This window comes from Paenibacillus sp. Pae15, from assembly GCF_024519685.1.
Taxonomy (GTDB): domain Bacteria; phylum Bacillota; class Bacilli; order Paenibacillales; family NBRC-103111; genus Paenibacillus_G; species Paenibacillus_G naphthalenovorans.
In genome coordinates, this window is the sequence record NZ_JALJRM010000003.1 from 173,014 (window position 1) to 230,684 (window position 57,671).

Sequence of the window (57,671 nt, forward strand, 5' to 3'; positions counted from 1 at the left end):
GAATCATCCGAATCATCTGTACAGTCGGGTCCAAGGTTTTTTCCACGCTGCGCATCAGACCTACCGCGATACCGAACAGCAGCCCGAGGCTGCCGCCCAAGGCGAAGCCGGCCGCGGCCCGGATCATGCTGATGCGCAGATGCTCCCACAGCGCGCCGGAAGCGATCAGTGCAATGAATGAATCCGCAATCGTCAGCGGGGTTGGAAACAGCAGCCGGGAAATGAGTCCAATCTGTCCGAGCAGCTGCCAAATCACAAGCACCAGCGCGGGGAGCAGTGCGCCGACCAGCAGCCTGCTTCTGCCGCTATGTCCAAGCCGTATTTTATTGCGCCACCAGCCTGTTTTTGACGGTAATACTTCGGTCGTGCGACTCATAGCCTGACTCCTTTACCTGTTTTAAATGCCGGAGCTGTCGATCAGTTCAAGCTCCTCGATCTGTTCAAACTCATTCATTACTTTGTAACGGATTTCCTGAAACGAGATGCTCGATTTCTTACGCGGAAACGGCAGATCCACCGTAACGACGCTGCGAATCGAACCCGGCCTCGGCTTTAAAATAACGATCCGATTCGCAAGAAAAACCGCTTCGTCGATATCGTGCGTAACAAAAATCATCGTCGTCCTGTTCTTTTGCCAGATGTCGAGCAGCACCTCTTGCATGTGAGCCCGGGTGAACGCGTCGAGCGCCCCGAAGGGCTCATCGAGCAGCAATACTTTCGGCTTGCGCAGCAGCGCTCTGGCAATAGCAACCCGCTGGGCCATCCCTCCGGACAGCTCCCGCGGATACGACTTTTCAAAGCCTATCAGCCGGACCAGTTCAATGAGTTCATCTACCTTGCGGCGCACTTCCGGATTTTTTAACGACAGGTCAGCGGCGATATTTTTTTCGACCGTCAGCCAAGGGAACAAGCGGGGCTCCTGGAATATAAAGCCTTTATCAATACCCGGCCTGCTAATCGGCTCTCCATCCAGCGCGACCTCTCCGTCGTATTGAAGATCAAGGCCGGCGATAATTTTGAGCAGCGTGCTCTTGCCGCAGCCGCTCGGCCCGATGACGGTGATCAATTCGCCCTCTTTAATGTTCAGGTCGATTTGATGAAGCGCATGGACGGAGCCTTTATTCGTCTGAAATGTTTTATTCAGCTTCGAAATGCTCAGCAGCGGGATGCTCATCTTCTGTTTTCTCCTCTCTTACGGTTTGTCATTAAAATTTGCCGGAAGTATTCGGTCGATAAATGGCGTTTGATCCATGGCGGCCAGCTTCGTTCGTCCGGGCCCCCAGCCGATCGTCTTTCTCCAGCTTCCCAATATGCCGGAAGCGATCAGTTCCTGCTCCTCCACCTTCACCTTCTCATCGGCATATGGGGCAACGTACAGCGCATCGGCCGGGCAATACGCTTCACAAATATAGCACGTCTGGCAGTCCTCCTGCCGGGCAATAACGGGGGTATCGTCCGGGCCCAGGTCAAACACATGGGTAAGGCAGACTTTGACGCATATACCGCACTGCACGCAGCGGTCGGCACTGACCCATTCAATCATCGGATCTGCACCTCCCTTGCCGCTCCGAACAGACCGCTGTCCGCAGCCGGCTGGGCATATGACCCGGGCACCTGGTCAAACCGGGTCTGAATTTCATCCAGCCCCGACACAATCAACCGGCGTTGCTGATGGGGATCAGCGAAGGGATACTCCGCAAGCGTGTGCATTCCTCTGGTTTCCGTACGGGTCAACGCTGCGGTATACATCCAGCGGGCGGTGGCGATCATCGCCGACGCTTCTCTCGCCCGCACCTTCGCCTGTATCGATTGCGGAGCTTGCGCATACGTCTGCCGCCACAGCCTATGGAGCCTTTGCAGCGATTCGCGCAATACGGGAACGCTGCGGAAATAATTGATTTCGAGCGGAAACACTTCGCGCTGCACCGCCTCCACCAAATTGGACATATCCGCTTCCGGACGGATCGGACCGCTGTCGGGCTCAATCCCTGATCGTCCCGCCGGTTTCAGATGGCGCGCAGCCGCTGACTTGCCTTGCGTGAGCGCATGCCTCGCTGCGCCTTCCCCTGCCCAACTGCCCGAGCAGATCGCCCACGATGCGTTGAACGCTCCGCCGCCGGATTGTCCCCCGGTCACCCGCTCCCTTGTGGCCGCATCGCCTGCCGCATACAAGCCGTTCACCGTCGTCGAGCAATCGTCGCCGACGATCCGGATCCCGCCTGTTCCGCGTACCGTACCTTCAAAGCGAAGCGTGAGCGGGAACCGCTGCGTGAACGGATCGATGCCGGCGCGAAGGAGCGGAAGAAAGAAAATGGCGTGCGAGCTTCGCAACATGTTCCGTTTCTCTTCAGTATCTGCCTGGTCGAGTACGGCATATACCGGACCCTTGCTCAGCATCTTCGGCAAAAAATCATGAGGACGCCGGGTTCCCGGAGTGTGCAGTATCGTTCCGTCCTCCGCGCTGAAGGTAGCCCAGTTTAACAGCCGTCCGCGCGTATTGGTGGCAAAGGCGGCGCTTGGCGCATACTGCCTGCTGAACTCCATGCCGGAAAGCTCGGCGCCGAGCTCGGCGGCCATCAGCAGTCCGTCGCCGGTCAAGACGTTGCAGCCAAGCCCTTTGCTCAAAAAGGCGCAACCGCCGGTCGCGATGACCACGGCGTTTGCCCGCACCTCCCATGTACAGCCATCCAGCCTGGAGATGCCTCTGGCGCCACCGACGCCATGCTCATCGACCAGCAGCTGCAGCGCCGGCGATTGATCGAGAATGCGAACACCCGCCCGGCTGACCGCACGGCGCATCAGCCGCATATATTCGGGACCTTGCAGATGATCCCGCATCGGGGTGCCGTGCTCATCGCGGGGAAACGGATATCCCCAGGACTCGACCAGTTCCAGCCTTTGATATACCAGGTCCAGTACACGATGAATCCAGTCCGGTTCGGATAAGAAGCCGCCCCCCTTCATCCTCTGCTGCACAGCCTGCTCCCTAAGCTCGCGGTCCGGCGGCAGGTATAATAAATTCGTCCCGCCCGGTGCCGTCGCGCCGCTTGTGCCCAAATAGCCTTTATCCGCCAGGATAACGCTCGCCCCTTGAGCAGCCGCGCTCCATGCCGCCCATGCACCGGCCGGCCCCCCGCCGATAACCAAAACGTCCGCGAGCTGTTTGCCGTCTTCTACACTTTTGTTCATCAGCCCGCCTCCTCACGGCTTCAATGTAACCTCATCCGGCTTCCCGGCCGCCGCTGCGGCCGACGATGACTGCCGCTCTTCATAAGCCTCCTACCGGTTAACCGCTTTGGCGTATTGTCCTCGCCCTGACGGCCTGGCCAAACCGAAATGCTCCCGTAAGGTCGTTCCCTCGTATTCCGTACGGAATAACCCTCTGCGCTGCAGCTCGGGCACAACCTTATCCACGAAATCTTCCAATGCACCGGGAAAATATGGGGGCATCACATTTAAACCGTCCGATGCGTTCGGTTACAGCAGCCAATGCAGACAATAGAGTGAACGGTTCCCGACGCTGCGCCTGCAAGCAGCAGGAGCGAGAAGGCGCAGCCGAATGCCGGCAAACGTCGCCGGCTGCTCCGCAGACAGGAATGCTTTAGCATAAAAAAAGAAGACGATAGCACACAAGGCTTCGTCTCCGGTCATCCGGTCGATATGTAATTGCACTTTAGTTTATATGAAATGCATCTATCTGCCGACGCCCTGTATGGGCTTGCTGTGCCGGATGACCGCGCTGCTGCGGTCTGAATCGGCTTCAAAACGCTTGCGCTCCGTTCTTTCAATCTGCACAATACGACCGTCATGAACAACAATTTGAACGGATCCGTATTCCAAACCATTTAAGCTTTGAGCGATACGCTCGTTCCACAGTTCGTTGACATTGAATTGCTTTGCCATACTTGATCCCTCCTGTAACCCATCGTTGAATGCTTCGAATGTATCAGGTCATTTCTACGATATTTCCGATGCACATACTGGGTTTTGTATGAAGTATATGATGGATGAATAGGTATGTCAATGGAAATCTCAGTTTTTCCCAAATTGGCATGAATGCGGTATACTTCACGATTCCAATCTAGTTCTTTCAGCACAAATAGGGGATCTAACGTTCATTCCCCGCTTCTGCTTTTATATCAGGAAGATTTTTAGTTTGTCCGTTCAGACAGGCAAATGTCTCCGGGTGAAGGTGTGTCCTTCCTGGAATCATGTGATATTGAAAACTTTTATATCAAAATAGAATATTTCTCTAATAAACCCGATATGAATAGTAATATTTTGCGTTTATAATGAATTTGTTACCAGACATCAACCAGACATCATTTGGCGTGAAATGAACACATTCCAAACAGAAAGGATAGGCAGGTATATGACACTTCAACCCAAGGTTGTCATACGCGATGCGAAGGATTCGGAGAAAGAACAGCTGTGGGCGGTTTTACTCGAGGCCTACCGGCAATACGCAGACGTTATTCCTGATAAGTGGGAAGCCTACCGGCAAAATATATACGATTCCGTCTATCAGGATGGCGCTCTCGCACGAATTGTAGCCGAGATCGACGGACAAATTATCGGCAGCGCCCTGCTCTATGACTCGGCGGATTCTGCTTACGGTAACCCCGATATCGTCATTCCTTCACCCGTTATGCGCCTGTTAGCCGTGTCGCCACGCGTCAGAGGAAAAGGCATTGCCGCACTGCTGGTCAAGGAAATCATTGAACGCGCCAGATCGCTTGGAGCCGACTCTCTGCATTTACACACATCGGACATGATGGCTGCTGCCATAAAACTGTACGAACGGTTGGGCTTCCAACGCGCCTATGAGACCGATACGCATAACGGAAGCACCTTGGTCAAAGGCTACAGGATTGAAATTAAAAGAGCCGATTATCCGCTTGAAGCCTGAATGTATTTTGCACCCGTCAAATCATAAACGCCCGGAATGCTCCGGGCTCTTTGCGTTTATCGGCTTATGCCATATTTACTTCATATACAAGTGGCAGCTTACCGCATGCCCTTCCTTCCACTGAGCTAGCACCGGAGCTTCTGCCTCGCAGCGCGAGAACGCATACCGGCAACGTGACTGAAACGGACAACCCGACGAAACTTCCAACGGATTGGGCAAGTCGCCCTTTAATATTATTTTTTCCCGTTTCGCATGCCGGGCATCCGTTGGAATGGAAGATACCAAAGCTTCCGTATAGGGGTGGAGAGGATGATCATACAATTCCTCCACCTCCGTGATCTCCACCACTTTCCCCAAATACATGACGGCCACCCGGTCGCTCATATAATGAACAACATTCAGATCGTGTGAAATAAACAAATAGGTCAGCGACAGCTCCCGCTGCAGGGATCGCAGCAAATTCAGGATCTGCGCCTGAACCGAAACATCCAGGGCCGATACCGGTTCATCGAGCACGACAAATTCCGGCCGGAGCATCAGCGCTCTTGCAATGCCGATTCGCTGGCGCTGTCCGCCGCTTAATTCATGCGGATAACGGCTCCCAAAGGAGGAGTCTAATCCAATGGTTTCAAGCATCTCGTCAACCCGGCGTCTCCGCTCCTTTTTGTCCCCCAGCCGATGGATCGCCAGGGGTTCCTCTAATAACCGGCCTATAGTATATCTGGGATTTAACGACGAATAAGGATCTTGAAAAACGTACTGGATGCGTTGGCGAATCTTCCGCGGGTGCATGGAATGACTGCCGTCAAGCTCTGTGCCGTCATAGATGAGTTTTCCGCCGCTTGGCTCCAATAATCTGGCCGCGATTTGGCCGACGGTCGACTTCCCGCAGCCGCTTTCGCCCACAAGCCCTAACGTTTCTCCCTTCCCGATGGAGAGGGATACACCGTCTACCGCGCGAAGAGTTTGAGCTTTCCACGGCCATGATTTCCGCAAATAATGCTTTTGAATATGCCTTAACTCGATCAGTCGATCAGCTGACGGCATCGGCCTTCACTCCTTCCCCGGCAGCCAAAATGCACCTTGCCCTGTGGGCTTCATCGATACTCAAGAAAGCAGGCGCTTCCGCCGTACAGCGTTCCGTCGCATACGCGCACCTGGGAGCGAAGCGGCAGCCTGTCCCCCGATCCTGCAAAGCGGGAACGGTTCCCGGTATCGAGTAAAGCGCCTTTTGTTTCTTGGCGGGTGTCGGAATCGAATGAAGAAGCCCTATCGTATAAGGATGCCTTGGCCGCTCGAAAATATCGTCGACCGTCCCTTCTTCCACGATATTTCCCGCATACATGACGGCAATACGGTCGCACATATCGGCAACGACGCCCAAATCATGCGAAATGAGAATGATGGACGTTCCATCCTCTTCACGGATTTTCTTCATGAGGTCCAGGATTTGAGCTTGGATCGTGACGTCCAAAGCTGTCGTCGGCTCATCCGCGATCAGCAGCCCGGGATTGCAGGAAACAGCCATCGCAATCATGATCCGTTGGCGCATGCCTCCGGAGAGCTGATGCGGATATTCGGATAACAGCGCTTCCGGCCGTGAAAGACCCACTTTACGAAACAGTCGGACCGTACGTTCGACCGCTTCCTTGCGCGAACAGCCCAAATGAAGCCGGAACGTCTCTATGACTTGCGTCCCCACGGTTAAGCCGTCATTTAAGGAGCTCATGGGATCCTGGAACACCATGGATAGCTCTTTTCCCCGGAATCCCCGAAGCTCCTTATCTCGCAATTGATGAAGCGGGTGCTTTCCTTTATACCAGATTTCGCCTTCGGTCATTTGCATGGCATTCGGCAGAAGACCCAGCACGGAAAGCGACAATACGCTTTTCCCGCAGCCCGATTCACCAACGATCCCTACAATTTCCCCTTTTGACACGGAAAGAGAGACGCCGTCGAGTACGGATAACCTCCCTTTGCCGCGGGCTTGGTTTAGCTCCACCCGCAAATTGCGTATTTCAAGCAATGGTTGTTGTTTTCCCGTCTTGACCCCGTCGTTCAACGCCTTCTACCCCCTTTTATCCCGTATGTCCCGGATCCCGTCGCTCAGCAAATTAAAGCCCAATACCGACAATGTAATGAAAATGCCGGGCGCCAACGTATACCATGGAGCTTTGCCCAAATAGCTTTGGGACTCGTTGAGCATCCTGCCCCAGCTGGGATCGGGCGGTTGAACGCCAAGCCCCAAATAGCTGAGAGCAGCTTCGATCAGTATGGCCGCTGAAAAGTTTAATGCCGCCGTCGTAACGATCGTAGGGGCGATATTCGGCAAAATTTGTTTGAAAATAATATTGGCATGCCCCGCCCCGATGCCTTTGGCCGCCTTCACGTACTCCGCTTCCTTATGCTGCAGCACCCCGCTTCGAATCACCCGGGAAAACGACGGAATCGACAGGATGCCTATCGCGACCATCGTTTGAAACATGCTCGGTTCAAAAATCGTGACGAGCAGCAGCGCAAGCAAAATTCCAGGAAAGGCCAGCAGCGCGTCCGTTGCCCGCATGAAGAGCTCATCGACCCATTTGCCGATATATCCGGAGAGGGTGCCTATCACCAGCCCGCATGCGAGCCCGATGGCCACAGAAACGGCGCCGACCGTAAATGCCGTCTGCGCTCCGATCATCACCCGGCTCAGGATGTCTCTTCCAAAATGATCCGTACCGAGCCAATAGGTGAAATTCGGGGCCTGCAGCCTGGCGGCGATGTTCATTGCATTGGCTTCATGAGGCGTATATACCAAGCTGATCAGCATCATCAGGAATAAAAAAGATACGAAGGAGAGGCCGAGGATAAGACTGTAATTATATTTCGTGTTCATGGCAAATGGCCCTCTACATGATACGAATTTTGGGATCCAGCCAGCGGTACGAAAGGTCGACTACAAAATTGACGATGATGACGATGAAAGCAATCAGCATGACCAGCCCCTGGACCAACGGATAATCACGGTTTCCAATCGACGTAATGAGCAGGCTGCCGAATCCCGGAAGCGTGAAAACCTGCTCAATCACCAGGCTTCCCGCCAGCACTTCTCCGAAATTAATGCCCACGACGGTAATAACGGGAAGCAACGCATTTTTCAGCACATGCTTATACTGAATGACGGTTTCCGACAGACCCTTGCTTCTTGCGGTGCGAACATAGTCCAGGCTCAACTGCTCAAGCATCGTCGTCCGTAAATACCGGACGATGACCGCGATTTGCGGAATCGCCAATGCGACCGAGGGCAGAATCATGGACTTGAAGGCTAATCCCGGGTTTTCGGACCAAGGCACATAGGTACTGACCGAGAACCATTTTAAGATGAGGCCGAACAGCAGGATAAGCATGATCCCCATCCAGAACGAAGGTACGGCCAGGCCGAACTGCGTCCCGACCGATATGATCATGTCCATCGCCTTCCCGCGCGACCGTGCAGCAATGATTCCCAGCGGAACCGCCGTAACTATGGTAATCGTTAACGCCATAAGCGCCAACGAGAGCGTCACGGGGAACCTGCTCGCGATCAGATCCAGCACCGGTTCGGAGAACCGCAGCGATTCTCCGAAATTCAGGACAAAGACACCGCCGAGCCAATCCGCAAATTGCTCGTGCAGCGGACGGTTCGTGCCCAGTTTGGCCTCCAGCATTTCGATTTGCTCATCGGTCGCTTCCGCCCCCAATATAGCCAAAGCCGGGTTGCCGGGAATGATGCGAAAGACAGCAAAGGTCATCACGACAACAAAAAACACGGTAAGCAGGAGAGTCAGCAATCGGCGTATGAGATATTCCATCCGATCTATCCCCTTCGCCCGTTACTCGGTATAATAAACGACCGACAAGTCTTGCACGTATAAAGGATACTGCTTATACCCGGCAAGCTTTTTGTTTAAAGCCACATTCAAATTCGGATCCATAATGTATACGGCAGCCGCATCCTCCGTGAGGATCGTTTGGGCTTTCTTGTACAGCTCAACCCGCTTCGCATCGTCGATTTCCGTGACGGCCGCTTTTAGCGCAGCATCGAACTCCGCATTTTTATAATTAAAGAAATTGTTGGACGCGTCGGACAAGTATTTATTAAGGATTTGATACGGATCAAGCTTCCCGTCAAGACCGATGATCGTCAGCTCGTAATCCCTTCCTTTATAGATACGATCAAGCCACACCGCCCACTCTACCGGCTTGATCGTCACCTTAATGCCGATTTTCCCCAACTGCTGGGCAATGACTTGTGCGGTGTCGACGTGGAATTGATAGTTGGATGGAACCGAAAGCGTCGTTTCAAATCCGTCTTTGTAGCCAGCCTCGGCCAGCAGGCTTTTTGCCTTCTCCAGGTTGGTTTCGTAGGCTTGCTCAAGACCTTGCTGATAATATTTGGCCAGAACAGGACTGAGGTTGGAGCCCAGCTTCGTTCCTTTACCGAGGGCGACGCCGGCGATAATCTCATCTTTATCGATCGCATAATTTATCGCTTGTCTTACTTTAATGTCGCTAAACGGCTTCTTGGCCAAATTAAATGTCATGAGCTGCACGAGATTTTGCGGGGCGCTGACGGAATGAAAACGATCCGCAACCTCTTCCAGCCGCTCCGTGCCGATCCTTGGATAAATGTCGGCCTCACCCGATTTTAAGGCGATCAATGCGGCTTCGGCATCGGTGATTATACGGAACTCAACGCTGTCAAGCGAGGGAACATCCGGCACGTAATAATCCTCGAATTTCTCGACGGATAACCGCTGCCCGGGCAAATATTCCTTGAACTTGAACGGACCGGTTCCAATCGGTTTTTTATTGCTGTCCTCATAGCCGTTTGGAATGACTGCGGACGTCAGAGAGGTCAGAAACGACGAGTTGTTTTCCTTCAACTTAATAACAATGGTGGACGCATCGGGAGCTTCGATCGATTGAACGCTGGAAAACGCCGACGACAAAGGTTTCCCCGTAGCCGTTCCGGCCAGCCGTTCATACGAAAACTTCACATCTTCGGACGTAACCGGATTGCCATTATGAAACTTCACCCCGTTTCGAAGCTTGAAGCTATAAGTCAATCCATCCTGCGATACCTGATACGATTCGGCGATGGCGGGATACAGTTCTCCCTTCTCATTAGGTTTCAGCAAGCCTTCAAATACATTAAACAGCACTTCCGCCGTCCCCGCCGCCACAGCAAGATGAGGGTCCAAATAGTCCAAATCCTGTGGAATAATGACGACGACATTCCCCCCCGCCTTCTTTTTCCCCCTTTGCTCTGTGCTTTGCTCTGTTCCTGCCGGCTTTGAAGGACTTGTTTTAGCCCCGGAATCGGCGGAAGGGGGTGAAGACGTCTGTGTACCGGCGCTGCAAGCCGAAACAAATAACGTCACCATTGCAATGGCAAGTAAGTTTGTGAATCTGAATTTCATTACGGATTTCTTCATTTTTTTCCGCCTCCCATTGAAAATTCAAGAAATATGCATCGTTGCCGCGACCAGCAGCCTGGGCAGATCCGCAACGGAAGAAATCGTACGAACCGAATCGATCTCCTCGATCCCAACGTTACCGAACCGGTTAATCAGGCAGGATTCCATGCCCACCTTCGAGCTGCCGATGACATCGTCGTAGTAGTTGTCACCCACGTACAAGCTTTGCTCGGGCCCAACTCCTGACACTTGTAAAGCTTTTTTGAAGATTTCTACATCAGGCTTCGCCACGCCAACCTCGGATGAAACGATAATGTGATCGAAATATTCCGACAATTCGTTTTCCTCCAGCACTTTCCTTGCGGTCAGGTCCCAATTGCTGATCAGACCAAGCCCGAGAGACCGTTCCTTCAGCAGCTGCAGCACGCTCGGAACGAAGGGATACGCCCTCCAGAATAAGCCGCGACACTTCTCGATTTGGCGGAGACGTTCGCACTGATCGCTTAAAGGAAAACTTAATTGCAGCGTATAGTTCAGCACACCGATGTACCATGGGTAGAAAGTATGCATCTCCTGACCCAAGGCTCCCGGATATTCGCGCATGAACAACTTGTCGGTCAAATGATAGGCATGCTCAATGCTTTCCAAACCGATATCGATGCCTTGCTCCAGCAAAAACTGGCGGTATACGTTTTCTCTTTCCTGGTACACAAGCGTATAGCCTAGATCGAACCAAACAAAGGAAACGGGCATTCTTTTTTACACCGCCTTTACTTTTATTCGCGTAAGATAGGCAGCCAAATCCTGGAAGGTCGGCGGCCGTCGTGATGTATCGTCTGTGTCGCCGTAACGAAATCCGCTTCCGTGACCTCTCCGGGATTCATAAGGCGATTTGGATTTCGATCATATGTCGGAAACAATGAACTTGTAATATCCAGCCTGATCGAATGTCCTTGTTGAAACACAACAGCCGTCGGGCCTAATGAAATTTCATATTTCACAATGCCGTCCGGAGGCACCGGCTCCGGACGCTCCAGCCCGTTTCGGTAACTTGCCCGAATGATCCCTTCTGCAATGTTGTACGCTCTGCCGTCGGGATACACATCGACAAGCTTGGCGACAAAATCGGTATCTTCGGCCGAAGTGGAGGCGTACAGCTCAAGCGTAACGTTTCGGCCCAATCTGTCCGCCCCTTTCGCAGCGCCGTATCCTGGGCAACGAACAGCACCCAGGACTGTGTACAAGCAAGTGCGAAGGCCCCGTTCCTGTATGTTTTGCCTTGATAAGAATCGGAGCCGGTCATGGCCGGCGTAATGCAGGTCAAGTGAGGCGGGCGATTCGCCGCAGCGAGCCACTGCACGGCTCCGGCGTAGGAAAATCCGTACATGCCCACCTTTGGAACCGTGTACGGAAGAGACGCCGCCCATTCGATCGTGTCATATCCGTCCTGTCCGTCATCCGCATAAGGATGGAAGTCCCCTTCGGATGCCCACCTGCCCCTTGTATCCTGGACGATCACCACGTATCCGTGGCGGGCATACCAGCTCGGATGCGCATAATTCATCGTCTGGGCATCCTCTTTATTATACGGCGTTCTAAGCAGTAATACCGGATGCCGCCTTCCGTCATCGGGCCGGTATATATCCGCGTATAACCTTATGCCGTCCCGCATCGGCACGGGCACATTTTTCTCAAGTATCAGCCTCGCCGTGTCGGACATCCTTTCCGCTCCTCCCCTCCTGCTGCATGTGGATCAGAAACAGCTATAAAAAAAGACGCCCTATCTGATGATGAGCATCAGATATCGACATCTCCAGTTGACTGGTAATGAAAGTATTCATACAAGTTTAGTTGGTTATATATGGGAGTAATAGTAGCATACGTATATGAAAATGGTCAATAGATGTTTTTTTATAAGGATGAGTTGACAAGAACTCATTTTCTGATTAGGATTTCAACTATAAGCTTCTAATTCCTGCTATTTATGCAGGTATTTGTTAGCCGATGGATCGACCAGACCGACTGGAGACACTTTCTTTTGCCGCAGAAGGTGTCTTTTTTTATTTTTATTCCCCCCATCAGACATAGGAGTGGTGTCCATGGCCCGTAAGAGACAAATGAAATTATCGGCCTACTTGGTCGGAACCGGAATGCACGCTGGCTCATGGAGGCTTGAACAAGCCCATCCGGGAGCAAGCATCGACATCGACTATTACCGCAGGCTGGTTCAGACCGCCGAACGCGGTAAATTCGACATCGCCTTTCTCGCGGACAGTTTGGCGATTAATGATCAGTCCCACCCCAATATTCTGAACCGCTTCGAGCCGATTACGCTCATTGCCGCATTGGCGGGGGCCACATCCCGTATCGGACTTGTCGCAACGGCCTCTACTTCTTATATCGAACCGTTCAATCTCGCGCGTTTATTTATGTCGGCCGATCATATCAGCAAAGGGCGAGTCGGCTGGAACATCGTCACGACGCGAGACTTATCCGGCAGCACGGCCCGAAATTTCGGCGCCTCGACCCATCCGGAGCTCGCCCTTCGCTATCAAAAGGCGGCGGAATTCGTAAACGTCGTTCGGGGTTTATGGGATTCATGGGAGGACGACGCCTTTATTTTCAATAAAGAAACCGGCGTTGTCTTTGATCCGAACAAGCTTCATCGCATCCGGCACAAAGGGGAATTTTTCGAGGTGGAGGGTCCGCTGAATATCGCACGCTCTCCCCAAGGGCATCCCGTACTCGTTCAGGCGGGGAATTCTGAGCCCGGACAACAATTCGCGGCTCAAATCGGGGAAATCATTTTTGCCATCAAATTTAACTTCGAAGACGCAAGGCAATATTATCAAGCTTTTAAAGAACGAATCGCGTCATTCGGCAGAAATCCGGACGATGTCTACATTCTCCAGGGGATCTCTCCTGTCATCGGAGCAACGGAAGAGGAGGCGCGCCTAAAGCTAAAGAGGCTGGAGAGGCTGCTTCCCGATGATACCATTATGGGATTTCTCGCCGATTATTTTAGGGAACTCGATCTAAGCCGCTTTACGCCGGAAACCGCCTCTAAAGAAGCCGGCTTACATACCCTAAACGCCATCCATCCCGATTATCGCAAGCATCAACCGGTGATCATCCGGGAAAACCCGACCTTAAGGGAAGTTTATTCGTTAATCATCGGTTCATTCAGCGGCGATCACCTCATTGGAACCCCGGAGAAGATTGCCGATACGTTGGAAAAATGGTTTCTTGAAGGCGCCGCAGACGGTTTTATGCTCATGTCTCCGGCCTTACCGGACGGCCTGGAAGAGTTCATCGATCGGGTGGTCCCGATTCTTCAACAACGGGGCTTATTTAAAAAAGATTATGAAGGAACCACATTGAGGGAGCATTTCGGTTTACCCGTTCCGCCCAACCGCTTCAGCCGCCAAACCGTATAGCTGCATGAAAAGAAGCGCCTCCGTTTAAGATCGGGAGGCGCTTCCGCCATATTATGGATGAACTGTCGCCGCCTTTCTGAGCCGGGCGTTCCTCTCCGCCAGTTTTCGTTTAAAAAGGGGGAGTGCTTTCTCGCCGAATATCTCTGCCTCTTCGAGGTGCGGGTAACCGGACAAAAGCAAAATAGCCAAACTACTCTTCAACAACGGGTGTTCCATAGGTATGGAAGCTTGGGATGGTAGGCGTCCTCCACGCTTGACCTTTGGCCCTTTCCGCCTGCGTCCATGTCACCGTTTCCCAATCCGGCGCAAAAATAAAATATCCGCCGGTGGCTAGTTCTATCCGATTGCCGCCCGGTTCAAAGCAATATAAGAATAAGGTTTGCTGGATCGCATGCTTTGCCGGACCGCCTTCAATCACAATATCGTTCTCCACATAAATATTGGCTGCGCGCATGAGATCATCCCATGAATCTACACAAAACGTAATATGATGGAGTCTTCCCCGACGGTTAGTCGCATCCAGCGTATAGACCAACTCATAGGATTTTTGTCCGGCATACAACCAGGAGCCCGCATGAGTTCCATTATCCAAAACAATTTGTTCACTCACCCTCAGCCCCAATGCATCCTGCATAAATTGACTGTTGGGTTCCACTTTCTGAGCTAAATAATTGATATGGTCCAACTGCCGCACACCTACACCCTTGCCCGTGTATTTTTGCGGCTGATTTTTCAACGCCGGGCGTAAATGCTCAGGGGCTTGGTACTTTTCGGCTTCAAAATAAATTTCCATCTGATGACCGTCCGGATCCATAAACCGGTAAGACTTGCCATGACCGATATCGCCATCCGTCCAGCCTATGCCATATCCGCTTTTTTCAATCGCGGCATATCGGCGTTCCAAAGCTTGCGGAGAATAAGTCCGCAATGCCGTATGACCAATGCCCGGCTGTTTCGATTCCGTTAATTTCATACAATACCTTTCGTATTGTCCCCATCCGCGGAGATACACCGACTGTCCGGCACGCCCCGCTTCTTCCATACCGAGAATATCCTTAAAAAACCGGAGGCTTTCATCCGGTTTGGGTGTCAAAAGCTCCACATGACCCAGATGCGCAATATCTCTGATTGGCTCATGATACGAATCCATCCTCATTCACCTCTGAAATATCATTTTTATTTCTTCAGAATGCCATGAGGATCAATGACATATTTCCTGGCGGCTCCCTTATCGAAAGCCGCATAGGCTTGAGGGGCTTCATCCAGCGATATGACCGTCGCATTCACTGCCTTTGCGATTTGCGCCCTGCCGCGAAGGATCGACATCATCAATTCATAATGATATTTCATAACGGGAGTTTGCCCTGTCACAAATGTATGCGCTTTCGCCCAACCCAATCCGAATCTGATCTTCAGGGTTCCTATCTTGGCGTCTTCATCTAGAGCACCGGGATCTCCCGTCACATACAAGCCCGGAATCCCCAATTTGCCTCCTGCCCGCGTGACCTGCATGATCGAGTTTAAGACCGTTGCCGGCGCCTCCGAATGTTGAGGTCCGTGTCCATGAGCTTCGAATCCTACACAATCAACCGCACAATCGACTTCCGGCACACCAAGAATCTGTTCGATTTGTTCCCCCAAATTGTCATGCTTGCTTAGGTCGACCGTCTCACATCCAAAGCTTCTGGCTTGCTCCAATCGCTCCGGGTTCAAGTCTCCAACTATAACTACCGCGGCTCCCAGCAACTGTGCCGAATGCGCAGCAGCTAACCCTACAGGGCCCGCGCCTGCCACGTAAACGGTGGAGCCGGGTCTTACTCCTGCGGATACCGCTCCATGATAGCCCGTTGGAAAAATATCCGAAAGCATCGTCAAATCGCGAATTTTCTCCATGGCCTGGTCTTTATCGGGAAACTTTAACAGCTGGAAGTCTGCATAAGGGACCATGACGTACTCTGATTGACCTCCTACCCAGCCTCCCATATCCACGTAACCGTACGCAGAACCAGGACGATCCGGATTTACATTCAAGCAGACGTGTGTATGCTGTTCTTTACAAGCGCGGCAGCGGCCGCATGCAATATTAAAAGGAACCGACACCAAGTCACCTTTTTGGATAAACTCTACATCCCGGCCAACCTCAATCACTTCACCCGTGATTTCATGTCCCAACACCAGACCGGCGGGGGCTGTTGTACGGCCGCGTACCATATGCTGATCGCTGCCGCAAATATTCGTTGTTACAACCTTAAGGATAACGCCATGATCACACTTGCGTCCGACATTTTTGGGGTTCACTCCCGGGCCATCCCTGAGAATTAATTCGGGATATTGAATATCTTCAACCGCTACGTTCCCTGATCCCTTATACACAACCGCCCTGTTCCCTGCCATGCTTTCTCCTCCTTCATCGTTTCATTAAAATAATTCAAAAATGAATTCTATATTGATCAACAATATTGATTGCAATTCAAGTATAGTTTTTTCATATTCGTATGTCAATGCAAATGTTAAATTTATCCTGCGCTGCGCACAAAAAAAACGCCCTGCCACTGGACGTTTTAAAATATGCCTAAAGCAAATATTGATAGTTCTGTGCAATGGTTTGACGCACATTAGCCACATGGTTCTTAATCGCTTCTTCTGCTTCCTTTTCATTGTGCGATTTGAGGGCCTGAAGTATTCTCTCATGCTCTATAAAAGACTGCTGATTTCTCCCCGGGACTAATATGGTTTTGAAGTGAATGCGATTTAATTGCGTTTTAATGGTGTTGATTAATGAAATAGCTTGAACATTCTTCGATGCATTGTATATGACATTGTGAAATTCACGATTCAATAAGGAATATTCGTCAAATCTGTTCTCTTTAATATGTGAATTCATGGTCTCGAGAATGTTTTCAAGCCGTTTGATGTCGGCTTCACTGATGTTCTTAGCAGCACTTTTGGCCACTAATCCCTCAAGAACCTCGCGTATTTCCATATAATTGATGACTTCCTCAAGCGTAAAAGATTTGATGGTGGCTCCTTTGTTGTTTTCCACTTCAACCAAGTTTTCCCGTTCCAGCATCATAAGCGCCTTTTTAATGGTATTTCTGCTGACACCTATGGCCTCTGCAAGCTGGTTTTCCGTTAATTTTTGCGATGGTTTGTAAACACCGGTCAAAATTTTTTCCTTAATATATTGAAAAGCAATGTCCGTTTGACCGCCCATATCCTTACCCCATTTCTTACCATGTGCTTAATTTAGATATACAAAAAAGTTGAACAATACTATCATACAATATATTTTTTTTATGAAAATGTCAATACAAATAAGAAAAAACGGGTTTTGCGCCGCACGCAAACCCGCCCGTCATTTCCTTGTAACTACCCGCATTACCCAGGATTGCTCATAAGAACGTACTGAGATTCTTCATCGTCAACATTGTCAACACGATTTCCTTGCCGTTCTTGCTTCCTCGCTCTCGTAATACACTACATTTTCTTTTTCCAAAATCCCTCTCAAATTATAAAAATCAAGGCTTAGCTCTCCTCTTTCGATTCTGGCCTTGGTATTTTCCTCCTTGGCCATTCTTTGGTTAGAGCTCTCCAGTGCAAGCTTGAGGTCTTCTTTTTTCACAAAAACAATTCCGTCATCATCAGCCATCACCAAATCTCCGGGGTTAACAGAGGCTCCGCCGCACACCGCCGGTGCATTCACCCAGCCACCGCGTGATTTCGTCGAGCCTTGCGAGTGAATGGCTTTGGACCAAACCGGAAATCCGCATTCTCTGATTTTGGCTACATCGCGGATTCCCGCTTCGGTAACGACACCTTGAACTCCGCGTTTCATAAGTGCATTGACGATGAGCTCCCCTATCATGCCCGTGCGGCTTTCCCCGATTGTCGTAATGACCAGAACATCACCCGGCTTGCAAATTTCGATGGCGGCATGAATCATTAAATTATCTCCCGCATAACAGGTGACGGTGACTGCTGGACCGCAAATCTTATTTCCCGGTTTGACCGTCTGCAATTCATGACTTACAAGGCCGATTTTTCCCTGGGCCTCATATACGGTAGAGACATCAAGCTTGGAAAATTGTTCGATGATCGTTTGATCAGGCCGGTCAATGTTTCTTACAATGTACCTTTCCATCAGTTGAACTCGCCTCCAACATAAGGGAAGCAGCGGCTGAAGGCTTCGGCATATTGGTATTGATTGTTGCCGGAAACCCTGCGGGCGTGATTGCCCCGAAGCTTGGCCTTTGCCCCGTAATATTCAATTAAATGCTTCTGGGCTTTAAAGCAGTTCATCGCAGCTTCCTTCTGCTCGTAGGTTTCGGTAATATCTATGATCACGTCGGGCTTGAAGTCGCTGATTTCGGATTGATGGGGCTCAAAGCCGAATAGGCGCGCCTGCTTGGCCGTCGGATACCCGTCGATTCGCACACCGTTCGAGGTCGAAAGAACACTTGCATCAAATACGAACTTCCCAACGGTCTCATGATCCGGATTAAATGCGTCTTTAAAGCCATGTGTCAAAATATGATGCGGAGCCGTTTCACGGATTTTACAAACCATCCGCTCCATCCGTTCGTCAGTTATTTTCATATGGTAATCTTCATAATCCCAAATTTCCATTTGACGGATGCCAAGATGCTCCGCGGCTTGTTCGATTTCCTGGCGCCGGATTTTTTTGACGTTTTCGACGGTTTGCCCTTCGATATTCCAAAGGTCATTCGATTCCCCTCTAACGCCGTAGCTTAATATGACTAACGAGACGTTAGCCCCGTGCTTGATGTATTTGGCAATCGTACCTCCGCCTCTCCACACAAAATCCGCTGCATGGGCACTGACAACCAATAAATTCGTGTTCTGATCAATCATGCTTTCATCTCCCTTAATTTATTCTTCTACTAAAAATGAAGTATTTTCCACCATCATGTTTTTCAGTTCTTCTTTAGTAAAACCATTATTTAATAAATTGGCAGCAAACATCGCCAACCCTTCATCGGGGTACGGACCGTTTGGTTGACCTAAGTCCGTTGATAAAATACAGTTTTGAGGACCTACGAAACGAATCTGCTCGTATACCGCTTCCCAGGTTGTCTTATTGGAATGAGGCGTGGTAAAACAGTGTTCCATAAATGCCCCTTGTTGAGCCAGCTCTTTTTGTTCCTCCTTTGTAAAATCGATAGAAGGAAAATTCGGATGCGTAACTACGATTTTCTTGACTTTTAAATCAACGGCTGCTTTCACTAAAGCGAATGTCTCCGCCTTCCCTAAATGCCCGGTAGCGAGGATAAGGTTATAATGCGAGATGATATCCAAAATATCGTAAACTTCTTTTTTAAGTTTGGATTCCTCCAATATGGATATACTGGATTGGGTTTTTCCTTGTTCAATTAATTCCATCTGCAATTTGGCCCAAAAAGGTAATTTGGTATGGGATCCTTTTCTAAAAAACTCTTGCTCGTTCGTAGCGTCAAATGTAGGCATCCAAACAATTTTCGCTCCATCGCGGGCTGCCATTTCTACGGCCAGAGGGTTGAGTCCACCCACTGAATTATTTAAGCTGATCGCTCCAATCAAGTTTACGTCGGGATAAACTTTATGGACTAATTTCGCCCGTTCTGCCGTACAAAAATAGTGTGATTTTATTCCATATCCTTTCATCCCAACTTTTCGGATGCGTTCCGCCATTTCAAGATCGTCAAGCTTTCTGGACATGACATCCGGTCCCGTGTGAACATGCAGGTCATAGGCCCCTTCAAGCAATTCTGGATACACATGATTTCCTCGCTTTCTTAAGAGTAAGGTCAATTAATTGAGTTTCATTAAAGTTTTCAATATTGTTAAACAATATTGCGCAATAATGATTATAATCCGCTGTTTGATTTATGTCAATTGCATCATTGAAACATGACATCACCAACCAAGCATCGTCTTAAGCTCCATTATGGCTGCTTCCTGCTTCTTTAACAGCTGTATATAAGCATCTCCTTTCGTCAGATCAACCTTCATGCCCAATTCGCTCGCTTTATTAATAAATTCCGGATTGGTTTCTGCTTTCTCAATAGCACTCTGGAGCTTTGCAATGATTTGCGGATCAATGCCTTTAGGCCCTGCTATACCTCTGGATGCATAGGTGATCGAATTCTCGAAACCCACTTTTTCTTTCATCGTAGGCACATCCGGAAGCTTAGGATTGCGTTCCGGCCCAAAAACACTTAGAGCCTTTAACTGACCGCTATGAACCTGGTCAATCGCTCCCCCGATTTCCCCAATCAGTACATCGACATGACCGCCGAGTACACTTGCTATGGCTTCCCCCGTACCGCCAAATTGAACGAATCTAAATTTCGTTCCCAGTTCTTTGTTCATTGACAATGCAATCAAATGATTGCTTGAACCTATACCATTGCTGGTTACGGATATCTCGTTATTTTTTGCATACTCAATAAGATCATTAATAGTTGCAAAACGTTTATCGTCAGGACGTACAGCAATGAGTCCTTCATCAACCCCGTGATTAATAATATGTTCAAAGCTGTCCAAGTTCTCTTTTCTATTGGCGGAAGGGTTGATATATCCAGTAATTAACGCCGGATTAACGATGACACCAAGGGTGTAGCCATCAGGTTTGGCATTCACTAAATCGGCGTAAGCTACCCAACCTGCAGCCCCCACCTTATTTTCAACCACGACCGGAACTCCCAAATCCTTCTCTAAATAAGAGGCTAAAAGACGCGCACCCAGGTCAGTTCCCCCGCTTGCGGCAAAGGGTACAATGAGCTTAATCGGCTTATTGGGCCAATCGATTTGCTGAGTTCCGGCCGCCCCCTTACCGGCTGCATCCGTAGAATCATTAGAGGACCGCGGGGTACATCCAATAAGCGCTCCAAGGGCTAATACAATAATGGCAAAAGCAACAAACGTTTTTTTCATAGCAAGCCACCCTTTATCATTTTTTTATATAAATTTTATCCGAACGTCTATTCTCACATGGACGCCAAATCTTACATTTCCACATCTTCTGTAACGGGCCGTTTATTTTTTATCGAGGCAACGATGCTGATGAGCATGGTGAGAATGGCGATCGATAAGATCGTCCCGGAAAGCGGTCTCGTGAAGAACCCGAGAACATCCCCCTGAAAAATAGTTAAAGACTGCAATAACGTTTTCTCTAAAAGAACGCCTAACACATAAGTTAAAATAATGGGAGCCAGTGGAATTTCAGCCTTTTTAAATAAATAGCCTAGAATTCCAAAGACCAGCATTGCCCCTACATCAAACATGCTGTTATTCAGGCTGTACGTTCCAACAATTGTGATCATGATAATGATCGGCAAGAGAAGTTTAAAGGGAATCATCGTAATTTTCGCCCACACATTGGCCATCGGCAGGTTCATGACTAACAGAATGGCGTTTCCGATAAACATACTCGCTATAATTCCCCATACCAGGTCCGGGTTTTTCTGGAACAGCGTCGGTCCCGGAGTAAGACCATGCATAATAAAAGCGCCTAACAATACCGCGACGGTAGGAGAGCTCGGAATCCCCAGTGTGAACAGCGGAATTAATGCGCCACCGCTGTAGGAATTGTTAGCCGTTTCCGGCCCGGCCACCCCTTCCAAAGCCCCTTTTCCAAAGCGGGAAGGATGTTTAGACAGCTTCTTTTCCATAGAATAGCTAAGAATCGTAGGAATGACCGAGTTGGTTCCCGGAATTAATCCGATCAGGAAGCCCAATATGCTTCCCCTGCCGATCGCTTTCATAGAAGGTCCCCATTCCTCCTTTTTAGGAAGCAGACCGTTCACCTTAGAAGGTACTGCAGCTTTCCCTTTCAAGTTTTCTTCGGCATTGATAAATAGTTCGGAAAGCCCGAACATCCCCATCGCAATGGCTATAAAGTCTATACCTTTCATCAGTTCCGTTTGACCGAAAGCAAATCGAATGATGCCGGAGCTTTGATCCTGGCCAATAAACGCTATAGATAAACCGAAAAGCGCTCCGATAACCCCCTTCAATAAGGATTTTCCCATTAATCCAAGCAGCAAAGAGAGCCCTAAAATCACCAAAGCAAAAAATTCAGGAGGACCAAAATTAAGCGCCTGCTTCGCCAGAAAGGGGCCGATTAAAACTAACCCGACAATGGAAACAATGCCTCCGATGAACGAACCGATACCCGCGATCCCAAGCGCTGCCCCCGCTCGACCCTGCTTGGCTAACGGGTGGCCGTCCAGACATGTAATTAACGAGGAGGCCTCCCCTGGGGTATTAATCAATACGGATGTGATGGTTCCTCCGTACATGCTTCCATAGTAAATGCCGGACAGCATGATAATCGCAGATACCGGCTCAAGTGCAAAAGTCAAAGGCAAAAGGAGCGCCGTTCCTGCTGTAGGACCCAATCCGGGAAGAACGCCGATGAACATGCCGAATGTAACGCCCAACAGACAATACAACAGGTTTTGCCACGTAAGCGCTGTCTCGAATCCAAGCAGTAAGTAACCTAACGATTCCACGATTTCCCCTCCTACCATCCCAAGTCATTTACAGGTAACGGCACCTGTAAAAGGATTCCGAAAACCCAAAATACGATGAAAGATATCGAAGCGGAGAGCCCTAAACTCCAATACCATTTATAGCCCCGCATAAACAAGAGAAATAAGGTTATCGTACTGCCAATTAAAAAACCCAATAAAGGTGCGATAATGATAAATAGGATGAAAGAACCCGCGCATACCAAAACATTGATAAGCCCTTCACCTTTAGGCAAAATCCGGGAGAAAAGAATGATATCTTTTTTTAGCGAAATGACCAGATAGATTATGGAAAAAACGAAAGTGAGTCCGCTCACCCACCGTGGCAGCATCCCGGGACCCGGGCCGTATTCGCTGTAATAATCCATCGATAATGATTCCCAAAACATGATTCCGCTATAGAGGAGAAAGAAAACAGCCATGTAAACGCCTAAGTTTTTCAAATGAAGCACATCCTTTATTCATTCTCGCATGAACTTTTATCCGTTTTCACTCGTGCCAAACCCCTGCTTATCAGACTTTCAATTTTTACCTGGTTAGGGCTTTCAATCTCTCGCCTATGATTTATTGTGGTACGGATTTATTCATTAATGCTTCAAGAACCTGCACAAAATGACCGGGAACCTTCATATCGAAATGGGATTTTAAATCCAGGTCAACGATCTGCTGCAGCTTTCCCTTGGTCGCCAAGGATACAGAGTAATCCAAATCCAGATCCTTCAATGTGCCGATGACTTCTTCCATCTCCGCTACTCTTCTCTCCGCATGAATAGCAGTACGTGTAAGAAGTAAATTGGCTAATTCCTCAGTGGAATGGCTAGATAGGGTCCCCCGGATGGAAGTCAATATTTCTCGGTCAATTCCTGATTTATAAGCTGCAGTCAATGTTTCCAGAAGCAAGGCCGTAAACCCTTTCATAAAAATGCTTCGAATCATTTTCATTGCTGAAGCGCTTCCGGCCTCCTCGTTGATATAGGTAATGTTCATTCCGTATCTCCCCATGACATCCGAAAACTTACGTGCACCTGTACCACTGGCCGAAATCGGAACTTTATGGCGGTGAGGAGGAACGGCTTCCATGACTGCCGCATCTGCAAACCATACGCCTGCTTGATCCATAAGCTTAGAAATTTCTTGCTTTACTTTTGGAGATGCCGAATTCATATCCACATAAATTTGCTCTTTTCGCAAAAATGCAGCGGCTTCTTGAGCGATCATAAGCGCATACTTGGCACTGGTTGCACAAAAAACAATGCGGCTGCTTTCAATTAATTGCTTCAAAGACGAAGTTAAAGTCACATTAGCCAAATCAGCCCTTTCTTTAATGATAGCCCCAGCCACCGGCTCTGCTGCCATTACGTCGAATGCGAAGATAGATGAAACTCCCTCGGACACTAAACCGCTCGCCATATGAAATGCTGCTTCACCGAATCCGATGAAGCCTATACCCGGTTGGTTCAATGTACTAACCTCCCTTTATCAGTAAGCAATCAAATACATGAAAGTTGAAACATATAGACTACAATAATGTTCAACAATTATGTTTACAACAAAAAATATAACGCATCTGCAAATTCGTGTCAATAACTTAGCAAAAAAAGTCGAAAAATTGGAGCCTGTTACAACAAAAATTGATAATTATTTTCTATTGTTTTTCGGACGTTAGAGATGTGCTGCTTAATGGCCAACTCAGCCATTGCCGCATCATGGTTTTTCAAAGAAGCAAAAATCATTTTATGTTCATTGAGAGAACTTTCGTTTCTTCCGGGAATGAGCAGTGTTCTGAAGTGGAACCGCATTAACTGCGTTTTTATCATACTCACCATTTCCGTCGCTTGTATATTTCTGGATGCATTGTAAAGTATATTATGGAATAACCTGTTTAATTTGGAATATTCATCAATTTGATTTTGCTTCATACAATGTTCCATTCTTAATAAGAGCTGCTCCAGCTCATCAATTTCTGTATCCTTTATATGCTGTGCCGCCGATCTGGCAATGATCCCCTCCAAGGCTTCCCTTATTTCAAGATAATTTTTCACTTCTTCCAAGGTAAACGATTTAATGGTCGCTCCTTTATTGTTTTCAATGCTAACCAAATTTTCCCGCTCCAGCTTTAACAAAGCTTTTTTCACAGTGTTTCGGCTTACGCTTATCATTTCCGACAACTGACTTTCAATCAATTTTTGAGTTGGTTTGAAAGTACCGTCCAATATTCGCTCACGAATATATTTATAGGCATACTCTGTTTGATTACTCATTATCTTTTCTCCTATGATAAAGTTTGATTGAACAATTTTGTAATACAATTATGTGCAAAATTAATCATAAATATTTCGTAAGTGGATGTCAAGGAGCAAATGAATGCGCGCCACTTCCACTTTTTTGAAGGAAAACGGTTCGATTCCTCATCCTAATTGACACCTGGGCTATTTATGAATATAATCACATTTGTTATAGCAACTTTTTAAGGAGAGGGCTGGATTTGATGCTTCCTTTACAAGAATATATCAGCATTTTTATTCATCAGACCGATTTAACCCTCACCAATTATATTAAATCCAAGCTGGCTCCTTTTCAGCTCGCGCCGGAGCAGAATTTGGTTATGATGCTTCTTTGGGAAAAAGACGGCCTTAATCAAAATGAAATTGCCGAGAAGCTGAAAAAAGATAAAACGAATATTGCCCGTATGGTCTATAATCTGGAGCAAAAAGGCTTTATTCACAGAGTGGTCGGAGAACACGACCGGCGTTCACTAAGGGTTTTCCTGACGGATGAAGGAAAAAAATTAGGCGAGCAAGTCATTCCCATAGCCGAGGAATTTAATCGTTTGGTATGTAAAGGAATTACCGAGGAAGAGCTAACCGAGTTAAGACGAATCCTTACTAAAATGAGTTCCAATATGGAGTAGGAGCTTTTCTCCGTCTAATAGTTGCTATAACAACAAAATAACAGCATCGATGGAGGTTATTATGGCTAAGGTACTTTTTGTCAAAGCAAATCCCCGCCCGGTTGAGCAAGCTGTCAGTGTTAAGCTGTACCAGGCATTCCTCGAAAGCTACAAAGAATCCCATCCCCAGGATGAGATCATTGAATTGGATCTGTTTAAGGAAAATTTACCGTATTATGATGCGGATAAAATTAACGGGATGTTTAAATTAGCCAAAGGATTGGAACTTACTCCGGAGGAACAAGCGGCTGCCCATACGGTAAATCAATATCTGGACCAATTCCTTGCCATGGATAAGATCGTATTCGCCTTCCCGCTCTGGAACTTCACTGTTCCTTCCGTACTTCATACGTACTTGGATTATCTGAGTCAAGCAGGCAAGACCTTCCGGTATACTCCAGAAGGCCCCGTCGGGCTGCTTCAGAATAAGAAGGTTGTTTTGTTAAATGCAAGGGGCGGCGTCTATTCCAGCGGACCTGCGCAATCTGCCGAGATGGCAGTCAACTATGTAACCAATATTTTAAACTTTTGGGGAGTAAAAGACATCACAACCGTCATTGTAGAGGGGCACAACCAATTCCCTGACAAGGCAGAAGAAATTATTCACGAAGGTCTTGTAAAAGCGACTACTTTCGCAAGCCGCTTCTAATTAGACAGCGTCAATCGGATGATTTCACTTATGAAGCGGATGATCCACAAGATGATAAGCGTAGATCGCCAGTTCGAGGCAAATTCGTTTGTGCGGTTTTAAAAAATCGGGGCCGAGCAGTTCTTTGCATTTTTCCAGACGGTGGTACAGCGTTTGTCTGTGGATAAACAACTGTTCCGCCGTTTCCTGTTTATTCCCCATGTTTTTAAAATAGACGGAAAGTGTTTCCAAAAGCGGAATATCGGTTTCGTCCTCAAACTTGAGCAAAGGTCCGATATGGTCATGAACAAATTTTTTTAACAAACGCGTATCCGAAATATGGGTCAAAATTTGATAGACTCCCAGTTCATCATAAAAAGGGCTGGCTCCCGGCAGCAGAATGCCGATGTTCAATGTTTTGTCCGCCTCGGCAAAACTGAAATGCATATCGATCAGTCGTGTCTTCGGCTGGCTGAACCCTACGAACAGATCGAGATTCCCACGGAAATTATGGGATAGATTTTGCCGGAGCTCATGCAAGGTTTTTGTTAACTTTTCTTTAAAATCAAAAGCTGAAAAAGAATACGATTCCTTAAAACAAAGGATATATAATTGATTTTTTTTATTCAGCAGCAAGCAGTGAAATCCTTGCTTTCTCAATAAAGTACGGCATAATACGAGCAAATCCTGCTTGACCGATTCTATTACTTCCTCATTTTCATGCTTCAGGTCGTGAACAATCTGCATGATTCCCGCCATAAAATAATAATCTTGCTTATCTGTCGGCTGCAAACCAATGCGCGCGCGCATCGCATCTTCCTGATGAACATTGCCTATTAATAAATCTTCCATGAATTGCTGTTGGGTTTCCATCGCTTTTTCTTCGAGAAACAATTTTCGGAGGAGCACGTGAGCTGTCGCCTGTATCGCATAATCAAGAATAAACGGCAAATGGTCGGATACGGGCTGGTCGGGCAGCAATAGCGCTATATATGAAAGGGTATTTCCAAAACAAATGACCGGCTGGATCAAAATTTTCCGGGAAGCGTCAAAAGGCAATTCGCATAAGGAAGAGACGACATCCGCTCGTCCATCTACAAGCCGCTGATAAGTTTCGAGCTCCGTGTGATAGCTGGAAGGAATGGCATAGGAGTTGCCGACGAGAGAATAAAAAAGTACCGGATATTTGGTCCGTTCATGCAGCAATTGAAGAATCGGTTTAATTTCGGTAGATTGAAGCGTCAATTTTTGTAATTCCCGGGACAACTGTTCCAATTCCTGCAAAAAATGATGGTGTTTATTAATAAGCCATGCATGCAGATCCTGGGTAATGTCGACGAAACGGACCGGTTGTTCGAAAGCAATGAGCGGGAAATGGTGTTTATCGGCCAATTCGATCATGTCACCGGGAATGGTCGTCAGATGTTCTCCCAATTCAACGCAAAGTCCGGCTGCTTTTTGTTCAATTAATTGATTCATATAAATATGCCGGATTTTTATACTTTTAAGAGCGACACCGGTTGTCAAGATCAAATCGTCTTCATTGACGAACGGGCTCAGATGGGTAGTTTCCACAATATGCACCCAGCGTACGTTACGGCGTATTCCCTCGTGACCGGCAATGATGCGAGCATGGCGGAAAAGAGGACGTTCGAGAATGGCTTCGACGGTTAATTTGTCATCATAATCCATGACGTGCCTCCCTTAATGACTTGATTGACAATATGTCTAATTATTTACAAGATCACTAAACACTTTGTCAGCTAAAAAGATGTTAATTTTAATGTAAGCTAATATTACATTAAAGTCAATGAGGGAGAAAAAAACCATGTTAAACAAACAGGAACTGTTGGAAAAAGACAGCAAATATCTATGGCATCAAATTTCCCCGCACAATGAAAATCCGATGATTGTTGTATCGGGAGAGGGAAGCTGGATTACGACCATTGACGGAGAGCGGTTTTTCGATGGGATGTCCGGCCTGTGGTGCGTAAACATTGGTCATGGGCGTGAAGAAATCGCCGAAGTGGCAAAAGAACAGATCAAGACGATTGCTTATGCGTCCCTTGTGCAAAGTCATGTGCCTGCCATTGAACTGGCGGCGAAAATCAACGAATGGCTGGAAGGAAATTACCGGATTTTTTATTCGAATTCGGGTTCGGACGCCAACGAAGTAGCATTCAAAATTGCCCGCCAATATCATCACCAAAACGGCGAGCCTACGCGTCATAAATTTATCTCCAGGCATCGGGCGTATCATGGCAACTCGATGGGAGCATTAGCAGCGACCGGTCAAGCACACCGAAAAATCAAATATGAACCGCTGACGCCGGGTTTCCTGCATGTCCCGCCGCCCTATTGCTACCGCTGCCCGTTTGGCAAGGAGAAAGGAAGCTGCCAGCTGGAATGCGCGCAAATTTATGATGAGGTCATGAACTGGGAAGGCGCGGAAACGGTCGCCGGCGTCATACTTGAACCTGTCATTACCGGCGGAGGGGTTATTGTGCCGCCTCCCGAGTATTTGCAAGAGGTTAGGAAAATTTGCGACAAATATGGTGTATTGATGATTGTCGATGAAGTCATCTGCGGATTTGGGCGTTCCGGAGCAAAATTCGGACACTTCAATTTTGCGGTGAAGCCGGACATCGTCACCATGGCCAAAGGCATCACAAGCGCCTATTCGCCGCTTTCCGCAACAGCGGTCCGGGCCGAAATATATCAAGCGTTCAAGCAACCGGAGGCCGACGCTCATTTCCGACACATTAATACATTCGGAGGCAATCCGGTTTCCTGTGCCATCGCCTTAAAAAATATTGAAATTCTTGAAAAAGAAAATCTGGTCGGTCAAGCAGCCAAAATGGGCAAGTTATTGGAGGAAAAACTCGCCCGATTGACCGTTCATCCGCATGTTGGGGATATCCGGGTATTTGGTTTTCTGGCCGGGATTGAATTGGTGGAAGATAAAGAAAGCAAAGAGCCAGCCTCTACCGATATCATGTTGAAGGTGCTGTCGGAATGCCAAAAACAAGGACTGCTGGCAGGCAAAAACAGCGATACCGTTCCGGGATTCAACAACATCATCACATTGTCTCCGCCGTTTGTCACCTCCGAAAAAGAAATTGATTTTATCGTGGACACGCTGGATCAAGCATTGGAACGTTTAGCCGCAGCGGATAAAGTGAATATAGGGGGACGGATCGGATGAAGGTAGGATTTATCGGCCTGGGTACTATGGGGTTAAGGATGACGACGAATCTGTTAAAAAGGGGGTTTGAAGTCTATGTATACAGCCGCAGCCGCGGACCGATCGAAACGGCCGTATCCCGCGGAGCTATGGAGGCCTTGAATCCGGCAGATTTGGCGGCGAAAACCGATATCGTGCTTACCTGCTTGCCTATGCCGGATACGGTGGAACAGGTATACTTCGGAGAAAACGGCATCATGGCCGGTATCCGACCGGGGATGATCCTGGCCGATCACAGCACGGTAGGTCCGGATTTGAGCCGAAAAATCGATGCGGAAGCAAGGAAAAAAGCCGTTTCCTTCATCGACGCGCCTGTAAGCGGAGGTCCGTCGGGCGCAGAGGCCGGCACCCTGACCATCATGTGCGGCGGAGATCAGGAAGCCTTGAACCGGGCCCTTCCCGTGTTTCAAGCGATGGGCCAAAAGATCATGCATATGGGGGACAGCGGCAGCGGCAGCATTACGAAACTGATTAATAATATGCTTTTCGGGGCGCATACATCCGTTCTTGCCGAAGCTCTGGTGCTTGCAGAAAAAACGGGGATTCATAAAGAAAAAATGTTCTCGGTGCTCCAATCGAGCACAGGGAACAGCGCGGCTCTTAACTGGGTTTTTCCGTTAATCGTCAACCGTGAATTTGCTCCACGCTTCAGCATTGATCTATTGCTGAAAGATATGCGCATCGCCTGTGAGGTTGCCCGTAATGAAGGGATGGTGCTGCGCGTGGCGGAAACGGCCCGGGAAGCTATTGCAGCCGCCCAGCAATCGGGGTATGGCGCCTCTGATGTGTCAGCCGTTATCCGTCCGATGGAAGACAAATACAGATTGATTGTCAAAGGGGAGTCCGTATGATTATCAGCGTGCCGAGAGAAATAAAGAATAACGAAAACCGCGTAGCGATTACGCCTGCAGGGGTTTCGACGCTTGTCCAAGCCGGGCATCAGGTCAAAATCGAAACACGGGCCGGCATTGGAAGCGGATTTGCCGATGAAGATTATGCCGCAGCGGGAGCGAAGATCGTACAAACGGCGGAAGACGCTTGGGAAGCGGACATGGTTATGAAAGTAAAAGAACCGCTTCCGGAAGAATACCGTTATTTTCGCCAACATTTGATTTTATTCACCTACCTGCATCTTGCCCCGCTGCCGGATTTGACAAAAGCGCTGCTGGATAACGCAGTTACCGGCATTGCTTATGAAACCATTCAGCTGGATAACGGAGAACTGCCGCTGCTGCAGCCGATGAGCGAGGTGGCCGGACGCATGGCCGTTCAGGTCGGCGCGCATTATCTCGAAAAAGCTTCAGGGGGAAAAGGGGTGCTCCTTGGCGGAGTACCGGGCGTACTTCCTGGCCGGGTAACGATTATCGGCGGCGGCATCGTCGGGATCAACGCCGCGAAAATAGCAGCAGGCATGGGCGCGCAGGTCACGTTGCTCGACATCAACCCAAGCCGCCTCCGGTATCTGGACGAAATCTTTAACGGCCGAATCCGGTTATTGATGTCCCATCCTTATAACATCGCCCAAGCCGTAAAAGATTCGGATCTAGTGATCGGAGCCGTTCTGATTCCGGGGGCGCGATCACCCCGGCTCGTAACCGAAGAGATGGTGAAGCAAATGGAACCGGGTTCGGTCATCGTCGATGTTGCGATTGATCAGGGAGGATCGATTGAAACGATTGACCGCGCTACCACGCATGATGAGCCAACTTATACCAAGCATGGCGTCATCCATTACGCCGTGTCGAATATGCCTGGAGCTGTTGCCCGCACATCCACATTGGCGCTGGCCAACGCAACGACTCCCTATGCGCTGCAAATCGCCAACGACGGCTTTAAAGGGGCGATTGCCAAAAATAAAGCGATCGCCCGTGGAGTGAATACGCTGGATGGCAAAATTACGTTCAAAGGCGTCGCCGAAGCGCTTGGTTACCCGTTTTCGGAAGTCGAGAAAATGATAAGTGCTTGAGGCTTGAATCCGTAAGCGCCACTTTCATTGCTATCCATTCTAAAAAAAGGAGCAGCTCCGTTGAAGTGACCCCAAAAAGTTAGACAAGGTTATGTTATTAGGCAGCTTGTAAGGCATGCGTACGGTATTGAACTGGACTCATGCCTTTTAATTTTGCCTTCATTCGTTTGTGGTTATAGTAATCGATATATTTCGCTAATTCTTGTTTAAAGTGTTCCACACTTTCAAATTCCTTTAGATAGAGGAATTCGGATTTCAATATACCAAAGAAATTCTCAATTACCGCATTGTCGTAACAATTGCCTTTACGGGACATACTTTGCGTGATCTCCCTTTCTTGTAAGGCTTGACGGTATTGCTTCATCTGATAATGCCAGCCTTGATCGGAATGCAGGAGGAGTACATCGTTCTCTGACAGTCGTTCAAATGCCTCTCCAGCATCTTCGAGACGAGGGAATAGGTTGGTCTTGAAGCGATTGTATACGCAATAATTTCTCCGTTAAATAAGTCTAAAACAGGTGACAGGTAAAGTTTTTCGCCAAATAATTTGAACTCTGTGATGTCCGTTACCCACTTCTTATTTGGTTTTTCCGCTGTAAATTGACGGTCTAAGAGATTGGGGGCAATCTTACCTATTGTCCCTTTGTAAGAACGATATTTTTTCATGCGGACAACGCACTTCAAGCTCAATTCTTTCATGATTCGCTGTACTTTTTTATGATTCACTATATAACCACGGTTCACCAATTCATCCCGAATACGACGATAACCATAACGCCCTTCATGTTCGTCAAAGATGGATTGGATCTGTTTTTTTAACTCGACATCTTGATCCGATTTCCCAAAGTTTTTCACCCAGTAATAATATGTACTACGTGGAATCCCTGCTAGCTTGAGTACTGATTTCACCGGAAATTCATGCCTTAATTCAAAGACTACTTGCGCTTTGTCTTGTTTGGTGATTTTTCCTTGCTTTGAACTAAGGCATTCAACTTTTTTAAATAAGCATTCTCCATACGTAAACGCTCTAATTCTGCTTGCAAAGCCTCTGCTGAACCTTCTGCTGGTGCAGTTTTGTTTGTTGGTTTCTGACCATCTTTTTTCATCGTTGGACGCCCCTTTTTCTTTGATTCCAGGGCCGCCCAGCCTAGTGTGTCTAAGGTATTTTGCCAATTCCAAAGAATCGATTCGGAAGACAAGTTAAATCTCGCTGCCGTTTCAATAATGGACGTCCCGTGTTCGTTCATATAGTTAATTACGTCTAGTTTATATTGGGCAGTGTATTTTGTATAGGTTTTTATAAAGGCCCCTTCTCCATGATATTGATATTTTTTCACCCAATATTGTAGTTTACTAACATGTACACCGATTTCCTGTGCGATTGTTTGATAACCTGTATGTCCTTCTAAATATCGTTTGACCGCTTTTATTTTTTCTGCTGCTGTAAATTTAGCCAAAAGAAAAGCACCTCCAATTGTTAGATGTGTGTCTAACAATTGGGGTGCAGTTCACGTTCGAGTCCGCTCCTTTTTGTGTACGCTGAGAAACGGATGAAGTTCATCCGTTTGTATTCATCAACAATGGCCTCTCTTCTTCCTTTTCGCTTCCAATCTGATCCATCTGAAAGCAGCGAACGTAATGGTTGTCGCCAGCCATCGTCAATTCCGGAACTCCCGTCCGGCATGTCGTTGTATGGTACGGGCATTTGGCCATATAGGGACATGCGCCCGACCAGCCAAGCGCACTTTCCAGCAGATCGCTTCCGTCCGATTTTTTGGGGAACCCGTAGTAATCGGCCAATGGCCCTTGCAAGGTAAGAATCGATCCCAAGAGCTCTCTCGTAAACGGATGGCAGGGGTTCCGAAATAACGTTTTCGTATCCCCCATCTCCACAATCCTTCCTTGATAAAGCACAGCCACGTCATCGCAAAGATAAGAGACGATATCCAGGTTGTGGGTAATAAATAAGTAAGTTAGTCCCAACTGCTCCTGCAAATGCTTAAGCAAGTTGATGATTTGTGATTTTACGGAAACATCGAGGGCGGATACCGGTTCGTCAAGCACCAGAAATTCCGGTTCTACCGACAACGCTCTGGCGATTCCTGCCCGTTGTCTTTGTCCACCCGATAATTCATGGGGAAACCGGTTTGCATAACTGGCGCTTAAACCTACCAATTCCAGCAATTCCCCGATTCGGCTGTTCAATTGTTGTTGGCTTGTTACCTTTTTAAAACGCCATAAGGGGATCGCCAACTGTTCGCCGATCATCTGCCGGGGATTAAAGGCCGAAGCCGAATCCTGAAAGACGATTTGTATTTTCTGCCGGAAACGAGTCAGTTCTTTGCCGGACAGGCCGACTAAATCTATTCCGTCATAAACTATTTTGCCTGAGGTAGGCTTGATAAGCCGCAGAAGCATTCGTCCTACTGTACTTTTGCCTGACCCGGATTCTCCGATCAATCCGAACGAAGTTCCCCGGCGAATCGAGAAACTGACGCCATCCACTGCCTTTGTTGCTTTTTTCTTCAGCATTCCTTGGAAATAGGTTTTGGAAAGCTCCTGCACCTCGATAAGCGGTTTTTCATGAACGGGCAAATATCTCAACTGCTGAACATTCTGCATGACGTTACCCCCTTTTCCAGCATCGCACTTCTGCAGTATGACTGATCTTCACCATTTCGGGCTTTTCTTTCCGGCAAATGGCTTCGACTTCCGGACACCGATCGGCAAAATGGCACCCTGGCGGCAAATGCGCCAAGGAAGGAGGCGCCCCCTCAATTTGAACCAGCTTTTGTTTTTCTTTACCTGAAAAAATCCACTGGGTACTGGGAATACAAGCCAACAAGCTTCTTGTATACGGATGGGCAGGAGACTGTAACAATTCCTCAAGCGAACCTTGCTCCACAATCTGTCCCGCATACATGACAGCCACTTTTTGGGCCAATCTGGCCACCACGCCAAAATCATGCGTGATCAATAAAATCGCAGTCCCCGTCTCCTTATTGATCTTTTCAAACAGTTCAATAATTTGCAGCTGCACGGTGGGATCAAGCGCTGTTGTCGGTTCATCGGCAATGATAAGGGATGGTTCGCAGGACAGCGCCATGGCAATGACCGCTCTTTGGCGCAATCCTCCGCTTAAACGGTGGGCATACGAGGAAAACATTTTTTCGGGAGCAGGCATTCCCACCTGAGACAATAATTCGAGGCTTCGCTTTTTCGCCGCTTGCGATGACAGCCCTTTTTTCTCGCGAAGCAATTCCATCAACTGCGATCCGATGGTATAGGAAGGGTCCAAGGCCGTCATTGCGTTTTGAAAAACCATGGCCATACCATTTCCTCGGATCTCTCTCATTTTTTTTTCGGATAACGTAAACAGTTTTTCCCCCTGGAACATGACACTGCCTTCCAATTTTTGCAGCAAGTGAGAAGGGATCATATTCATTATGGAAGAAATCATCATCGTCTTTCCCGAACCGGATTCGCCGACAACAGCCATAATTTCTCCCTGGTCGATCGTAAATGAAACGCGATCCACCGCCTTCACCGTGCCGTCCGCAGTCGTCAGATATGCAGATAAATTTTGAACGTCCAAAAGCCGGTTCTTTTTCCGATCTTCCAAGATGTTTGAAATGGCCATGCAGCACCCTCCTCTCGTATTTATTCCACGGTCGACACCATGCGCCGTTTCTTGCCGCTCGCAGCCGTAATGCGCTGAGGATCCAGGGCATCACGAAGACCATCTCCAAGCAGGCTGAATGCCAAAGATACAATCAGAATCATCAATCCCGGAAATAACGTGACATGGGGCGCACCCTGCATAAGAACCGTCCTTCCGTCACTGGTCATTCGACCCCAGTCTGCATCAGGGGGCTGTACGCCCAAACCAAAAAAACTCAGACCTGCGATAGTAATGATCGTCACCCCTGTTAACGTTGTGGCATACACAACAAGAGAAGTCAGGACATTGGGCAGCAATTGGCGGAAAAGAACGTGCATACCGCCGGCACCCAGAGCTATCGCAGATTCGATATACTCTTTTTGGCACTCGATGACCGTATCGGTATATACCACTCGCGTCATATAAGGAATTCGCACAATCACCATGGCCAGCATGACATTAAACAACCCCGTCCCCAGAATCGCAGTGATGGCAATAGACAAAAGCACAGCCGGAAAGGCAAAAAAGATATCCAGCACCCGCATAATGGTTTCTCCGATAAAACCGCGATAATATCCCGCTACTATCCCCAACAGCAAACTGATCACAGCCGAAATAACGACGGGAACGACAGCCGAAATCAAGGACAACCGGCCACCCCAAAGCAGCCTGCTCAGGATATCTCTCCCTTGATCATCCAGCCCCAAGAGGTGTCCCGGAGTTCCCGGCGGAGCTAACCGAAGGCTGCCATCTCCATCATTGGGGGGATAGGGAGCAATCCAGGGAGCCAGCAAGGAAGCAACGGTAATGAGCAAAATCACCGCAGCGGCCGTCATGGCCACTTTATTCCGGTAAAACAGGGCAAGAACCAAGTGCCATGTCGATCGACGCTCCTTACGGATTGCTTGCATAAAATCGCTCCTTTCTTGGATAAGCGAATAGTTGTTAAATCGAATCCCGCAGCTTCGGATTTATCGCCATGTTGATGATGTCGATCATTAAATTAACGAGCACAAAGGCGACTGCAATCATCAGAATGCCTGCCTGAATCACAGGATAATCTTTGGCGGTGATGGCGATATAGATCCGCTGGCCAAGACCCGGCCAGGCAAATACCACTTCGCTGAATAATGCTCCTCCCATGATATAACCGATCTGCAGCCCGGTAATATTCAAAATGGGCGAGAAGGCGTTGCGCAATACATGCCGTGTCGTATTGGTAAAGGAGGATAATCCGAAGGATTGGAAAAAGCGCACGTATTCTTTTTGCTGAATCTCGATGATTACACTTCGCGTGATCCGGGCAATGACGGCCGTAGAAACGGTGGCCGTAGCCACGGACGGAAGGATCAGATGAAGCAGAAGATCCGGAATCCCGCCCGGGTTGCGCAAATTGTACATTCCGCTTACCGGCAAAATACCTAAATAAATCGAGAAAAACCACATCAACATCAGCGCCAGCCAAAAAACGGGCATGCTTGCTCCGATTAATGCCCATCCCGAACTGATACGGTCAAACCAGGAATCCTTCTTCAGCCCGGCAATGATCCCTGTCATGCCGCCGATCAAAGTACACACCAGCATACTTCCGATGGTTAGTATGATCGTGTTGCCCAGCTTCGGCAGTAACAAGTCGGCGACCGGTACGTGCAGAGCGATGGACTTGCCGAAATCGCCTTGCAGCACTTTAAGAAGCCAATGAACATACTGCACATAAAGCGGCTGATCGAATCCCATGTCTTTTCGGAGCTGCTCTACAGCTTCCTGCGTGGCTTCCGTCCCCAGCATCGTTCTTACGGGATCGCCCGGAATCAGTTGAATCAGAATAAAAACAACGATGGAAACTCCAAAAAGGATCGGTATCGTCATGAAGGTTCGCAAAACCAAATAACGCAGCATCCTCTCTCCGCCTTTCTACGTGGAAGGGGGCTCCAAGCCCGGAGTCCCCTTAATCACTTAATTATGGATGGATACTTGCACCAGATCATACCATTCTTCCGATGGGGAAATAAATCCTTTAACATTCGGGGAAACGACATAAGGCGCGGTATCATTTACAATCGGGGCAAAAGCCGCATCCTCCATAATCATCTCCTCCGCCTGCTTCCAATATTTGATCGCTTCATCCGGATTGATGGCGTGTGTGGCCATATCCATCAATTGATCGGCTTCTTTATTTACATATTGTCCGGAGTTGAAACCTCCGGGCGCTTTAAACGCAGAGTGCGCCACCATGGCCAGGAAGTAAGGCGCTGTCCGGCCTGACGAAAATTGATTCATCCCCACCTCTGGAGGCATGCCGTTCGTGAAATTGTTGACATATTGAATCCATTCCGAAGTCTGGATCTTCAGTTTGATTCCCACTTTAGCCAAATCTCTTTGAATCCATTCCGCCATCGGAAGAGGCAGCAATTGTCCCGATCCATCGATGGAAGTCATAAAGGTCGTTTCAAAACCGTCCGGCAAACCGGCCTGCGCCAACAATTGTTTTGCTTTTTCCGGATCGTATTCATACCATTTTTTATTCGGATCAAAAGCTTCATGACCTCGGGACTGTATTGTGTAAGCCGGTTTTGCCGTTCCCTTCAACAGTTCATTGGCAATGCCTTCCCTGTTAATCGCATAGTTAATCGCTTGTCTGACTTCTTTCTTCTGCATGATCGGGTTGGTAAAGTTAAAGACAATGTACCATACATGCGGAGGCAGACCGGAGACCACCTGAAATCCTTGCTTCTTCAGCCCTTCGAGAGAATCGGGGGGCGGTACGGCGATGACGTCAACCTCTCCATTTTGCAAAGCTGTTACCCTTGCTGCCGGATCAGGCAGCGGGCGGAAAATAACTTTGTCCAACTTTGCTTTTTCTCCCCAATACTCCTCATTTCGAACCAGTTCGACTTTTTCACCGCGTACCCGAGTGGAAAATTTGAAAGGCCCTGTCCCGCTTGGATGTTCACCCAATCCATCATTGCCATACTTTTTAACGGCCTCCGGGCTGATAATCTGGAAAGAGTTAATTTGGGCCAGCATTCGGGGGAAAGTAGAAAAGGGTTCCTTCAACGTAATGTCGATCGTTTGGGGATCGATCACTTTCACGGAATCGTAAAAGCGCCAAGTTCTAAACGTTTTACTGGCGGCGATTTTATCATAGTATTGGAAGCTTTCGTCCGTCAGACGCCTGACGTTAAATTCGACCGCAGCCGCATCAAAAGGTGTTCCGTCATGGAATTTGACATTTTCCCGCAAGGTGAACGTGTAGGTTTTGCCGTCCGGCGATACTTCCCACTTGGTCGCCAGGGCCGGTTTTAATGCCGGAACAGGCGCCGCTTGCGAATCTTTAGACAAATCTTCCTCGACTAAGGACTCATATATTTGATGATTGACCCGCATCGTTACCCAGCCTTGACCCCGATGCGGATCGAGTTGGTCGTATTCCGATTCCGTTCCGATGATCAAAGTCCCGCCGCCGGCTTGCTGCGCACCATCGGATGGACTTGAGGACGACGGTGAATCGGTACAGGCAGTAACAGCAAACATACAAATGAATAGCGTAATCAGAACGGACCGCGAATATTTTTTCATCTCAAATCCCCCCTTTTTGTGAAAGCTTCCGTAGCTATCCTTACAGCAGTTCTATATAAGAGTTCGGTTCCCAATGAAATGTCTTCTATACTTGAAAACTCTTTCGGATTATGGCTAATCCCTTCTTTACAGCGGACAAATATCATAGCGTAATCGGTGACATAGGACATGATCAACGCATCGTGAGCAGGTCCGCTCATCAGTTCGGGACAATCCAGCCCCATTCGTTCCCCTTCTTCATTTATGATCGATTTGATCCACTCTGCACAATACCTTGGCTCGCTATTATTATCTTCGGTGATCGAATAGGTCAATCCGTGTTCTTGGGCAATGGCTTCGATCTTTTCTCTCAGCCGCTTCTCGTTCTCATCCCGCTTGCCCTGATCGATATCCCGCAAATCAATCGTGAATTTGACTTTTTCAGGTATAATATTTCTCGAGTCCGGAAAGACCTGTATATTCCCTACCGTCCCAACGGCTTTAGAATCAGGGCTCGGCTTCACAATATCGTTCAGCGCAGCAATCACTTTTGCCGCACCTACCAAAGCATCCTTTCTCAGCGGCATCGGTACCGATCCGGCGTGTCCGGCGGTTCCCGTCATTTCCACCGTCAACCACAGCAGACCGGCAATTCCCGTAACAATCCCCACAGGACGATCCAGAGATTCCAACACGGGCCCTTGCTCAATGTGCAATTCCAAATAGGCGCCGATGTTCTCGGCGGCATATTCCGATTCTGCAAATTTAGCCGGATCGCCGCCAAATTCGATCAAAGCCTGCCTCCTTGTGATCCCGTTTTTATCTGTCCTATCCAATTCTCCAGGTTCCAATCGCCCCAAAATACCTCTCGAACCAAAAAAACCGTTATTAAAGCGGCAGCCCTCCTCATCGCAAAAAGCCGCGACTTCAATGGGCACTTCCGGTACAATCCCGTTTTCCTTCATCGTCTGGACCGCCTCAATCGCACCTAATACGCCGACCACTCCGTCAAATCTGCCGCCATAGGGCTGAGAGTCAATATGCGACCCCAACATGAGTATGGGAGCATGCGGATTCTTTCCCTCCAGACGTCCGATTACATTGCCGAAATGATCGATTCGCGAGACCATCCCCGCCTCTTCCATCCATGCTTTGACTAATTCCACTCCTTGGCGGTACTCTTGGGATAGAGCCAAACGGCATACTCCTGTATCGCCTATCCGGCCAATCTGTCCCAGCTCCGTAATCCTCTTTTCAATCCTCGAACGGTTTATAGCAACTTGGTATTCAGTGGTTGACATCAGACTCACCTCGCATGATCCTAAGTTGGTGACAATAAAACTTTGCGGTATTGAATTGATTCCTAATGGAGTCCGACAGTGCGGCTAAATCCCATAAAGTGCTTCGATATCGGATGATGTCGTCATGTTTCATTTCACCCCCAAGTAATTTCCACTATTATATGTTATGTTATATTATATTACATTAAATAAATGAAATCACTATACAAAATGGTTAAATATTCCGTTTTCCATTGTACAATTTGCATATCCATCAAGAAAGTTACGTTAAAATGAGTTATATTATATGACATTATTGAGGTTTAATTGGATTATATGTAATATAATATAACATAATATAAATGAAAATAAGGGAAGCGGCGGAGTCAATGAAGTGACCATCGAGATATTCGAGAAGAACCTGGGCACCAACCTCAGGGAATCCAGCGAAGGTCTCTTGGAGGTATCATTTCGCTGCTGCTTTGCTAATATCTAACTCAGAATGTACGTTCTACAAACAAAAAAGCACGGCGTATCTCAATATCAAGATCGCCATGCTTTATTTGATTCACGTTATGAAATGGGGAAACTTTTCGGGGGCTTTTCGAATTTCCTGTGTCAATTGGAGTCTGCGATAGTATTCCGCCAAGTTTCGATCATAGTAGTTTTCATACAAGCAATTGAAGCAGTCGGCATCGACGACGCCGTTTTTCTATCCAATGCAGCGGTTTCAAGCACGCTCAACGAATCCTATACTTCGTTACCCAAATCAAACGTCATGAGGTCACGTCCAACCGTGATCGTTCCGTTAAAAATGTCTCTCATACCCTTCATATATTCCTGCTCGGCATTCTCGTTAGCCGCAGGCGCCGGAATATGATGAGTAAGCACGAGATGTTTGACCCCTGCTTGCTTCGCAATTTCGGCTGCCTCCAATGTGGTGGTATGATACTTGGCCGGATTAGAGAGCGCTTTGTCATAATCTGGGTATTTATGAATTAATTCGTCTAACCATTCTTTGTTATAAGCTTCGTGCACCAAGAGATCAACGCCTTGGCTTTGCCTAATCATATTGGACACAGGGATCGTATCTCCGGAAATAACAACCGATTTCCCGTTGAATTCAAATTTGTACGCAACCGCCGGATAGACCGGACGATGATCCACTTCAAAGGCTGTAATCTTAATCCCGTCCTGATCATAGACGACGCCTTCATTTCTTTCAGTATATTCAATCCGTGCTCCTGCTTCATCCGACAGATTGTAACTTACCCGCAGCTTCACATCGAACTCAAACGATTCCCTCATTTTACCAATGATTTCTTTAGTCGTTTCAGGTCCGTATACATGCATAGGCGTTGAGCGTCCTTCGAATACACGCTCCGGGGTAATATGCGTCCTCCAGCTTGTAATAAAGACATCGAAAAAACCGCCATTGTGATCATAGTGATGATGGGTGAACAAAACGTCGGAAATCCGTTGCGGCATGACACCCGCTTTAATCAATTGATCCACAACGCCACCGCCGCAGTCGACTAAAAAGGTTTTATTTCCCGCTAGTACGGCGACTCCCGGCTTAGCCCTTCCGTAGAAGGCTCGAGGCGAACCCGTACCCAATAAAATAACTTTTAAATGCTCATGAAACTCAGGCTGCAGATTCTCCTGTGGTTGAATTAGCATGTTGATTCCTCCATTGATTTATTCTGTTTATCGATTAAATGAAACGTCTTCTATCGCGGTAAATATGACTAAAGATTGGACATAAACGCATTGGAATCGTTAATCGTCACTCGTTTTTTCTCGTATTGAATGATTCCTTTTTCGTTCCACTTATTTAATGTTTCCGTAATCGTCTGTCTGCTGCACCCGATGATGTAGGAGATTTCTTCATGACTTAGCGGCAAGCTCACATGAATTTTGTTCTGCTTCTGTACACCCAGTTGGGTAAGAAAATGGGCCAGCCTCCAAGCCACAGGCCTGGAAATCAACGTTTCCACGAACTGTTGGGTATACAGCAGTCGACGCGCATTGGAAACCGTTAATGCATACAGAACATCGGGCCGGCTTAACGTCAAGCTCGTAAATTGAGATGCGGGAACCAGCAGCACTTCGCTTTCCAAGATGCACCGTGCGTACCGTTGCCGCCGTTGGCCGGTCAGCACTTCGGCGGCACCGAAAACTTCACCCGTATTGCGCAAAAACAAGGTGATATTTTGTCCTTCCTGAGCCGACTGTGAGATTTTGACAAGACCCGATCGAACAAAATAAACGTCCTGACTTTCCTCGTCTTCCCTGAAAATAAATTCATTCTTTTTGAATTTCCGCAAAACCCCGTTTTCTTCAAAGAGTTCGGCCAAAATATGTTCTTCTTTCCGTTCATTGATCATGTTGTTGTCACCTCGTATAACGAATCCGATAATCCATAGTTATCATATTGGTATTATAGTATATGTTTCGTTATAAAACAGTCGGATACCCGACAAAAATCAAACAATTTAAAAAAAGCTTCAACGCAAATAGATCGGGACGCCGCACAACAAATCGAAAAAAATCTACTTCTTCACAAAGAAAATACCCGGTAAGGAAATGGCTGTATACGTTATTGAATTATCGCACCCATTGTGGAATAAGAATCAAAGTCTTATGTTAAAAAAACTTAAACTTTGCATCGAAAGGTTGGGAGTAGACATGGGATTATGGAGTAAAGAGCAGTTGCGTCAGTTTATTAAAGAAAACAATCTGGTAACGGCTCAAGATGCGCAGAATGCACTGAAGGAATTGTTTGCTGAGACGATCCAGGAAATGCTCGAAGCGGAGATGGACACCCACCTCGGCTACGAAAAAAACGATGTCAAAAACAAGCTGATCTGAAGCCGATCTATAAAGCGGTAACGGAGGAGATGGCGCTTGTGGAGCTGGATCGTTTCGAGGAAACATGGGGCGCTAAATATCCGCTCATCATCCGTTCGTGGCGCAGCAATTGGGACGAGCTGGCTACCTTCTTCAAGTACCCTCCATGAAGGTGCGAACGTTTTGGCGAATCTCCTCCACAGTGTGGTAGAAGACATTGTTAATGACATCAGCCTTCAGCCATTTCCAAAGACCTTCAACGATATTGAGTTGCGGGCTGTAAGGTGGCAGAAAGACCAGTTTGACTCTTCCGTTCATTTCGCTCAGAAACGGTACAAATCACGACAAATCCCATGAAAATCATTGATCGTCTGTGCATCAGATTGTAATTGGGATCATTAGTTCAACTTATATAGCTTGATTCCCTTTCAGTATATATACGTGTATATATTATTACTCTGCATTTATCAACAGCATTTTCCTCCAACATTTTTCCTCACCCAAAATAAATACAGGCGGCATATACATGTGTATATGCCGCCTGTATTGTCATATCAAGAAAAAGGGGCTCATTAGTTTCAGTTATTAATCATACCCGAGTTAACACTTGCTGTAGCCGCAGTTGCTGCAATTTTTGCAGCCCTCGCTGTTGATCAGTGAGGCGGAGCCGCAGGACGGGCACAGGTCAAGGGATGTGGCTGCGCTGCGGGTTACTGCATATTGAGCTGTTGTCTCCTGGACGACTTCCTGGGTGGCGGTGACGTAGTTTTCCGCGCTGTTGGAGAAATTGACGTGCATTTCAAGCGCTTGGGCGACGGCGTCGGCAATCGATTCGACGCGGTTGGCGCCGAACCCGATCGCGCCGGAGCCGCCGATGCCCTTCAGGTGCTTGATTAAAAGCTGCACCTTGTTGCCGTGGTCGCCGTAGCGAAGGAACAATGAGCAGACGCGGCCGAGCGCTTCGGACATCGCGAATACATCGGAACCGGCCTTGCCCACGTTCAGGAAAATCTCGCTCGGGCTTCCATCCATATCGTTAATCGTGATATAAGCCATGCCGAAAGGCGTATTGAACTTGTAGGTTGCGCCGCGGAGAGCTTGCGGACGGCGTTTGTACTGCTTGTCGAACACCTGCTCCGTCTTCGCGTCGATATTCACAGCCAACGATTGGGTGAGGCCGGTCAAGGAGGATTGTTCCTTCGCATTGACTGCATCTGCAGCAGGAGCTGCTTGCGTTTCCGTTCCCTTTGCTTCCTCAGCCTTATCGTCCTTCTTGTCTGTGCTGAGCACCTGTACGTCGCGGCTTCCGTCACGGTAGATGGTTACGCCTTTACAACCCAAATCAAAGGCGAGCTCGTACAGACGCTTCGTTTCTTCCACCGTAAAGTCGGCAGGGCAGTTGGCCGTTTTGGAGATAGAGCTATCCACCCATTTTTGAATGGCGGCTTGTACACGAATATGATCTTCTGCGGACAAGTCCATCGCAGTGACGAAATAATCCGGCAGCTCCTCGTTCGGGTGCTGATCCTTCCACTGCTGCGCAATCGGCACATATTGCTTGTCGAAGCCCAGACGGCTTTGACGGTAATATTCAAACGCAAAGTAAGGCTCGATCCCGGTCGATGTGCCAACCATCGTACCCGTGCTTCCGGTAGGCGCCTGCGTAATGACCGTGACATTACGCATCCCCTTCTTCTTGATGGCTGCGCCGACTTCCGGATAAACAGAGGTCATCGTCTTCATAAAACCGCTTTGCAGGAACAGTTCTGTGTCAAAATGCTTGAAGGAGCCCTTTTCTTCCGCAATATCTGCGGATGCGAGATATGCTTCCTTCGCAATAAAGCCATAAAGCTTATCAAGAAACATCAGCGATTCCGTGCTGCCGTAACGGATGTTCAGCTTGATCATCAGCTCGGCGAGACCCATGGAGCCAAGGCCTATGCGGCGTTCTCCCTGTTGGTTGATCCGATTCTCTTCAAAATGGTAAGGCGTTTTGTCAATGACATTATCCAAGAACCGTGTCGAATAACGGACCACCGTCGCCAGCTCGTCCCAAGCCACATCATGTTTTTCTTCGTCGTAAAACTTGGACAGGTTGATTGCCGACAGGTTGCAGACTCCCCAAGCCGGAAGCCCCTGCTCCCCGCAAGGATTTGTACATATGATCGGATTGAAATACCAGCTGTTGGACATCTGGTTGTAGTATTCCATGAATACGACGCCCGGTTCCGCGGATTTCCAGGCGGATTCGATAATCGTATGCCACACGTCGCGGGCCTTCACCGTACGGTAATGAATAATGTTCTTACCCGCTTTTCTCCACTTCTCCAGATCCCCGTCCCAAATCTCGTTATATTCAGGGTCCGTCGTGTCCGGGTACACCAATTCCCAATCCAAATCTTCCTTCACGGCTTTCATGAAGCCGTTGCTGACGCATACGGACAAATTGGCATTCGTAATTTGCCCCATCGTTTGTTTGACGGTAATAAAATCCAATACGTCAGGGTGCCAATCATTCATCATCAGCATCAGCGCGCCGCGGCGGCTGCCACCCTGCTCGATCAAGCCCGTTGTATAGCTGAACAGTCCGCCCCAGGAAACGGCGCCGCTTGAAGACCCGTTGACTCCCCTGACAATGGAACGGCGCGGACGGAGAGAGGATAAATTAATCCCTACACCGCCGCCCCGGGCCATAATTTCGGTCATCTCGGACAGCGTGGCCATAATTCCTCCACGGCTGTCATGCGGAGAAGGAATTACATAACAATTGAAAAGCGTCAGCTCATCGCTAGCATCGGCGCCTGCGGCAATCCGTCCGCCGGGTACAAGCTTCCAGTCGTCCAGAATGTACCGGAACTTTTCGGTCCATTCGGCTTGTTTCTCCGGAGTCGCTTCCACAGAAGCCATAGCAGTGGCCAAACGGTCCCACATTTGCTGAGGCGTTTTTTCCAAGGTTAATGTAAGCTTCTCTACAGAGGAATCGACAACCTCACCGCTGCGCAGCTTGACTTTGACCTGTCTCCCGTTACGCTCGATGACTTCGCCGACTTCCTTGGCAGGAAATTTAGGGTCGTCCTTTGTCAGCACCAATACTGTATCTCCAACCTTCGTTTGACTGGTATCCGCATTCTTCATCGCGTAGCGATCCAGAAAAATTTTCTCGCTTAAGCCTTCCAATTTGGTCTCCTGCATGGTCTTCAAAACAATAACCTCCCGGAATATATTCAAAAAGATGAATCACAATATATGGTATGTAGGATCCATTATACAATACAATATATAGTGTTTCTAATACAAAAAAAACGAAATTGGCGATTTAGTCCAAGCACGCTGGCGGAAAGCTTCCTTTTTCTCTCTATAGCTCTCTTTTTCATCTCTAAAATTTTCACCATTTTCGACAAAACATTCAATTTTTCTTCATAAAAAAGGGTCTTAAGCCCCTGTTACAAATTCGATTGAAATCCGACAGGGCGGCAATCCGCAGGCGGTTTTGACAATCGATCGGCGGATTGCTAGTCTAGAAATAGTGTATCATGTTCGCTGAATTTATGCAAACATATGTTCGTATCTCTATTGTACAGGAGGGTTTCTTGATGTCCTTAACTTATTTATATCAGGACCGGTTCGTTTCAAAAGAAGAACTCCAGATTTCTCCCGAAGACCGCGGTTATTATTTTGGCGATGGGGTCTATGAAGTATTTCGCGTATATCATGGAAGGCTGTATGAAGCCGCGGCTCATTTTGAGCGCTGGGAGAAAAGCGCCGCTGCTTTGAGAATTCCGCTTCCCTTTCCTTCCGGGGAGCTGACGGGACGACTGGAAGAACTGATCCGCATCAACGGCTTGTCCGAGGGTACCGTGTACATGCAGGTGACCCGTGGAGCCGCACCGCGTTCACATCCGTTTCCCGCGGATACCAAGCCGATCCTGATGGCGTATACCACCGATGCCCGCCGTCCGCTGAACACCATGAAAGAAGGCATCTCGGCCGTGACGATGGAAGACATCCGCTGGCTCCGCTGCGATTTGAAGACATTAAATCTGCTGCCCAATGTCCTGGCCAAGCAGCATGCGGTGGATCAGGGAGCCGGCGATGTCATTCTGCATCGCAACGGCACCGTAACGGAATGCAGCGCATCCAATATCATGATCGTCAAAGACGGCGCCGTTATTACGCATCCTGCCAACCATCTGATCCTGCACGGCATCACCCGCGCGGTTGTGCTCCGGCTGGCTCAAGGACTCGGCCTCTCCGTTCGGGAAACGCCATTTACATTGAAAGAGCTTCGCGCCGCAGATGAAGTTTTCATCACGGGTACGACCGTGGAAGTCACTCCTGTCATCTCCGTCGACGGCGTCCCCGTAGCCGACGGCCGTCCGGGAGAGATCACCCACAGGCTGCAAAACGAGTTTGAGAAGACGATTTCGTTCTAGTCCATCACATTACAGTATCCCCTGTACCAAAGTGCCTTACGCCGCCGCACAGTACCTGCCGTGCGGCTTTTGACCGTTGGCCGGCGGATCAGCCGAAAATGTGGGATTGACAGATAAACCGTCCAGACGGTACAGTGTTTTTTATGGACGATGCTCCGGTCTGCTTGCAGGTGTCACTCTACATCCGGAGACGCTCCTAGAGAAGCTTCAGGAGCCGGATCAGATTTGGCGGCGCAGCAGGCTTTTAACGAAGGAGGAACGGCATTGAAAGCTTATTTATTCTTGGCCTTGGCGATTGGATTTGAACTGTTCGGCACTTCCATGCTGAAAGCATCCGGGGGGTTTACCAAATTACTTCCTAGTATTGGCGTCATCATCGGTTTTTCGGCGGCCTTCTATTTACTTTCTTTATCCCTGCAGCAAATCCCCTTGGGCATCGCTTATGCTATTTGGTCCGGAGTCGGTACGGCCGCCACTGCGCTCATCGGCTTTCTGGTTTGGAAAGAAAAATTGAGCTTAAACACAGTGGTTGGAGTCTTGCTTATTATTGCGGGAGTGATTGTATTAAATCTGAGAACCGTCAAATCCTGATGCTGCCGGCATGTTGGTCTTGTGATCATGGTCTGTCACAGCTTCGTGGCCAAAACGAAAAAACCGGAGACCGCTATCTCCGGAGATTCCACTCTGAATTGCCGTACTTCTCAACCCTTAACCGTTCGACGAGCTCCTGTTCATAGGCCGTCAGTTCTGACGGGACCAGCCGAATCCCCAGCCCTTCTTCAATGCCTGCCAGGAAAGCCTCTTCCACCTCGGTCAATGTCACCCTCGGCAGACCCGCTCCGCCGCGCACTTCATTAATCGCAACCGCCTTCTTTAAAAACTGCTGCTTCATCCGCTCCATCACGCGCTCGCTGGAGAAGCGCAGCAATCTGAACAACTGATCCGCATCGAGATCCAGAAGAATCGAGCCGTGCTGAAGCACAACGCCTTTCTGCCGGGTTTGCGCGCTCCCGGCCACCTTCCTTCCCTCTACGACAAGCTCGTACCAGGACGGAGAATCGAAGCAGGCAGCCGAACCCATGGATGCGTACTTCTCCTTGTCTTCTTCATTCTCCAGCTGGACCATCTCCGCCGACAACCCAAGCTTGCGAAACCCGAGCAGCAGCCCTTCGCTGAGCACACGGTACGCCTCGGTGACGCTCCGCGGAATGCCGGGATAGCTTTCCGACACGATCATGCTGTACGTCAGCTCCTTATCGTGAAGCACGGCGCGCCCTCCGGTCGCCCTCCGGACAAAGCCGATGCCTTCCTGCTCCAGCGCGTCGAAATTCACCTCGCTTAAAGCTTTCTGAAAAAAACCGACCGACAGCGTTGCGGGATCCCATCCATAAAACCTGACGGTTGGAGCAACCAGGCCTTCGCTATGTGCCGTCAGAATCGCTTCATCCACAGCCATATTGTAATCCGGCGCGCCAAAGCCCGAACGGATAAACCGCCATTCTCTGTTCATCTATATCACCATTCCTTTACTGTACGTCAGCCCGCCATGTTCACAGCGTGTCTTAATGCCATACGCGCAGAAATCGCCGTCGCAATTACGCTGTTACCCCATCATAAAACATTACCGTACGGTTTGAAAGCCCCTAATTTGTACATACTAAAAATTAACTTTAGGCCTTGTCTATACTTACTGAATCACCAAAAAAGGAGCGCGTGAGAATGCAACCAACCGAGCGAAAAGAGCACGTGCGGCAGCTGAATGAACATGTAGAGCTCCATTACGACAGAGAATGGTTTGAGCAGTTGCATGAGAGGGCGCTGCACAACGGCCCCTGGGATGACCCCGTCATGTTCAGGCTCGCCCTCGAGGCCGAGCAGGCCGGACTCATCCGCAGCTTCGACGAGCTTCAATGCCTGACCCATCTGCCGAGCCTCGTTCCGATGGAGCATCAAATCGAAACCGCCAAAAAAGTGCTGACCGAAATGCGGGGACGGGCCATTCTTGCCGATGAAGTAGGGCTTGGCAAAACCATTGAGGCGGGACTCATCCTCAAGGAGTACATGATCCGGGGCCTGGTTCAAAAAGTGCTCATTCTCGTTCCCGCTTCTTTGGTGCTGCAATGGGTCCGGGAGCTGAATCAAAAGTTCGGGATCCCCGCAGTGGCGCAAAAGAAAGAATATATGTGGGTGCAAAACGATATTGTCGTCGCCTCGATGGATACCGCTAAGCGCGATCCGCACCGGGACATCGTGCTTGGCATTGAATACGATATGCTGATCGTCGACGAAGCGCACAAGCTGAAAAACAAAAAAACAACCAACTACCGTTTTATCAACGAGCTGCGTAAAAAATACTGCCTTTTGCTGACGGCAACGCCGGTTCAGAACGATCTCAAGGAGCTGTACAACCTGATTACGCTGCTAAAGCCGGGTCAGCTTGGCGGACAAGACAGCTTCCAGTCCAATTATGTCGTCGGCAAACGCATCCCCAAGAACGAGGACCAGCTCCAGCAGGAGCTGAGCAAGGTCATGATCCGCAACCGCCGAAGCGACGGCAACGTAAGCTTCACCAAACGTATTGTGCGCAATATTCCGCTCCAGTTATCGGACGAGGAGCAGGCGCTGTACGATGGAGTAACCGATTTCGTCAAAACACGCTATCAGGAGTCCGGAGGCGATATCGGCAGCATGCTCTCCCTTGTCACGCTGCAGCGTGAAGTATGCTCCAGCCGGGATGCCGTCTTTATTACGCTGGTCAACATGTTCAAAAAAACCGATGAAAACTCACCCCTCCGGCAGCGGATTTGGGAGCTTGTGGAGAAAATCCGCGGCGTCAAAGCCAATACGAAAGCCGAAAAGGTATTGGAGCTCATCGAGTCCATTAACGATAAAACGATTATTTTCACAGAGTACCGCGCATCCCAGGAATATTTGCTGCAGTATTTAAAGGAACATAAAATTCCGGCCGTTCCCTACCGAGGTGGGATGAACCGCGGCAAAAAGGATTGGATGATGGACTTGTTCCGGGGACGCGCCCAAGTGCTTATTGCCACGGAGGCCGGGGGAGAAGGAATCAACCTTCAATTTTGCCATCACATGATCAATTTCGATTTGCCGTGGAATCCTATGCGGGTCGAGCAGCGGATCGGCCGTGTGCACCGGCTCGGACAGAAGGAAGACGTCAAAATCTACAATTTGTCGACGCTCGGGACGATCGAAGAGCATATTCTCTCCCTGCTGCATGAGAAAATTAACATGTTTGAGCTGGTGATCGGTCAGCTGGATACGATTTTGGAACGGTTTGAGCAAAAAACATCCTTAGAGTCGCATCTGGCCAAAATGATCCTCACCTCCAACAGCAAGGACGAAATCCGCCGGCAGCTCGATGATCTGGGGCGGTCGTTCACGGTGGTGAAATCCCAGGTGGAGCAAGAATTAAACGAATCGGCGGGGGTTTTGAATCCGGTGAATTCCTCCCTGCACACGGTTAGAGTCCAGCAATACGGCAGCGGGGAGGTGCAGCCATAAGCATGAATGCGCAGGAAATCCAGTTCTACGTTTTGCGCTATTTGGAGGCCGAGCAGTGTGACATTCTCGAAAAGCATCCCGCCTACATCACCGTCAAGCTGTCCCCTTCCGCCGACAAAGCTTTAACGCAGCGGCCGTATTATTGGAGCTTTGTGGAACGGACCGGGGCCGTACCGGAAACCATGACCTGCACGTTCATTTTCGATCCCGAAGCCTATCGGGAGCTTCATCCGCAGCAGGGATCGCAAAATGTGCCGGCCGCTCCTGCGGTACAGCCTGCAGCTCAACCCGGTACGCCGCAGCCTCAAGGCGACAGTATTCTGGGCCGCTACTTCGGCTTCGTGCCCACGGTCTTCACTGCCCGCGTTCCTCGTGACGAGTTGACCTACGGCAGCCGACGGCTCGAACAGATCTTCTCCGCCGTCCGCGGTAAAGGCCGGTTCGTGAGGCTGTTCGAGCAGTACGCGCCGGAGCAGCCCAAGCAAGCGGCGACGATCCCTTACGAAACATGGCTTGGCGTCAACTACAAAGTGGAATTCGCCTGCGACATGAAGCGCAGTGAAATCCATTCGTTGGGCATTCAGCTGCAGACCGGTGATATTATCGAGCAGTTCCATGACCGTTTAGCCGGCAAAAAGCTGACTCCGCGACTGCCTGCCCATGTCTATGTCACACCGGACCGGATCACACTCCCCCGGGCGGTGATCTATCTCGAGGATTACTTGGAAAAGAAGATGGCTGAATACGATCACCGATGGGCGCAGGAAGCGCAGCTTCGGCTCAAGGATGAAATGAACCGGGTACGTGCTTATTACGAGCCTCTGCTTCAGGATGCCGGACAGGACGACAAGGCCGAAATTGAAGCGCGGTTTACCGCCCGCCTTCAGGAAGTGGAGTGGCAGTACCGACCGCGCATTCAAATATCCGCCATAAATTGCGGTTTGTTTCATTTTCTTTCCATGCAGGAACCAAACCGGTGACGAACTTCCCCGAACTAAAACAAATTTACGGGAAACTTTTTCAGGCCAAGGCTACAGGTTCTAACAAACTTTTCAGCGCATATGCTTTAAAGTATAAGGCATATTCGCCAAGCGAGCGCATAGTGCCCAATGAACCGACTCTCAAGTGAAGCAGGTGTATGGATAAGATGAATAAGCTTCTTTACTATCTGACGTCACTGCTCCTTAGTACAAGCCTGCTTGCTGCGGCAACATTGGATTCATGGCCCGCTGACGCCGTGCAGGCAGCGCCGCAGGAGCCGGCCGTTCAGACGCTGCAGGTGCAGCCGGCCATACAGCGTGATCTTTCAGCCCCATCCCTTCAGAACGCGGTGGACCGTATCATCCGGGAGCTGGCGTCCCAACAAGGGTTCGAGCAATGGAAACAAGGCGCTTGGACAACCTATCCGCTCGGACCGGGAACACACGGATGGATTGTCATGATTACGGTGGACGGGCAGGAAGCCGGCTATCTGGTCGTTCAAGCCTCCGGACAGGATACATACCGTTTGATCGAATACGGCAAAGGCCCTTACCCGCTTTTCAGCATGCAGACGCTGTCCCGCAGTCTGGTACGGCTTGACATTATCGAATATCCTTATCACTTGGAACGTATATATTATAATCCTCTTGAGGCGCTCTGGAAGGTCACGGCACCGCAGGCGGACCGGGTTTGGTATATCGACGCCAAATCCGGCGAAGAGCTGCCGTTGACCAACGACAGCCAACTGCCCGCGGCCGATTCAGGCCTGTTGGTGAAACCGCTCCCGGTCACCGATTCGGATGCTTTGAATACTATAATAGCAGCCGGTCAAACGGAGCCTTCGGAAGCCTATGAACGGCTTCCCTGGGTGAAGAACAAGCCGGAGACGCTCGTTCGCTTCGAGCTGCTGCAGAAGTGGATCGATCAAGGACGCAAGCCCATTTTCGCAGCCGAGCTATATGGCGGCAGGGTCCACGTGCCATTGCCTGTAACCGGTTATCAGGCTTGGTCCGGCGGCGAGAGCTACGTGGGGGTTCGACAGGATGACGATCGCTATCTCCCCCTCCATACGATCAATCCGCTTGGCGGATTTTATCCCTAACGGTTTTTCTCCTCTCTTCCTTATATAGAAAAGCTTCCTTCTTCATGGGCGGCATGGTGCATCAGTGCATCAGGTATCAGGCCGCTATGGAACCCAGAAGCTTTTCTTTTTTTTGTTCAGGCCATCATTCGCAGAAGAACAGCAATAGGCCTGCCTCCTTCCCGGAGACAGGCCTGCCGCCCAATTCAACTGCGCAACCCAAATGATACCATGCTGCAATCCTTACTTATCCGCGCTTTCGCCGCAGCGGCTCCATCCACATGCGAAGGACAAAAGGAAGCATGCCAAACCATCGGTACTGCCACGGTTCCCGGCCAACCTTTTTGCCGGCTTTGACTTGTTTGCGCACCTCTTTAGGGGTGTCAATATATTTTACGACCTGCTGGGTTACATATTTGACCAGTTCCTCTTTTTTCTCCATGGTTCGATCAGCCTCCTTCCCGTAGTATGGGCAAGCTGCGGCCGCGGCAAACCTTCGGTTACTTGACGGATGATTTATATTTTCTCCGGTGCTTTCAGTCCGATTAAGGAAAGGCCGTTCTTCAATGTAATGCTTACACAGCGGACCAGGGCCAGACGGGCCTGACGGAGTTCCGCGTCTTCCACTTTCAGTATCGGACATTCATGGTAGAAATGATTGAATTTTTGCGCCAGGTCCACCAAATATCGGCTGATAATGGACGGTTCCAACCGGTCCATCGCCTGCTCGATCCGCTCCTTGAACAGGTACAGCTCCCGCAATACGCCTTGGGCTTCGGCATTCGTCAGATGAGCCGCGGCCAGAGCGCCTGCGCCGGCGGCAGCCCCTCCGTCCGCTTCCGCTTTTCTCAGCACACTGCAAGCCCGCGCATGCGTATACTGAACGTAAGGACCGGTCTCCCCATCAAAATTGAGCGCCTCATCCCAGGAAAAGACGATATCTTTAATCCGGTTGTTGCTGAGGTCGTTGAAAATAATGGCGCCAACGCCAACCTCGCGCGCCACCTCATCTTTGTTCTCCATGCCCGGGTTTTTCTCATCGATGATCTCGCGCGTCTTCTCAATCGCCTTGGTCAGAAGCTCCTCAAGATTAACCACGTTGCCTTTGCGTGTAGACAGCTTCGCACCCTCCAGGCTGACTTTACCGAAAGGCACGTGAACAAGCTGCTTTGCCCAGTCATAACCCATCAGCTCAATCACCTTGAACCACTGCTTGAAGTGAAGACTTTGTCCGGCATCCGTAACATAGATCGCTTTGTCGAAATCATATGTGTTTTTACGATAAATGGCCGCTGTAACGTCACGCGTATGGTACAGCGTGCCTCCGTCTTTCTTCACCATCAGCGCCGGAGGCATCTGATAATCGTCCAAACGGACCAGGAGAGCCCCATCGTCTTCCTCGAGCAGCTGCTTTGCTTTCAGCTCTTCCAGGACGGCCGCCATCTTGTCGTTGTAGAAGCTCTCGCCCGCATAAGAATCAAACGTAACGCCGAGCAGATCGTACATCTTCTGAAATTCTTTCAAGCTAATGTCCACGAACCAGCGCCAAAGCTTCAGTGCCTCTTCGTCTCCCTGCTCCAGCTTGACGAACCACCCGCGCGCCTCATCCTCCAGCTCCGGATGGATGTCCGCCTCATCGTGGAATTTCACATATAACCTCTGCAGCTCGCCTATGCCGTCGGCTTCTACCGCCTCCCGGTTGCCCCAAAGCTTATACGCGACGATCAGTTTGCCGAACTGCGTTCCCCAATCGCCCAGATGATTGACGCCTACGCTGTTGTAGCCCATGAACTTGAAAATGCGATACAGCGCATTGCCGATCACGGTAGAGCGCAAATGGCCGATATGGAAGGTTTTGGCGATATTCGGCGAAGAGAAATCGATGACGACGCTGCGGCCTTGCCCGATATCTTGAGCGCCGTACCGGTCGCCCTGAGTCAGCACTTCGTTTACGACCTGCGAAGCGAACTGCTCCGGATCCAGGTATACGTTAAAATAACCGGATACCGCATCGATACGGCTGACCAAGGCATGTCCGCTCCAACCCGCTTTCAGTTCCTCGGCAATCGCCTGGGGCGCCTTTCTCAACTGCTTGCTCAGCTTAAAGCACGGCAGCGATAAATCTCCCATTTGCGGATTGGGCGGGTATTCGATAAGCTCCGCCAGCGTTTCCCGGGATACGCCCTCAAGCTTACCGGCCAATTGCTCCGCAAGCCATTGTTTATAATTCATGACAAGTCATGCTCCTTTCATTCCGTTGAACGCTGCGGCAACCGCATGGTACCCCTTGATGCAACAAAGCACCCCTTAAGGGGTGCCTCCATTCGGGGCATTATGCGAAAATTGCCAGCCTTTGCATACCATCCATTATATCGGCACGCAAAATACGAGTCAAGCGCGATTATGGCGAAACCATGCGCTTTTATTGCCATCACTTCCCTCGCCTGCCCATGCATATCTAATCATTTTCTTCATCAAAATATATGGTGAACCTATGCTGAATTTACAGGAGGAATCATTTCATGGCTTTAGTTCCATTTGAGCCGTTCCGGCGTATTGATCATTTGAAAAAGGAAATGGACCGTTTTTTTAATGAGGGGCTGCCTGCCGCATTCGGATTTAATCAGGAATTCGGCGCACCGCGGATTGACGTTCACGAAACGGAGAATGAGGTTATCGCCCATTGCGAAATTGCCGGCCTGGACAAAAAAGAAGACGTAGACATTCAGGTCGAGCCTCATAATTTGACGATTTCCGGGACCATCAACAGGTTCAATGAAGTCAAGGAAGAGCAGTTTCACCGCAAGGAGCGTTTCACCGGACGCTTCCACCGGTCCATAGCCCTGCCCGCAGAGGTGATGGAGGAAGGAACCACGGCATCGTACAAGAACGGCATTCTTGAAGTGCGGATGCCCAAAGCGCCAAAGGAAACGCGCCGCCGAATCGACGTGCAGTTTCACTAAAGCTTGACGTTAACCAAACGGACCCCGATGCATTGGCATGGGGTCCGTTTGTTGAGCTACAGCATTTTTTGCATCAGCACCACATCCAGCAGCCGCCCGAATTTAAAGCCGACCTCCCGCATGGTGCCCACCATTTCGAATCCGAACACGCGGTGGATATGAATGCTGTTGTCGTTGCCTTCCGTGATGCGGGAGAGCACCGTATGCAATCCGGCGGTCTTCCCTTCCCGCAGAATCGCTTCCAGCATCGTCTTGCCAAGCCCATGCCCGCGGTACCCGTCCCGAATGTATAAGGAAAGCTCGGCCGTACGAGCATAGGCGAGCCGGTCTGAGTAACGGTTGAGCGACGCCCAGCCGGTTACCAGACCGTTATCCTCTGCTACAAGAACCGGATAAGATTTCCCATGCTGCTCAAACCACTGCTCCTGCTGTTCCATGGTTCTGGGAACCGTATCAAACGTAACCACCGTATGAAGAACCGCGTCGTTGTATATGTCCAGAATAGATGGGAGATCCGCTGCAACTGCCTGCCTTATGTTCATTTGGAGCTTTCCTTTCCTCTCAAAGGCTTTTTGACATCAGGTAACTTTTACATAAAATCATTCCTCCTCAGAATATCATGACCCTCTGAATGAATTCCAGCCTGTTTTTACATTTAATTTTCCTTTTCCGGACCAAAGGGGTACTGCAGAAATTCACGGAAAATCTGATCCGATTGCCGCGTTAAGCTTTCCAGCTGCAGGGCATCCAAATAGATCACTCTGCCTGTTCGGCAATCCTGTATTTTCAGTCGATGGGAGTTCCCATTGGAATCTATTTCAACCATAACGCTTGCAAACTCGTTTGTTATTCTCATAGATTACCCCCTGGAGCTGTGAATGAGCCGCTAGAAAAAAATCGAAATGGCCCGCGGCAAAATTCGTTGGTCAAGAAAGATGGAACGATTGGAAATTTTCCACTTATCGCCATAACGATCCAAAGTATCCTCGCGCCGCCCCACAAAAAAACTCTCTTCATTGTCGCGCCTGGATTGGAAAATAATAAAGTTTGAAAGGACAAGCAATTTTTGATTGTTATGATTCTCTTTAATAAGAATATTCGTCACCAGTCTTCTTGTCCTCGATCTAGGTTGTTCCGCATGCGCCAATCGGGTTTGCAATCTTTCGTAGCGTTTATGCAAAAATGGCTTATCGTCCTCGATGAGATGCCACTCCTGTTTTAAAGGTGACTGCTTCTGATCAACATCCCTTGTTTCGGTGGTTGGCATCCAATAACGGGCGTCATCTGTAAATAAATCCAACCAACCTTCAAAATCACTTTGATCCAGCAAGTGAGCTTCGTGATAAAGAAATAATTCAATCTCCTTATGAAGTTCCAAGTGGTTATTCATGGAAAATCCCTTCCTCCTTCATAAGCTTTAGCCAGTACCGATAAAAATTCCTTTGATTTTGTTCGGAATAATGCCGGCCAAGATGTCCCGGCAAACCTGGTACTTTGATTTCCCCCTCATGACGGATACCCATCGAATAATTAAAGTGATGCTGCCTCGAAACGTACGGCTTGGTGGACTCGGTAATTTGTTCAAAGTTTGATCCGTCATCGGCGGCAAATAAACCGGCCGGAGCATTTTCCCGTTGTGAGAAAATTCTCGCGAATTGTTTGGCTTGATCAGGCGCCTCACTGTCATACAAACTGATCTGCCATAATTCAACTTCATCTGTTCCTTTAGGATGCCATTGGAAAATATGAATACCTCGGAAGCAGCCAAAGGTAAGAAAGGTTAGATTCGGGAATATCAGAATTTGCCCGATTTGGTGTAAATTCGCCTGCTCGGGACTAAGCCGTTCTTTAAGTCTTTGGTCAATCTGTTCAACGTACTGTTCTGCTTCAGGTCCAATTTGTTTCGCAATGGCCCGATCCAATTCCAGACCCACCCCAAATTTGGGTATATCGCCTACGCTATGACCATGATCACAATAGGCGTTGTACTCTCCCAATTGATCATAAGGCGGCATAAAGCCAATTTTGAAAGCGGATCCATGAGTGTACAGCACGTGATAATCGTCACCAAAGTTTTCGGTGCAAATTTTCCAATTGGTTTTAATTTTTTGTTTCATGATGGGACCTGCCACTTCAAATTCGCCTAAAGCTCTTTCGAAGGCAGTGTCCAAATACCAGAGCAGATCTTTACCAAAGTACTCCTTTAGCGGGAGCGCGTTCGGGTCCCAAT

The 57,671-nt window shown here is 48.9% G+C and carries 54 protein-coding genes and 6 pseudogenes (2 of these 60 only partly in view); 15 read left to right on the forward strand and 45 right to left on the reverse strand.

Features of this window, described 5'->3' with window-relative positions; all coding sequences use genetic code 11:
* The 7 genes and pseudogenes from NR121_RS03855 to NR121_RS03885 form a co-directional block, all read right to left on the reverse strand.
* On the reverse strand, positions 1-376 hold the beginning of the coding sequence (locus NR121_RS03855; protein ID WP_062407327.1) for an ABC transporter permease. The gene continues 458 nt to the left of window position 1, outside the view; only the first 376 of its 834 coding nucleotides appear in the window; the start codon lies at positions 374-376; its stop codon lies off the left edge, out of view.
* Positions 377-397: 21 nt separating this feature from the next.
* Positions 398-1,174, reverse strand: coding sequence for an ABC transporter ATP-binding protein (locus NR121_RS03860; protein WP_256830538.1), 777 nt, complete (start codon positions 1,172-1,174; stop codon positions 398-400).
* A gap of 18 nt (positions 1,175-1,192) precedes the next feature.
* Positions 1,193-1,543 carry a 4Fe-4S dicluster domain-containing protein gene (locus tag NR121_RS03865; protein ID WP_256830540.1) on the reverse strand — a complete coding sequence of 117 codons (351 nt, stop codon included), beginning with the start codon at positions 1,541-1,543 and terminating at the stop codon, positions 1,193-1,195.
* Positions 1,540-3,189 carry an FAD-dependent oxidoreductase gene (locus NR121_RS03870; protein WP_256830541.1) on the reverse strand — a complete coding sequence of 550 codons (1,650 nt, stop codon included), beginning with the start codon at positions 3,187-3,189 and terminating at the stop codon, positions 1,540-1,542. The genes NR121_RS03865 and NR121_RS03870 overlap by 4 nt, the downstream gene beginning before the upstream one ends.
* A gap of 90 nt (positions 3,190-3,279) precedes the next feature.
* Positions 3,280-3,471: pseudogene (locus tag NR121_RS03875) on the reverse strand (LLM class flavin-dependent oxidoreductase); the annotation flags it as partial.
* A gap of 6 nt (positions 3,472-3,477) precedes the next feature.
* On the reverse strand, positions 3,478-3,633 hold the full coding sequence (locus NR121_RS03880) for a hypothetical protein (RefSeq protein ID WP_160327340.1): 156 nt from the start codon (positions 3,631-3,633) through the stop codon (positions 3,478-3,480).
* A 60-nt stretch (positions 3,634-3,693) separates the two neighbouring features.
* Positions 3,694-3,903, reverse strand: coding sequence for a YezD family protein (locus NR121_RS03885; RefSeq protein ID WP_054817971.1), 210 nt, complete (start codon positions 3,901-3,903; stop codon positions 3,694-3,696).
* 469 nt (positions 3,904-4,372) lie between these two features.
* Between NR121_RS03885 and NR121_RS03890 the strand changes: the two genes are divergently transcribed.
* Positions 4,373-4,909 (forward strand): GNAT family N-acetyltransferase, encoded by a 537-nt coding sequence (locus NR121_RS03890; RefSeq protein WP_054817972.1) that lies wholly within the window; start codon positions 4,373-4,375, stop codon positions 4,907-4,909.
* A 75-nt stretch (positions 4,910-4,984) separates the two neighbouring features.
* Here the strand turns inward: NR121_RS03890 and NR121_RS03895 are convergent, their stop codons facing one another.
* The 8 genes and pseudogenes from NR121_RS03895 to NR121_RS03930 form a co-directional block, all read right to left on the reverse strand.
* Complete coding sequence (locus NR121_RS03895) at positions 4,985-5,956, reverse strand: ABC transporter ATP-binding protein (RefSeq protein WP_256830544.1); 972 nt, start codon at positions 5,954-5,956, stop codon at positions 4,985-4,987.
* Positions 5,943-6,971, reverse strand: a complete 1,029-nt coding sequence (locus NR121_RS03900) for an ABC transporter ATP-binding protein (protein ID WP_054817973.1) — start codon at positions 6,969-6,971, stop codon at positions 5,943-5,945. Before NR121_RS03900 ends, NR121_RS03895 begins: the two co-directional genes overlap by 14 nt.
* A gap of 6 nt (positions 6,972-6,977) precedes the next feature.
* A complete protein-coding gene (locus NR121_RS03905) occupies positions 6,978-7,787 on the reverse strand; it encodes an ABC transporter permease (RefSeq protein WP_074727035.1) in 810 nt (269 codons plus the stop codon).
* Between the two features lie 13 nt (positions 7,788-7,800).
* Positions 7,801-8,742, reverse strand: coding sequence for an ABC transporter permease (locus NR121_RS03910; protein WP_256830546.1), 942 nt, complete (start codon positions 8,740-8,742; stop codon positions 7,801-7,803).
* Between the two features lie 21 nt (positions 8,743-8,763).
* Entirely contained in the window at positions 8,764-10,368 is a 1,605-nt protein-coding gene (locus NR121_RS03915) for an ABC transporter substrate-binding protein (RefSeq protein WP_256830547.1), read from the reverse strand.
* Between the two features lie 24 nt (positions 10,369-10,392).
* Complete coding sequence (locus tag NR121_RS03920; protein WP_256830549.1) at positions 10,393-11,103, reverse strand: HAD family hydrolase; 711 nt, start codon at positions 11,101-11,103, stop codon at positions 10,393-10,395.
* A 23-nt stretch (positions 11,104-11,126) separates the two neighbouring features.
* Positions 11,127-11,705, reverse strand: coding sequence for a CocE/NonD family hydrolase (locus tag NR121_RS03925; protein ID WP_256830629.1), 579 nt, complete (start codon positions 11,703-11,705; stop codon positions 11,127-11,129).
* Positions 11,609-12,070, reverse strand: a pseudogene (locus tag NR121_RS03930) (CocE/NonD family hydrolase); the annotation flags it as partial. The pseudogene NR121_RS03930 and the gene NR121_RS03925, both read right to left, overlap by 97 nt.
* Positions 12,071-12,449: 379 nt before the next feature.
* On the opposite strand from NR121_RS03930, the gene NR121_RS03935 reads away from it, so the two are divergent.
* Entirely contained in the window at positions 12,450-13,787 is a 1,338-nt protein-coding gene (locus NR121_RS03935) for an LLM class flavin-dependent oxidoreductase (RefSeq protein ID WP_256830551.1), read from the forward strand.
* Positions 13,788-13,977: 190 nt separating this feature from the next.
* Here NR121_RS03935 and NR121_RS03940 read toward each other — a convergent pair whose 3' ends face one another.
* From NR121_RS03940 to NR121_RS03985, 11 genes are all read right to left on the reverse strand, one after another.
* Positions 13,978-14,937, reverse strand: a complete 960-nt coding sequence (locus tag NR121_RS03940; protein WP_062407309.1) for a catechol 2,3-dioxygenase — start codon at positions 14,935-14,937, stop codon at positions 13,978-13,980.
* A 26-nt stretch (positions 14,938-14,963) separates the two neighbouring features.
* Positions 14,964-16,181 (reverse strand): formaldehyde dehydrogenase, glutathione-independent, encoded by a 1,218-nt coding sequence (gene fdhA / locus NR121_RS03945; RefSeq protein WP_062407308.1) that lies wholly within the window; start codon positions 16,179-16,181, stop codon positions 14,964-14,966.
* Between the two features lie 178 nt (positions 16,182-16,359).
* Positions 16,360-17,001, reverse strand: coding sequence for a GntR family transcriptional regulator (locus NR121_RS03950; RefSeq protein ID WP_062407306.1), 642 nt, complete (start codon positions 16,999-17,001; stop codon positions 16,360-16,362).
* 216 nt (positions 17,002-17,217) lie between these two features.
* On the reverse strand, positions 17,218-17,928 hold the full coding sequence (locus NR121_RS03955; protein ID WP_174350797.1) for a 4-carboxy-4-hydroxy-2-oxoadipate aldolase/oxaloacetate decarboxylase: 711 nt from the start codon (positions 17,926-17,928) through the stop codon (positions 17,218-17,220).
* Positions 17,928-18,659: a PIG-L deacetylase family protein gene (locus NR121_RS03960; RefSeq protein WP_171005846.1), complete on the reverse strand. Its 732-nt coding sequence runs from the start codon at positions 18,657-18,659 to the stop codon at positions 17,928-17,930. The genes NR121_RS03955 and NR121_RS03960 overlap by 1 nt, the downstream gene beginning before the upstream one ends.
* An 18-nt stretch (positions 18,660-18,677) precedes the next feature.
* Positions 18,678-19,562 carry a DUF6282 family protein gene (locus NR121_RS03965; RefSeq protein WP_062407302.1) on the reverse strand — a complete coding sequence of 295 codons (885 nt, stop codon included), beginning with the start codon at positions 19,560-19,562 and terminating at the stop codon, positions 18,678-18,680.
* A gap of 138 nt (positions 19,563-19,700) precedes the next feature.
* On the reverse strand, positions 19,701-20,720 hold the full coding sequence (locus NR121_RS03970; protein ID WP_256830553.1) for a tripartite tricarboxylate transporter substrate binding protein: 1,020 nt from the start codon (positions 20,718-20,720) through the stop codon (positions 19,701-19,703).
* A 71-nt stretch (positions 20,721-20,791) separates the two neighbouring features.
* The gene (locus NR121_RS03975; RefSeq protein WP_235594247.1) at positions 20,792-22,300 is read right to left on the reverse strand and encodes a tripartite tricarboxylate transporter permease; all 1,509 of its coding nucleotides are present in this window, start codon (positions 22,298-22,300) and stop codon (positions 20,792-20,794) included.
* A gap of 11 nt (positions 22,301-22,311) precedes the next feature.
* The gene (locus NR121_RS25285) at positions 22,312-22,740 is read right to left on the reverse strand and encodes a tripartite tricarboxylate transporter TctB family protein (RefSeq protein ID WP_375162508.1); all 429 of its coding nucleotides are present in this window, start codon (positions 22,738-22,740) and stop codon (positions 22,312-22,314) included.
* 142 nt (positions 22,741-22,882) lie between these two features.
* Positions 22,883-23,779, reverse strand: coding sequence for an NAD(P)-dependent oxidoreductase (locus NR121_RS03980; protein WP_062407294.1), 897 nt, complete (start codon positions 23,777-23,779; stop codon positions 22,883-22,885).
* A 158-nt stretch (positions 23,780-23,937) separates the two neighbouring features.
* The gene (locus NR121_RS03985; protein ID WP_054817981.1) at positions 23,938-24,579 is read right to left on the reverse strand and encodes a GntR family transcriptional regulator; all 642 of its coding nucleotides are present in this window, start codon (positions 24,577-24,579) and stop codon (positions 23,938-23,940) included.
* 227 nt (positions 24,580-24,806) lie between these two features.
* On the opposite strand from NR121_RS03985, the gene NR121_RS03990 reads away from it, so the two are divergent.
* Complete coding sequence (locus tag NR121_RS03990) at positions 24,807-25,229, forward strand: MarR family winged helix-turn-helix transcriptional regulator (protein ID WP_054818014.1); 423 nt, start codon at positions 24,807-24,809, stop codon at positions 25,227-25,229.
* A 61-nt stretch (positions 25,230-25,290) separates the two neighbouring features.
* Complete coding sequence (locus tag NR121_RS03995) at positions 25,291-25,917, forward strand: FMN-dependent NADH-azoreductase (protein ID WP_054817982.1); 627 nt, start codon at positions 25,291-25,293, stop codon at positions 25,915-25,917.
* 24 nt (positions 25,918-25,941) lie between these two features.
* Here NR121_RS03995 and NR121_RS04000 read toward each other — a convergent pair whose 3' ends face one another.
* Positions 25,942-27,588 carry a PucR family transcriptional regulator gene (locus NR121_RS04000; RefSeq protein ID WP_256830557.1) on the reverse strand — a complete coding sequence of 549 codons (1,647 nt, stop codon included), beginning with the start codon at positions 27,586-27,588 and terminating at the stop codon, positions 25,942-25,944.
* A gap of 136 nt (positions 27,589-27,724) precedes the next feature.
* Here NR121_RS04000 and NR121_RS04005 point away from each other — a divergent pair, with 136 nt between their 5' ends.
* From NR121_RS04005 to ald, 3 genes are read left to right on the forward strand one after another with little or no spacing between them, the layout of a single operon-like run.
* A complete protein-coding gene (locus tag NR121_RS04005; RefSeq protein WP_054817986.1) occupies positions 27,725-29,101 on the forward strand; it encodes an aspartate aminotransferase family protein in 1,377 nt (458 codons plus the stop codon).
* Positions 29,098-29,991, forward strand: a complete 894-nt coding sequence (locus NR121_RS04010; protein WP_174350804.1) for an NAD(P)-dependent oxidoreductase — start codon at positions 29,098-29,100, stop codon at positions 29,989-29,991. The genes NR121_RS04005 and NR121_RS04010 overlap by 4 nt, the downstream gene beginning before the upstream one ends.
* The gene (ald, locus tag NR121_RS04015; protein WP_054817989.1) at positions 29,988-31,106 is read left to right on the forward strand and encodes an alanine dehydrogenase; all 1,119 of its coding nucleotides are present in this window, start codon (positions 29,988-29,990) and stop codon (positions 31,104-31,106) included. Before NR121_RS04010 ends, ald begins: the two co-directional genes overlap by 4 nt.
* A gap of 97 nt (positions 31,107-31,203) precedes the next feature.
* Here the strand turns inward: ald and NR121_RS04020 are convergent.
* The 9 genes and pseudogenes from NR121_RS04020 to NR121_RS04060 all read right to left on the reverse strand — a co-directional run bounded on the left by NR121_RS04020 (position 31,204) and on the right by NR121_RS04060 (position 41,992).
* A pseudogene (locus NR121_RS04020) lies at positions 31,204-32,563 on the reverse strand (IS3 family transposase).
* 100 nt (positions 32,564-32,663) lie between these two features.
* On the reverse strand, positions 32,664-33,728 hold the full coding sequence (locus NR121_RS04025) for an oligopeptide/dipeptide ABC transporter ATP-binding protein (RefSeq protein ID WP_074730086.1): 1,065 nt from the start codon (positions 33,726-33,728) through the stop codon (positions 32,664-32,666).
* Between the two features lie 4 nt (positions 33,729-33,732).
* Positions 33,733-34,746: an ABC transporter ATP-binding protein gene (locus NR121_RS04030; protein ID WP_062407275.1), complete on the reverse strand. Its 1,014-nt coding sequence runs from the start codon at positions 34,744-34,746 to the stop codon at positions 33,733-33,735.
* A gap of 20 nt (positions 34,747-34,766) precedes the next feature.
* Positions 34,767-35,678 (reverse strand): ABC transporter permease, encoded by a 912-nt coding sequence (locus NR121_RS04035; RefSeq protein WP_074730088.1) that lies wholly within the window; start codon positions 35,676-35,678, stop codon positions 34,767-34,769.
* 34 nt (positions 35,679-35,712) lie between these two features.
* Positions 35,713-36,666, reverse strand: coding sequence for an ABC transporter permease (locus NR121_RS04040; protein WP_054817994.1), 954 nt, complete (start codon positions 36,664-36,666; stop codon positions 35,713-35,715).
* 57 nt (positions 36,667-36,723) lie between these two features.
* Positions 36,724-38,346: an ABC transporter substrate-binding protein gene (locus NR121_RS04045; protein ID WP_174350808.1), complete on the reverse strand. Its 1,623-nt coding sequence runs from the start codon at positions 38,344-38,346 to the stop codon at positions 36,724-36,726.
* A complete protein-coding gene (locus NR121_RS04050) occupies positions 38,343-39,626 on the reverse strand; it encodes a M20 family metallo-hydrolase (RefSeq protein ID WP_256830563.1) in 1,284 nt (427 codons plus the stop codon). Before NR121_RS04050 ends, NR121_RS04045 begins: the two co-directional genes overlap by 4 nt.
* 729 nt (positions 39,627-40,355) lie before the next feature.
* On the reverse strand, positions 40,356-41,285 hold the full coding sequence (locus tag NR121_RS04055) for an MBL fold metallo-hydrolase (protein ID WP_062407269.1): 930 nt from the start codon (positions 41,283-41,285) through the stop codon (positions 40,356-40,358).
* 68 nt (positions 41,286-41,353) lie between these two features.
* The gene (locus NR121_RS04060) at positions 41,354-41,992 is read right to left on the reverse strand and encodes a Crp/Fnr family transcriptional regulator (protein WP_054818001.1); all 639 of its coding nucleotides are present in this window, start codon (positions 41,990-41,992) and stop codon (positions 41,354-41,356) included.
* Between the two features lie 301 nt (positions 41,993-42,293).
* Between NR121_RS04060 and NR121_RS04065 the strand changes: the two are divergent.
* Both NR121_RS04065 and NR121_RS04070 read left to right on the forward strand, forming a co-directional pair.
* Positions 42,294-42,470: pseudogene (locus NR121_RS04065) on the forward strand (IS256 family transposase); the annotation flags it as partial.
* Positions 42,467-42,622, forward strand: a pseudogene (locus NR121_RS04070) (transposase); the annotation flags it as partial. The pseudogenes NR121_RS04065 and NR121_RS04070, both read left to right, overlap by 4 nt.
* Here NR121_RS04070 and NR121_RS04075 read toward each other — a convergent pair.
* Both NR121_RS04075 and NR121_RS04080 read right to left on the reverse strand, forming a co-directional pair.
* Positions 42,609-42,788 (reverse strand): annotated as a pseudogene (locus NR121_RS04075) (transposase); the annotation flags it as partial. The pseudogenes NR121_RS04070 and NR121_RS04075 sit on opposite strands and share 14 nt — an antisense overlap.
* A gap of 267 nt (positions 42,789-43,055) precedes the next feature.
* On the reverse strand, positions 43,056-45,656 hold the full coding sequence (locus tag NR121_RS04080; protein WP_256830567.1) for an adenosylcobalamin-dependent ribonucleoside-diphosphate reductase: 2,601 nt from the start codon (positions 45,654-45,656) through the stop codon (positions 43,056-43,058).
* Positions 45,657-46,048: 392 nt separating this feature from the next.
* Between NR121_RS04080 and dat the strand changes: the two genes are divergently transcribed.
* A complete protein-coding gene (gene dat, locus NR121_RS04085; protein ID WP_054818003.1) occupies positions 46,049-46,888 on the forward strand; it encodes a D-amino-acid transaminase in 840 nt (279 codons plus the stop codon).
* A gap of 264 nt (positions 46,889-47,152) precedes the next feature.
* Positions 47,153-47,479, forward strand: a complete 327-nt coding sequence (locus tag NR121_RS04090; RefSeq protein ID WP_054818015.1) for a DMT family transporter — start codon at positions 47,153-47,155, stop codon at positions 47,477-47,479.
* Between the two features lie 73 nt (positions 47,480-47,552).
* Here the strand turns inward: NR121_RS04090 and NR121_RS04095 are convergent, their stop codons facing one another.
* Positions 47,553-48,398: a lipoate--protein ligase family protein gene (locus tag NR121_RS04095; protein WP_256830569.1), complete on the reverse strand. Its 846-nt coding sequence runs from the start codon at positions 48,396-48,398 to the stop codon at positions 47,553-47,555.
* A gap of 209 nt (positions 48,399-48,607) precedes the next feature.
* On the opposite strand from NR121_RS04095, the gene NR121_RS04100 reads away from it, so the two are divergent.
* The 3 genes from NR121_RS04100 to NR121_RS04110 all read left to right on the forward strand — a co-directional run bounded on the left by NR121_RS04100 (position 48,608) and on the right by NR121_RS04110 (position 52,499).
* A complete protein-coding gene (locus NR121_RS04100; RefSeq protein ID WP_256830571.1) occupies positions 48,608-50,416 on the forward strand; it encodes a DEAD/DEAH box helicase in 1,809 nt (602 codons plus the stop codon).
* Positions 50,417-50,418: 2 nt separating this feature from the next.
* Positions 50,419-51,396, forward strand: coding sequence for a YqhG family protein (locus NR121_RS04105; protein ID WP_054818004.1), 978 nt, complete (start codon positions 50,419-50,421; stop codon positions 51,394-51,396).
* A 167-nt stretch (positions 51,397-51,563) separates the two neighbouring features.
* The gene (locus NR121_RS04110) at positions 51,564-52,499 is read left to right on the forward strand and encodes a hypothetical protein (RefSeq protein ID WP_054818016.1); all 936 of its coding nucleotides are present in this window, start codon (positions 51,564-51,566) and stop codon (positions 52,497-52,499) included.
* Positions 52,500-52,725: 226 nt separating this feature from the next.
* On the opposite strand, the gene NR121_RS04115 is transcribed toward NR121_RS04110, so the two are convergent.
* Both NR121_RS04115 and argS read right to left on the reverse strand, forming a co-directional pair.
* Positions 52,726-52,920, reverse strand: a complete 195-nt coding sequence (locus NR121_RS04115) for a YqzE family protein (protein WP_062407258.1) — start codon at positions 52,918-52,920, stop codon at positions 52,726-52,728.
* 74 nt (positions 52,921-52,994) lie between these two features.
* Entirely contained in the window at positions 52,995-54,710 is a 1,716-nt protein-coding gene (gene argS / locus NR121_RS04120; protein WP_137669957.1) for an arginine--tRNA ligase, read from the reverse strand.
* A gap of 290 nt (positions 54,711-55,000) precedes the next feature.
* Between argS and NR121_RS04125 the strand changes: the two genes are divergently transcribed.
* On the forward strand, positions 55,001-55,441 hold the full coding sequence (locus NR121_RS04125) for an Hsp20/alpha crystallin family protein (RefSeq protein WP_062407254.1): 441 nt from the start codon (positions 55,001-55,003) through the stop codon (positions 55,439-55,441).
* Between the two features lie 56 nt (positions 55,442-55,497).
* Here NR121_RS04125 and NR121_RS04130 read toward each other — a convergent pair whose 3' ends face one another.
* The 4 genes from NR121_RS04130 to NR121_RS04145 form a co-directional block, all read right to left on the reverse strand.
* Entirely contained in the window at positions 55,498-55,983 is a 486-nt protein-coding gene (locus NR121_RS04130) for a GNAT family N-acetyltransferase (RefSeq protein ID WP_062407253.1), read from the reverse strand.
* Between the two features lie 113 nt (positions 55,984-56,096).
* Complete coding sequence (locus tag NR121_RS04135) at positions 56,097-56,297, reverse strand: hypothetical protein (protein WP_054818007.1); 201 nt, start codon at positions 56,295-56,297, stop codon at positions 56,097-56,099.
* 30 nt (positions 56,298-56,327) lie between these two features.
* On the reverse strand, positions 56,328-56,831 hold the full coding sequence (locus NR121_RS04140) for an aromatic-ring-hydroxylating dioxygenase subunit beta (RefSeq protein WP_062407251.1): 504 nt from the start codon (positions 56,829-56,831) through the stop codon (positions 56,328-56,330).
* Positions 56,824-57,671, reverse strand: partial view of an aromatic ring-hydroxylating oxygenase subunit alpha gene (locus NR121_RS04145; RefSeq protein ID WP_062407243.1) — the 3' portion only. It continues 448 nt past the right edge of the window; only the last 848 of its 1,296 coding nucleotides appear in the window; its start codon lies off the right edge, out of view — the gene reads right to left on this strand; it ends in the stop codon at positions 56,824-56,826. The genes NR121_RS04140 and NR121_RS04145 overlap by 8 nt, the downstream gene beginning before the upstream one ends.

Bases quoted from the DNA above. Each gene is read 5' to 3' on its own strand.
- NR121_RS03860 (WP_256830538.1), bottom strand. From the start codon at position 1,174: ATGAGCATCCCGCTGCTGAGCATTTCGAAGCTGAATAAAACATTTCAG.
- NR121_RS03865 (WP_256830540.1), bottom strand. From the start codon at position 1,543: ATGATTGAATGGGTCAGTGCCGACCGCTGCGTGCAGTGCGGTATATGC.
- NR121_RS03870 (WP_256830541.1), bottom strand. From the start codon at position 3,189: ATGAACAAAAGTGTAGAAGACGGCAAACAGCTCGCGGACGTTTTGGTT.
- NR121_RS03885 (WP_054817971.1), bottom strand. From the start codon at position 3,903: ATGGCAAAGCAATTCAATGTCAACGAACTGTGGAACGAGCGTATCGCT.
- NR121_RS03890 (WP_054817972.1), top strand. From the start codon at position 4,373: ATGACACTTCAACCCAAGGTTGTCATACGCGATGCGAAGGATTCGGAG.
- NR121_RS03895 (WP_256830544.1), bottom strand. From the start codon at position 5,956: ATGCCGTCAGCTGATCGACTGATCGAGTTAAGGCATATTCAAAAGCAT.
- NR121_RS03905 (WP_074727035.1), bottom strand. From the start codon at position 7,787: ATGAACACGAAATATAATTACAGTCTTATCCTCGGCCTCTCCTTCGTA.
- NR121_RS03910 (WP_256830546.1), bottom strand. From the start codon at position 8,742: ATGGAATATCTCATACGCCGATTGCTGACTCTCCTGCTTACCGTGTTT.
- NR121_RS03915 (WP_256830547.1), bottom strand. From the start codon at position 10,368: ATGAAGAAATCCGTAATGAAATTCAGATTCACAAACTTACTTGCCATT.
- NR121_RS03920 (WP_256830549.1), bottom strand. From the start codon at position 11,103: ATGCCCGTTTCCTTTGTTTGGTTCGATCTAGGCTATACGCTTGTGTAC.
- NR121_RS03935 (WP_256830551.1), top strand. From the start codon at position 12,450: ATGGCCCGTAAGAGACAAATGAAATTATCGGCCTACTTGGTCGGAACC.
- NR121_RS03940 (WP_062407309.1), bottom strand. From the start codon at position 14,937: ATGGATTCGTATCATGAGCCAATCAGAGATATTGCGCATCTGGGTCAT.
- fdhA (WP_062407308.1), bottom strand. From the start codon at position 16,181: ATGGCAGGGAACAGGGCGGTTGTGTATAAGGGATCAGGGAACGTAGCG.
- NR121_RS03950 (WP_062407306.1), bottom strand. From the start codon at position 17,001: ATGGGCGGTCAAACGGACATTGCTTTTCAATATATTAAGGAAAAAATT.
- NR121_RS03955 (WP_174350797.1), bottom strand. From the start codon at position 17,928: ATGGAAAGGTACATTGTAAGAAACATTGACCGGCCTGATCAAACGATC.
- NR121_RS03960 (WP_171005846.1), bottom strand. From the start codon at position 18,659: ATGATTGATCAGAACACGAATTTATTGGTTGTCAGTGCCCATGCAGCG.
- NR121_RS03970 (WP_256830553.1), bottom strand. From the start codon at position 20,720: ATGAAAAAAACGTTTGTTGCTTTTGCCATTATTGTATTAGCCCTTGGA.
- NR121_RS25285 (WP_375162508.1), bottom strand. From the start codon at position 22,740: ATGGCTGTTTTCTTTCTCCTCTATAGCGGAATCATGTTTTGGGAATCA.
- NR121_RS03985 (WP_054817981.1), bottom strand. From the start codon at position 24,579: ATGAGTAATCAAACAGAGTATGCCTATAAATATATTCGTGAGCGAATA.
- NR121_RS03990 (WP_054818014.1), top strand. From the start codon at position 24,807: ATGCTTCCTTTACAAGAATATATCAGCATTTTTATTCATCAGACCGAT.
- NR121_RS03995 (WP_054817982.1), top strand. From the start codon at position 25,291: ATGGCTAAGGTACTTTTTGTCAAAGCAAATCCCCGCCCGGTTGAGCAA.
- NR121_RS04000 (WP_256830557.1), bottom strand. From the start codon at position 27,588: ATGGATTATGATGACAAATTAACCGTCGAAGCCATTCTCGAACGTCCT.
- NR121_RS04005 (WP_054817986.1), top strand. From the start codon at position 27,725: ATGTTAAACAAACAGGAACTGTTGGAAAAAGACAGCAAATATCTATGG.
- NR121_RS04010 (WP_174350804.1), top strand. From the start codon at position 29,098: ATGAAGGTAGGATTTATCGGCCTGGGTACTATGGGGTTAAGGATGACG.
- ald (WP_054817989.1), top strand. From the start codon at position 29,988: ATGATTATCAGCGTGCCGAGAGAAATAAAGAATAACGAAAACCGCGTA.
- NR121_RS04025 (WP_074730086.1), bottom strand. From the start codon at position 33,728: ATGCAGAATGTTCAGCAGTTGAGATATTTGCCCGTTCATGAAAAACCG.
- NR121_RS04030 (WP_062407275.1), bottom strand. From the start codon at position 34,746: ATGGCCATTTCAAACATCTTGGAAGATCGGAAAAAGAACCGGCTTTTG.
- NR121_RS04035 (WP_074730088.1), bottom strand. From the start codon at position 35,678: ATGCAAGCAATCCGTAAGGAGCGTCGATCGACATGGCACTTGGTTCTT.
- NR121_RS04040 (WP_054817994.1), bottom strand. From the start codon at position 36,666: ATGCTGCGTTATTTGGTTTTGCGAACCTTCATGACGATACCGATCCTT.
- NR121_RS04045 (WP_174350808.1), bottom strand. From the start codon at position 38,346: ATGAAAAAATATTCGCGGTCCGTTCTGATTACGCTATTCATTTGTATG.
- NR121_RS04050 (WP_256830563.1), bottom strand. From the start codon at position 39,626: ATGTCAACCACTGAATACCAAGTTGCTATAAACCGTTCGAGGATTGAA.
- NR121_RS04055 (WP_062407269.1), bottom strand. From the start codon at position 41,285: ATGCTAATTCAACCACAGGAGAATCTGCAGCCTGAGTTTCATGAGCAT.
- NR121_RS04060 (WP_054818001.1), bottom strand. From the start codon at position 41,992: ATGATCAATGAACGGAAAGAAGAACATATTTTGGCCGAACTCTTTGAA.
- dat (WP_054818003.1), top strand. From the start codon at position 46,049: ATGTCCTTAACTTATTTATATCAGGACCGGTTCGTTTCAAAAGAAGAA.
- NR121_RS04095 (WP_256830569.1), bottom strand. From the start codon at position 48,398: ATGAACAGAGAATGGCGGTTTATCCGTTCGGGCTTTGGCGCGCCGGAT.
- NR121_RS04100 (WP_256830571.1), top strand. From the start codon at position 48,608: ATGCAACCAACCGAGCGAAAAGAGCACGTGCGGCAGCTGAATGAACAT.
- NR121_RS04105 (WP_054818004.1), top strand. From the start codon at position 50,419: ATGAATGCGCAGGAAATCCAGTTCTACGTTTTGCGCTATTTGGAGGCC.
- NR121_RS04110 (WP_054818016.1), top strand. From the start codon at position 51,564: ATGAATAAGCTTCTTTACTATCTGACGTCACTGCTCCTTAGTACAAGC.
- NR121_RS04115 (WP_062407258.1), bottom strand. From the start codon at position 52,920: ATGGAGAAAAAAGAGGAACTGGTCAAATATGTAACCCAGCAGGTCGTA.
- argS (WP_137669957.1), bottom strand. From the start codon at position 54,710: ATGAATTATAAACAATGGCTTGCGGAGCAATTGGCCGGTAAGCTTGAG.
- NR121_RS04125 (WP_062407254.1), top strand. From the start codon at position 55,001: ATGGCTTTAGTTCCATTTGAGCCGTTCCGGCGTATTGATCATTTGAAA.
- NR121_RS04130 (WP_062407253.1), bottom strand. From the start codon at position 55,983: ATGAACATAAGGCAGGCAGTTGCAGCGGATCTCCCATCTATTCTGGAC.
- NR121_RS04135 (WP_054818007.1), bottom strand. From the start codon at position 56,297: ATGAGAATAACAAACGAGTTTGCAAGCGTTATGGTTGAAATAGATTCC.
- NR121_RS04140 (WP_062407251.1), bottom strand. From the start codon at position 56,831: ATGAATAACCACTTGGAACTTCATAAGGAGATTGAATTATTTCTTTAT.